Genomic DNA, 57,466 nt, shown 5'->3' with positions numbered 1-57,466 from the left:
GCGATCGCCCGGCTTCAAGCGCCCTGCCACAATCTGATCGCGATAACGTGTGTAGATTTCTTTGTAACCCATCTCATGTCCTACCTGTTTTCACCGATATTGACCCTTTTCCCTCAGACATAGAAGTTTAAGATGCACACATCCACCACGCAACCGCACGCAGGTCGCCATGAAGATTGCACATTACGACAGCCCCGCTCAGTTGGCTCGCTGCTTTGCCTTAATGCAGGAGCTGCGATTTAAGCTGACTGATCAGGCCGCATTCGTTGCTCAAGCACAACGCCAGCAGGCACAGGGGTATCGTTTAGCGGGTATCGAACAGCATGGCAAACCTGTCGCACTGGCGGGTTATCGCCTGCAGGAAAACTTCATTCATGGCCGTTTTTGCTACGTCGACGATCTGGTCACCAGTAGCGCCACGCGCAGCGAAGGCTTTGGTGCCACGCTGCTTAACGCCCTGGCTGAGCTGGCACGTGAACAGGGCTGCGGCCGCATGGTGCTAGACACCGCTATCAGTAACCAGCGGGCACAACATTTTTATCAGCGCGTCGGCTACACCGCGCTGGGACTGCACTTTTATCGCGATCTCGCAGAGGGAGAAAAATCATGAAACTGCTGCACATTCAGGTCAGCCCGGATCTGGCCGGATCGGCCTCACGCATCGCCTCGGCGCGGTTGGTCGAGAAACTGCGCGCGCAGCATGGCGAACTGGAAGAGACCATTGTCGATCTGGCACAGCACCCACTGCCACACCTCGACGCCTTCACCATCGGCGCTTTCTTTACCCGCCCTGAGGAGCGTAACGATGAACAGCGTGCTGCGATTGCCACATCCGAAAAGCTGGTGGACCAGCTGTTTGCCTGCGACACCCTGGTTATCTCATCGCCGATGTGGAACCTCGGCTTGCCGTCAGTGTTAAAAGCCTGGTTCGACCATATCACCCGAGCCGGAAGGACCTTCGCCTTTACCGCAGAAGGCACCAAAGTGGGCCTGGTAAACGGCAAAAAAGTCTACAGCGTAGTCGCCAGCGGCAGCGTGTTTGCCCACGGCCCCTTTGTACAGGATGACCAGTTCACGCCTTACATTCGCGTGGCGCTGGAGTACATCGGCATCACCGATGTGAATTTTATTCGTGTTGATGGCACCCATGATCCCATCAGCCGCGACACCGCCTTACCCCATGCTCTGCAAGCTATTGACCGTCTATTCTGAATGAGGAAAACATCATGACTTCACGTGTTAACCATTTTAAAACTGCGCCAGCGCTGGCCAAATCCATGTCCGATTTCTCCAATACCGTCGCCAATACCGCGCTGGAGAAATCACTGAAACATCTGATCGATATCCGTGCCTCACAGCTGAACCACTGCGCCTTCTGCCTCGATATGCATGTGAAACAGGCGAAAATTGATGGCGAGCGCGAACTGCGTCTGCATCATGTTTCGATCTGGCGTGAGTCTCCGCTATTCAGCGCCCGCGAAAAAGTGGCCTTTGCGCTGACCGAAGCCCTGACCCGCATTGGCGAGCAGGGTGTCGATGAAGCGCTGTACGGTGAGTTGCGTGAGCACTTCTCCGAGGGTGAAATCAGTGAGCTGACTTTCAAGATTGCCGCCATCAACACCTGGAACCGTTTGATGATTTTGTCACAGATGGTGCCCGGCTCTCTGGACAGCGCTTATGGGTTAGATCGTGCTGATTTGCGTTAATTTTTCCCGCCAGTAGCCACTGCTGCTGGCGTTGTCATGTTCATCTGCGCTGCCTGACGCTATAGTGAGATTTTGCACCACACAGGACAGCGCGCATGAAAGGCATCAACATTGCGATTTACTTCGACCCCGACCTGATTCGCATCTGCGTTCACCAGCAGGATGAGAGCTATCTCAGCCAGACGTTCAATTACGACGACAGCGTCATTGAAGAGATATATCAATGGCTGGAGCAGTTCACCCCGAATCGCACTCACATTTGCCTGATTGAGCACGATACTGCCGATATCCTTGCCGACGAACTGGTGGATAACGGTTATCACGTCCATCAGGTCAGCCAACACGACCTCTTAAGTTGGTTCGCCAGCGAGCCACCGACGACGCCCGATGGTTCCCCCGTGCGTGCGCTGCTGCGCTATCTGGAAAACGAAAAGCCCGCTGAATATCAGTCACGCACGCCACAGATTGAAGCACTGATGGATATGCTGGATGAGCTGGACGATTTGGAAGCCGTCGATGAAGTCGAGGATGAAGATAGCTTGCCCGATGACGTTCTGCGTCTGATGAAGCAGAAAAAAATCACTGCCGGTGAAGCGGCACAGCGTTTGCTGCCAGAGGTGAATGAGCGCATTCGCGAGCATCTGATCAGTTACCCAGAACTGATGACGCCAGAGCTGCTGGAGGATTTCTTCCCCGAGCTGCTGGAAGCGATGGAAACGCCGAAACATTGATCATTTGAGGTGCGCATGAATGCGCACCCTACGCATTGTAAGGTCGTCATTTATGGCGACCTTTTCAAACCACATCCTTGGGAAAAAACATGTTTGAACTGTTTAAAGCCATCGGTCTGGGATTGGTGGTGCTGTTGCCACTGGCTAACCCGTTGACCACGGTGGCGCTGTTTCTCGGTCTTGCGGGAGACATGAATTTCCAGGAACGTAATCGCCAGTCTTTGCAGGCGTCAATTTACGTGTTCCTGATCATGATGGTGGCATGGTATGCCGGTAATGCGGTACTGCATACCTTCGGCATCTCGATTCCTGGCCTGCGTATGGCGGGCGGACTTATCGTCGCCTTTATCGGTTTTCGTATGCTGTTCCCTGCCAAACCCGTGGGTCATTCGGTGGAAGCCGAGCATAAGCAGGATGAAATCGACGCCAATATAAAGCGCGAGAGCGTGAATATCGCTTTCGTGCCGCTGGCGATGCCGAGCACGGCGGGTCCTGGCACTATTGCGATGATCATCAGCTCTGCGTCAACGGTGAAATCTGGTGTTGATTTCCCTGACTGGGTGGTGACGGTAGCGCCGGTGCTGACGTTCCTGGCTGTGGCGGTGATTTTGTGGATTTCGCTGCGCAGTTCAGGGGCCATTATGAAGCTGGTCGGTAAAGGCGGAATTGAAGCGATTTCGCGTCTGATGGGCTTCTTGCTGGTGTGTATGGGCGTGCAGTTTGTGATTAACGGCGTATTAGAAGTGGTGCGGAGTTTTCACTAAAACCCAGGGCGCCATCAATGGCGACCCTACATTATACTGCGCGTAACCATATGATTAGCGCATTCACATTGTAGGGTGCGCATTGATGCGCACCTGGTTTTCAATACTTTATTTCAAAGTCTTACGCACGTCGGCAACCTGATCTTTGGTCACCGCTGGTGCATTGTTGCTCCAACCCTGACGGATAAAGGTCGCCAACTGCGCCACTTCATCGTCGGTCAAACGCTGGCCAAAGCCCGGCATCGCCAGTGTTGACGGTGCTTTCTCAGTCGATGGCTGCTGTGCACCCGCAAGGATGGTGTGGATCAACCCGGTTGGATCTTTAGCATTTACAATTGTTGCCTGATCCAGCTCTGGGAAGATACCTGGCGCACCTTTGCCGGTCACGAAGTGACACGCACCGCAGTTATCGATGTACAGACGCTCACCTTCCGACAGATTTTTCGCTGCGGTCAGTTTCGCTTCCGTTGCCTGCTGCTTTTGCACGTTGTACGCCTGCAGCGGCGGGTTGCCGCCAATAAACTTCAGGTAAGCGGCAATCGCTTTCAGATCGGCATCGGTCATGTGTGAGCTGGAGTGCTCAATCACTGACTTCATCTCTCCGCCCACTGCCGCTTTGTCGTTACGGCCGGTTTGCAGGTAATCAACGATCTCCTGCTCGCTCCAGCGCGGCAAACCACGCAATGACGGCACATCCCAGTTATTCAGGCTGCCACCGGCCAGGAACTGATCGTCACCGCTGTCCAGCGCTTTCTCGTTCATGCCCAGACCGCGTGGCGTATGACAGCTGCCGCAGTGGCCAAGACTTTCCACGATGTAAGCACCGCGGTTCACTTCTTCAGACGCGCCGCCAATTGGCTGGAACGGCTTGTCAGAGGTGAACGCCCAGTTCCAGAAGCGCATGCCCCAGCGCTGGCTGAACGGGAAGCTCAGTTTGGTCTCTTCTGGCTGCTCGCTGCTCGGCTTCACGCCTTTCATGAAGTAGACATACAGCGCGTGCATGTCTTCATCACTGATTTTGGCGTAATCCGGATAAGGCATCGCCGGATAGAGGCGTGAACCGTCTGGCAGTACGCCTTTACGCACCGCATCAGAGAACTGCTGCTCGCTGTAGTTGCCGATACCGTGTTCTTTGTCCGGCGTAATGTTGGTGGAGTAGATGGTGCCGAGATTCGACTCAATCGCCAGACCACCGGCATAATCCGCCTTGCCCGCCACGGTATGGCACGCCATACAGTCGCCAAGGCGTGACAGGTATTCGCCCTGCTTGATCAGTGCGGCTTCATCTTCCGCGTGTGCCTGTACCGCAAAGCTTCCCAGCAGCACGGCGTTAGCGATTAACAATGATTTTAATTTCATGTGCTTATGCCTGTACCAGTGGACCGGGGTTTTTCAGATAGTGTTCTTTGATCGCCTGCGCCGCCATCAGGGTAATTGCGCCGATGGTATCGGTCGGGTTCGCCTGGAAGTTTTGCGGGAAGGCGTTACCGCCCGGTACAAACACGTTATGCACATCCCAGCTCTGCAGGTATTTGTTCAGCGCCGAGGTTTTAGGGTTATCGCCCATGACGGCACCGCCCACGTTGTGGGTAGAAACGTATTTGGTCAGGTCAAAGTCTGCGCCCATTGGCAGGAAGCTCATGCTCATGCTGTCGGGGTTGAGCTCTTTGGCGATATCACCGACGATGCCTTTCAGGTGCTGTTGCAGCTTGAGTTCGTTCTCTTTCCAGTTGAACGTCATGCGTAGCAGTGGCTGACCACGATGGTCGGTGTAGTGCGGATCCAGATCCAGATAGATATCACGATACGACTGGCAAGTGGTCGTGATGCTGATCTTCATGGAATGGTTGTACCACTGCTCCAGACCCTCTTTGTAACCCATACCCCAGCTTGGCGTGCCTTTCGGCAATGCAGCCGCCATGGGTGTACCGGTGGCCTGCGAACTGTGGATCTTCGCGCCGCCGAGGAAACCAAGGCCAGGGCCGTCGAAGTTGCCTGGTGAGATGTCGTTGAACATCTGGCCCGTCGCGCCCGCAGTGGCGTAAGAGTTGAAGTTCTTATCTTTGAAGAACAGAGTTGCACCGCCGTTCGACAGGAACGCGTAGTTACGACCTACCACACCCTCTTCGGTGATCGGGTTGTACGGCTTGCCAATGCCAGACAGCAGCATCAGACGCACGTTGTACAGCTGGAAGCTGGAGAGCACCACGATTTTGGCCGGCTGGAACACTTCATTGCCGTCCACATCGAAGTAGAGAACGCCCTTCGCGGTTTTGCCATCATCATGCAGAACCACTTTGTACACTTCAGCGTGCACTTCGTATGAGAAGTTCGGCAGACGCTTCAGCGCATCCATCACCGCAGTTTGTGGTGAGGCTTTCGAGTAGTTCAGGCACGGGTATTTCGAGCAGTAACCGCAGTAGTTACAAGGCGCGATTTGGTTGCCATACGGGTTTTTCCACGCGCGTGAAACGCACGCAGATGGGTTCGGGAACGGATGGTAACCGAGTTTAGTGGCCGCCTCTTTGAACATCACGTTGTTCAGCGTGTCTTCCAGCGCTGGCAGCGGATAGGGTTCAGAGCGTGGGCCTTCAAACGGATCGCCGCCTTCCAGAATCTGACCGCGCAGGTTGCCGGTGTTACCCGACTGGCCGCAGATCAGTTCAAATTTGTAGTAATACGGCTCGATCTCTTCCCAGGTGAACGGGAAGTCCATCACGCGCATATCTTCCTGCAGCACGCCTGGCTTGTAAGCCTGATCGACATAGGTCTTCAGCTTGATGTCGGTCGGGGTTGGACGAATCAGTACTGCCGTCCAGTGCATACCTGCGCCACCCACTCCAGTACCCGGAGCAAATGCGCCCCATTTACGGGTTGGCAGTGCCGTCTGGCTCATGTTGTAACGCACGGTGACCGCCACTTCTTTCGGCGTCGCGAACACTTTGTTACGTACGTTGTAGGCGTATTCATCCGCCGGTTTCGGGTAGGCGAAATCCGGGTAATCACGCTCACCGCCACGCTCTAACGCGCGTACTTCTAATCCTGCTAATGCCAGTTCGATACTCATCAACGAACCGGCCCAGCCGAGGCCGCAAACGACGACGTCGACTTCTTTCTTTGTAATCTGTGCCATGTTAATCCTGTCTCACATACCAAATACGGGGGGAGGCTTACGCGCGCTCACCCAAGAGGCTGACCGGTCCCAGCGGGTACGGCACGTTGTGCTGTTTCACCCATTCGGTGAAGCTGGCACGCGCACCAGGGAAGCCGATAGCAATCCAGGCTTTCATGCCTTTGTTGCCGCCGTACATCGGATCGGCGAGGTAGCCGTGTTTGGTATCTGCAAGCAGTTGGCCAAAGAACTGCGAGGCTTTCAGGTTCGGCTCGCCCAGTGCAGCGAAGTCGATACCGTCGTTTTTGTTGACCTTGGTCAGCACCGCATCTTTCTCTTCCAGCGACAGCTCGTGGAACGCCTTTTGATAGGTGCTCTGTGTCCACTGATTCACCAGTTTAATCCCGGTGTGATACATCTCTTGCGGGGTAAACGGAATTTGATACCCCATGGTGGCGGGCGCATGCACATCAAACGGACCTTGCATGTAAATTTCGCCGCCAAATTCTGGGCTGTGTAATTGCTGATCGATGAAGATCGGCACGTTGGTTTCCAGTGCACCAGGTGCTTTGCCATTACCACCGGCCGGAATCAGACGATCGGTTGCAGCCAGAATGAACTGCCACTCCTCCGCGCTGAAAAAGATCGGTTTATAGTCGGCGAGTTCAGGTGCTGCCATTTCCGCAGCTTGCGCCGCAGTTAATCCCTTAAATACCAGGTCGCTTAATGGCAAAGCCAACAGCGACCCGAGTAAAAACTTACGTCTGGTGGTCGGTTTATTAAGAAGCATGGCGCGACGACTCTCACTTGCTAAGAAAGATAATTATTTTTGTTAATGGCTTTATAAATCGGTAAATAACCTGGCAATCTTAGGGATACAGATATTTCTGAATGTAAAAATTAAATTGAAAATGTGTTTTGATGAGAAACCATCATCATGTTGAATTTAGGTTAAGGACTGGTAAAGGGCTTTCGAGGCGGGAATTTTGCTTTTAACCGTACAAATGCTGTGTTTTTAGCGATTCATGATGGGCAATTGACCAAAACTGATCGCACAAAGAAATAATCGCGCACATCAATCGATAAAAATAAATCATACTTCCATACAAGAGAATTATTCTCATTAATAACATTTTATTTACTTTATTGACCAGTACATGAACGATCTATTTCCTGAAAATGACAGGCGGCGCACAAAATAAGTGAAATAATCGCCAAATGTTATCATTTGTTAATTTCTGGCACAGCTCAGAACAAACCGGCATTTTGCCTGAGCGGCAGCAGCGATAGAGTCGATTAATCTATCACTCAGGAAAATAATAAATGCGTGCATTGATTATGTTGGTCACTTTATGGATCAGCGCGTTTGCGCTGCAGGCTGCCACCCCGAAAGACACACTGGTGGTGGCCGTGCCGTTGGATGGCATCATCAGTTTCGACCCGGCGGAAAGCTTTGAAACCGTCAGCAACAGCGTGCAGCGCAACATCTACCAGACGCTGGTGGAAGCGGACCGCAACACGCCGCAGAAACTGTCTCCGTTGCTGGCAACCTCATGGCAGACCGGCAGCACGCCACACAGTCTGGTGTTTAACCTCAAGCCGGGTGCTCACTTCTCCAGTGGCAATCCTGTGACGCCACAAGATGTGATCTTTTCACTGACGCGCGCTGTGCAGTTGAACAAAGCGCCCTCTTTTATCCTCGCTGAGTTTGGCTGGACCAGCGCGAATATCGCCAGCCAGTTTAAGGTTCTGAATGACCATCAACTGGAGATTCAGTGGCCAGCCGCGATTGGCCAGGATCTGGCACTGCGTCTGCTGACCGCGCCGGTGGCATCGGTAGTCGACAGCAAAACCGTGCAGCAACATGCCGCAAATAACGATCTCGGTAACGGCTGGCTGCACACCAATACCGCAGGCAGTGGCGCATTCACCATCCAGCAATATGTGCCACAGCAGGCGCTGGTGCTGAGCGCCAATAAGCAGGCTAATCCACAGCCGCACCTGAAGCGTATCTTGCTCAAAGGTGTGGCCGATGCCGGTGCGCGTCGTCTGTTGATTCAGCAAGGCGATGTCGATGTGGCTTACCAGTTGGGGCCGGATCAGATTGATGCGCTGAAAAGCGATAAAAACCTGCGCATCGATGCCTTCCCCTCAAGCCTGGTCTATTACCTTGGCTTTAATACGCAGAACAAAGCCCAGCCTGCACTGGGTAATCCGGCCTTGTGGGAAGCGGCGCGCTGGTTGGTAGATTATCAATCCATCTCAAAAGATCTGCTGAAAGGGCAATACCGCATTCATCAGAGCTTCCTGCCGCAGGGCTTCGACGGTGCGCTGGACGATCAGCCCTTCCATTACGATGTCGCAAAAGCCAAAGCGATATTGGCCAAAGGCGGCATTAAACCGGGCAGCAAATTTGCGCTGACGGTGATCAACCAGCCACCTTACATTGATGTGGCGCAGGCGCTGCAGGCCAGTTTCGCCAAGGCGGATGTGCAAATTGAATTGCAGCCGGTGGCGGAATCCGAGCTGTGGAGCAAAATGCGCGGCCGTGATTTCCAGTCGATCTTTATCTACTGGGGCGCGGATTACGTGGACCCTAACACCAATGCCAGCGCCTTCGCCTATAACGTGCCGGGCGGCTCGAAAACCCTGGCGTGGCGTGTAGGTTGGGAGATACCAGAACTGAGCGCGAAGACGCGGGCAGCCGCAGGAGAAAGTGATGCCGCTAAGCGCCGTGCGTTGTATACCGATTTGCAAAAGACGGTTCAGCAGAACTCGCCGTTTGTGGTGCTGCTGCAAGGGGCGCAGCAGGTCGCGGTGCGTAATAACGTGAGCCATGTCCAGCAGGGTATTGGTGTCAGCCTGCTGTATTTTGATGCGGTGCAGAAGCAGTAACGTCAAATCACTCACACTGATGTAGGGCGCGGCCTGCAAGCTGCGCCCTACAAGATACCCTTCGTGGCGCAATAAATTGCGCCGCCACCAGCCTCACTTGCTATTCTTTCAGGCATAACCTGTTGCCTGCGAGTGAAAAAACATGACCACCCCGCTCTTGATTGCTCAAACGCCTGACATCCAGTTATCCCTGCTTTCCAATATGGCCAACCGCCACGGCCTGATCACCGGCGCTACCGGCACCGGGAAAACCGTGACGCTGCAAAAAATCGCCGAATCTTTCTCTAATATTGGCGTACCGGTATTTATGGCCGACGTGAAAGGCGATCTGACGGGCGTAGCAACTGCCGGGGAAGGTTCGGAAAAACTGCTGGCGCGACTGGAGAAGATCGGTGTGACAGACTGGCAAGCGCAGAAAAACCCGGTGATGGTGTGGGATATTTTTGCCGAGAAGGGTCATCCGGTCCGCGCCACCGTTTCCGATCTCGGCCCGCTGCTGTTGGGGCGTTTGCTCAACCTCAATGAGGTGCAATCCGGCGTGCTGCAAATCATCTTCCGCATTGCAGACGACCAGGGCTTATTGCTGCTGGATTTTAAAGATCTGCGCGCCATGACGCAGTACATCGGCGATAACGCCAAATCCTTCCAGACCCAGTACGGCAATATCAACAGCGCCTCGGTAGGCGCCATTCAGCGCGGTCTGCTGGCGCTGGAGCAGCAAGGTGCCGAGCACTTCTTTGGTGAACCGATGCTGGATATCCGTGACTGGATGCGCTGTGACAGCGAGGGCAAAGGGTTTATCAATATCCTGTCCGCAGAGAAGCTCTACCAGATGCCAAAACTCTATGCCACCAGCTTGCTGTGGCTGTTGGCTGAGCTGTACGAGCAACTGCCGGAAGCGGGTGATGTGGATAAGCCAAAAATGGTGTTCTTCTTTGATGAAGCGCACTTGCTGTTTACCGATGCTCCGCCGGTTTTACTGGAAAAAGTCGAACAGGTGATTCGACTAATTCGATCCAAAGGGGTGGGCGTCTATTTTGTGACGCAGAACCCGGCAGATATTCCTGACAACGTGCTTGGTCAGTTGGGTAACCGCGTGCAGCATGCCCTGCGCGCCTTCACGCCGAAAGACCAGAAAGCAGTGAAAAGCGCCGCCGAAACCATGCGCGCCAATCCCGCCTTTGACACGGTCGAGGCGATCCAGGCACTCGGCACCGGCGAAGCGCTGATTTCATTTCTCGATGAAAAAGGCAGCCCGTCAATGGTGCAGCGCGCAATGGTGATCGCGCCGGGCTCACGTATGGGGCCGATCAATCAGGATGAGCGCAACGGCCTGATCAATAACTCTCCGTTGTACGGTAAATACGATACCGAAGTGGATCGCGAATCTGCGTTTGAGATGCTGCAAAAAGGGGTGCAGGCCGCACCACAGCAAGCCAATGCGCCCGAAGCAAAAGGCAATAACGTGGAAGTTGATGATGGCATCCTGGGTGGATTGAAAGACATTCTGTTTGGCACCACCGGACCGCGCGGCGGGAAGCGCGATGGTGTGGTGCAGAGCGTGGCTAAAAGCGCGGCGCGTCAGGTGACCAATCAGATCATTCGTGGGGTATTGGGCAGCTTGATGGGTGGGCGCCGTCGTTAACCTATTGATTTAATGCGCCATCCGTAGCGACACCTCTGTCCGTGGGAATACGTTTGCAGGCCCGCGCGATGAATCGCGCCGCTACGCTTGGGTGCCAGGGGCGTGCCTTGGCGAACAGAACGGAAGTGACCTTAATCTGTGGTCTGCTAAGATCGGTATATGGATAAACATCAACAACTCATACGGAGTAAGCGCTTAGCGCTGTCGTTGCTGCTGATTGCCGCCGCGACTTTTGTGGTCACGCTGTTTCTACCGCCCAATTTTTGGGTGCTGGGGCTAAAGGCGATTGCGGAAGCCTCGATGGTCGGTGCGCTGGCGGACTGGTTTGCGGTGGTGGCGCTGTTTCGTCGCGTGCCGGTGCCATTTATCTCACGCCATACGGCGATTATTCCGCGTAATAAAGATCGTATCGGTGAGAACCTCGGACGCTTCGTGCAAGAGAAATTTCTCGATACCGACTCACTGCTGGCGCTGATTCGTCGCCACGATCCCTCGCAGATGCTGGCGCAATGGCTCAATACCCCCGGCAATGCCGATCGCATTGGCCGTCATCTGTTACAGGTGATGCGCGGTTTCCTCGACCTGACTGATGATGAACGTATTCAACGCTTTATCCGACGTGCGGTGCACCGGGCGCTGGATAAGGTCGATCTCACGCAGTCCAGCGCGCTACTGCTCGACAGCCTGACCAAAAACAATCGTCATCAGGAGCTGTTGGATGCCGCCGTTCAGCAACTGTTACGCCTGCTGCATAAGCCCGGTACGCGAGAGTTTATTGCCACGCAGATTGTGCGCTGGCTCAAGCGCGAGCATCCAATCAAAGCCAAAATGCTGCCAACCGAATGGCTGGGCGAGCACAGTGCGGATTTAGTGGCGAATGCGGTCGATTCGATTCTGGACCAGGTGGCACTCGATCAGGGCCATGAATTGCGGCTCGGTTTTAACCGTGCGGTGCAACGGTTGATTGAGAAGCTAAAAACCGATCCCGAAATGGCGGAGCGTGCCGAGGTGATCAAAAACTGGTTGAAAGAGGATGAGTCACTGAATCGCTACATCGGCGAACTGTGGCAAGACCTGCGCAACTGGCTTAAAACGGATCTCGCCAGCGATGATTCCCGTGTTCAGGAGCGCGTCAGACTGGCGGCGCTGTGGTTCGGTGAAACTCTTGCCGCCGATGAAACGCTACGCACCTCAATGAATCAGCATCTGGAAGACGCCGCACGCAGTGTGGCACCTGAGTTTGCCGAATTCCTGACGCGCCACATAAGCGATACGGTGAAAAGCTGGGATGCCCGAGAGATGTCGCAACAGATCGAGCTGAATATCGGCCGCGATTTGCAGTTTATCCGCATCAATGGGACCCTGGTGGGCGGGACGATTGGCTTGATTTTGTATCTGTTGTCGCAGTTGCCGGTTCTGGTAGAGACAATTCGGCAATAAAAAGGTCGCCATCAGTGGCGACCCTACTTCGGTTTCGTAGGGGCCGCATACATGCGGCCCACTCTTCAATCAACGACGTTTCAGCAGCATATACAAGCTAATCGCAAAGAACGCGGCGCTTGGCAGGATGGCACCCAGAATTGGCGGGATGCCGTAAACCAGGCTGAGTGGGCCGAAGATCTGGTCCAGTACGTAGAACAGGAAGCCAAAGCTAATCCCCGTGACCACACGTACCCCCATCGACACGCTACGCAGCGGACCAAAGATAAACGACAGCGCCATCAGCATCATCACCGCCACGGAAAGTGGCTGGAAGATTTTGCCCCACATATTCAACTGGTAGCGTCCGGAAACCTGGCCGCTCTGCTTGAGATATTTGGTGTAGTTATACAGGCCGCTGATCGACAGGGCATCCGGGTCCAACGCCACCACACCGAGTTTGTCGGGAGTCAGGTTGGTCTTCCACTCTCCGCCCAGACTCTGTGAACCGGTGATTTGCTTAGCATCGCTGAGGTTGGACTCATCCACCTGCGACAGCACCCACAATTTCTTATCCGCATTCCAGGTGGCACTTGCGGCATAACGCACGCTCTGTAAACGACGCTGATCGGTGAAGGTATAAATGCTGACACCATCGATTTCGCTATCGCTTTTAATGCGTTCGATGTAGATGAAGTCATGGCCATCTTTTGCCCACAAGCCACTCTGTGTCGACATCAACGAACCGCCATACAACTGCTGTGCACGGTAGTTACGTGCCATCTGCTCGCCCTGGGGCGCAACAAACTCACCAATGGCCATGGTCAACAGCACCAGTGGGATGGCAGTTTTCATCACGGCCAGCGCCACCTGCAGACGGGTAAAGCCTGAAGCCTGCATGACGACCAGTTCACTGCGCTGCGCCAGCGTCCCTAAACCCAGCAGCGCGCCAAGCAGCGCCGCCATCGGGAAGAAGATTTCGATATCTTTCGGTACGCTGAGCAAGGTGTAATAACCGGCATCCAGTGCGGTATAGGCGCCCTGCCCGGTTTTACGTAGCTGATCGACAAACTTGATGATGCCCGACAGCGACACCAGCATGAACAGCGTCATGATGATGGTATTGAAGATGGTTTTACCGATATAGCGATCAAGGACCTTAAACATCACACCGATCCTCCACGGCTAAAGCGGCCACGAATGCGTCGCATCGGTACCGTATCCCACAGGTTCAAGATCACCGCCAGCGCCAGATAAGCGAAGTTCACCACCCACATCCAGATCGCGGGATCGAACTTGCCTTTCGCCGCGTTGGACCGCAACGAACTCTGCAACAAGAAGAAGATCAGGTACAGCAGCATGGCGGGCAGCATTGACAGCACACGGCCCTGGCGTGGGTTGACCACACTCAGCGGCACCACCATCAGCGCCATCACCAACACGGCAAATACCAGGGTTAAACGCCAGTGAAACTCCGCCTGGAACTGCGGTGTTTTGTTCTTATACAGCGTGCTGATGCTCGCCTGATCGGCGTCGTTTGGATCGAGCGTGGCTTCTTTGTAGCCCACCAGCGCCTGATAATTGGTGAAATCCGTGATACGGAAATCGCGCAACATGGCCGTGCCTTCAAAGCGCGTGCCTTTATCCAGGGTCACCACCTGCGAGCCGTCTTTACGCTGCTCCATATGACCGCTGTCGGCTAGCACCACTGAAGGGCGTGCATTCCCTTTCGGACGCAGTTGCGCCAGGAACACGTTACCAAAATGATTGCCTTTCACGTTTTCCACAAACAGCACGCTATTGCCGTCGCTGGAGGTCTGGAACTGACCCGCCGCAAGCGCCGCCGCACCTGGGTTGGCTTTGGCATTTTGTGTCACTTCGTCCTGATAACGTGATGACCATGGCCCTAACCAAATGACGTTGACTGCCGCTACCGCCGAGGTAAGCAACATCAGAATCATCGCGGCCTTAACCAGCACGCTTTTACCCAGTCCGCAGGCATGCATCACCGTAATTTCACTTTCGGTGTACAGCCGCCCAAGGGTCATTAAAATCGCCAGAAACAAGCTTAGGGGCAGGATAAGTTGTGCCATTTCAGGCACGCCCAGTCCTAACAATGTCAGAACCAGATTTGTTGGGATCTCGCCATCCACCGCAGCACCCAAAATCCTGACTAACTTCTGGCAAAAGAAGATTAGTAGCAGGATGAACAGGATAGCCAGCTGGCTTTTGAGCGTTTCCCGAACCAGATATCTAATGATGATCACGCTTAGTACGCCTGTGATAACTTGTCTTTTTGCAGGAAAATCGCTAGTTTCAACGCTTATCAGCCATTTTTCTTCATCAATGGCCGTCATCGTAGCTAAAATAGTATGACGAACGCGTTAGAGTGGTGAAAAAACAACACATTTCCACCCCTACTCATTATGACCGCCAGCGTTAAATTGTCATGGCGTCGCAACAAAATAATGGGTTACGAACGCGCTACATTCTAACGACAGCTAAGGCCGTTGTCTTTAAGATTCAGGAGAGTGCATGGAGTTCAGTGTAAAAAGCGGTAGCCCGGAAAAACAGCGTAGCGCCTGCATCGTTGTTGGCGTTTTCGAACCGCGCCGTTTATCACCTATTGCCGAGCAGCTGGATAAAATCAGCGACGGCTACATCAGCGCTCTGCTGCGCCGCGGTGAACTGGAAGGCAAGGTTGGCCAGACGCTGTTGCTGCACCATGTGCCGAATATCCTGTCCGAGCGCATCTTACTGATTGGCTGTGGTAAAGAGCGTGAGCTGGATGAACGCCAGTACAAACAGGTGATTCAGAAAACCATCAATACGCTGAACGACACCGGCTCAATGGAAGCCGTATGCTTCCTGACTGAACTGCACGTTAAAGGGCGCAATACCTATTGGAAAGTTCGCCAGGCGGTGGAAACCTCTAAAGAAGCGCTCTACAACTTCGATCAGTTAAAAAGCAATAAGGTCGAGCCACGCCGCCCGCTGCGTAAGCTGGTGTTCAATGTGCCAACGCGCCGTGAACTCACCAGTGGCGAACGTGCTATTCAGCACGGTTTAGCGGTGGCAGCCGGTGTCAGAGCCGCCAAAGATCTTAGCAACATGCCGCCAAATATTTGTAACGCCGCGTATCTGGCGTCGCAGGCGCGTCAGTTGGCCGATGCTTACAGCAAAAATGTCACCACGCGTGTGATCGGCGAACAGCAGATGAAAGAGCTGGGCATGAACGCTTACCTGGCGGTCGGTGCCGGTTCGCACAATGAATCGCTGATGTCAGTGATTGAGTACAAAGGCAGTACCGATCCGGAAGCACGTCCGATTGTGCTGGTCGGTAAAGGCCTGACCTTCGATTCCGGTGGCATCTCGATCAAACCCGCTGACTCGATGGATGAGATGAAGTACGACATGTGCGGTGCGGCCTCAGTGTACGGCGTGATGCGCATGGTGGCGGAACTCAATCTGCCGCTGAACGTGGTCGGCGTACTGGTCGGCTGTGAGAACATGCCGGATGGCCGCTCGATGCGTCCTGGTGATGTGCTGACTACCATGTCCGGTCAGACCGTGGAAGTGCTGAATACCGATGCCGAAGGCCGTCTGGTGCTGTGTGACGCGCTGACCTACGTAGAGCGTTTCGAGCCAGAAGTGGTGATTGATATTGCTACCCTGACCGGTGCCTGCGTGATTGCACTGGGTCACCATGTCAGTGGTTTGATGTCAAACCACAACCCACTGGCCCACGAGCTGATCAGTGCTTCCGAGCAGTCCGGTGACCGTGCGTGGCGTCTGCCAATGGCCGATGAGTATCAGGAACAGCTGGAATCCAATTTTGCCGATATGGCGAACATTGGTGGCCGTCCGGGTGGTGCTATCACTGCCGCCTGTTTCCTGGCACGCTTCGCCCGTAAGTTTAACTGGGCACACCTGGATATCGCAGGCACCGCATGGCGCTCTGGCAAGGCCAAAGGTGCCACTGGTCGCCCGGTTCCTCTGCTGTCGCAGTTCCTGTTGAACCGCGCCGGATTGAACGGCGACGATTAAAGTCTTCTGCGATCATTGAAACGGTGCGCATAAATGCGCACCCTACAGGACTTGTAGGGTCGCCTTTAATGGCGACCTTATTATTGGACGCAGCGGTCTTGCTGAAGCACAATGCCCCACTGTCATCAATGGAAATAACCCCGCCATGAAAAACGCCATTTTCTATGTGATGGAGTCAGAAAGCCCCAGCGACGGCCTCAGCGCCATCGAAGCACTGGTGTGCGATCTGGCAGAAACACGCTGGCGTGACGGCAAGCGCATTCTGATTGCCTGTGAAAACGAAGAGCAGGCCAACCGTCTGGATGAAGCGCTATGGCAGCGCCCCGCCAACGCTTTTGTGCCCCATAACCTGGCCGGTGAAGGCCCGCGTTACGGTGCGCCGGTGGAACTGGCCTGGCCGCAGCGCCGTGGCAGTTCACCGCGCGACCTGTTGATCAGTTTGCTGCCACAGTTCGCAGATTTTGCTACGGGTTTCCATGAAGTGATAGACTTTGTTCCTTACGAAGAATCCTTAAAACAACTGGCGCGCGACCGCTATAAAGCCTATCGCAGCGTTGGTTTCCAATTGAATACGGCGACGCCACCTCCGCCGCAAACGACAGTGTAGAAATGGAAAAGACATATAACCCGCAAGATATCGAGCAGCCGCTCTACGAGCACTGGGAACAGCAGGGCTACTTTAAACCGAATGGCGATACCAGCCAGGAAAGCTTTTGCATCATGATCCCGCCGCCGAACGTCACCGGCAGCTTGCATATGGGTCACGCTTTCCAGCAGACCATCATGGATACCATGATCCGTTACCAGCGTATGCAGGGGAAAAATACCCTGTGGCAGGCAGGTACTGACCATGCCGGTATCGCGACGCAGATGGTTGTTGAACGTAAGATCGCCGCTGAAGAGGGCAAAACCCGCCAGGATTATGGTCGTGACGCCTTCATCGACAAAATCTGGCAGTGGAAAGCGGAATCTGGCGGCACGATTACGCGTCAGATGCGTCGCCTCGGCAACTCCGTGGATTGGGAGCGTGAGCGCTTCACCATGGATGAAGGCCTGTCTAACGCGGTGCGTGAAGTCTTCGTCCGCCTGTATAAAGAGAACCTGATTTACCGTGGCAAGCGCCTGGTGAACTGGGATCCTAAACTGCGCACGGCTATCTCCGATCTGGAAGTGGAAAACCGCGAGAGCAAAGGCTCTATGTGGCATATCCGCTATCCACTGGCTGACGGCGTTAAAACCGCAGAGGGCAAAGATTATCTGGTGGTTGCCACCACCCGTCCGGAAACCCTGTTGGGCGATACCGGCGTAGCGGTAAACCCGGAAGATCCGCGCTACAAAGATCTGATCGGCAAAGAGCTGATCCTGCCGCTGGTGAATCGTCGCATCCCGATCGTCGGCGATGAGCACGCGGACATGGAAAAAGGCACCGGCTGCGTGAAGATCACCCCGGCGCATGACTTTAACGACTATGAAGTCGGTCGTCGTCACAAGCTGCCGATGATTAACATCCTGACCTTTGATGGCGATATCCGTGAACGTGCGGAAGTGTTCGACACCAATGGCGAAGTCAGCGACGAGTGTGCGGATGAGATCCCAGCCCAGTTCCAGAAAATGGAACGTTTCGCGGCGCGTAAAGCCATTGTGGCTGCGGTTGACGAAATCGGCCTGTTGGATGAAATCAAACCTCACGACTTAACCGTTCCTTACGGCGACCGTGGCGGCGTGGTCATCGAGCCAATGCTCACCGACCAGTGGTATGTTCGCACCGCTCCGCTGGCGAAAGTCGCGGTTGAAGCGGTAGAGAATGGTGATATCCAGTTCGTACCAAAACAGTACGAAAACATGTACTTCTCGTGGATGCGTGACATTCAGGATTGGTGCATCTCACGTCAGCTGTGGTGGGGCCACCGTATCCCTGCATGGTACGACAATGACGGTAACGTCTATGTTGGCCGCACGGAGCAAGAAGTGCGTCAGGAAAATAACCTGGCTGACGTGGTCGTTCTGCGTCAGGACGACGACGTGCTGGATACCTGGTTCTCGTCTGGTTTATGGACGTTCTCCACCCTGGGCTGGCCAGAGAATACTGAAGCGCTGCGCACCTTCCACCCAACCAGCGTGCTGGTGAGCGGCTTCGATATTATCTTCTTCTGGATCGCGCGCATGATCATGCTGACCATGCACTTCATCAAAGATGAAAACGGTAAGCCGCAGGTACCGTTCAAAACCGTCTATATGACCGGTTTGATCCGTGATGAAGAAGGCCAGAAGATGTCGAAATCGAAAGGTAACGTCATCGATCCACTGGATATGATCGACGGGATTTCGCTGGAAGATCTGCTGGAAAAACGCACCGGTAACATGATGCAGCCACAGCTGGCTGAGAAGATCCGCAAACGTACCGAGAAGCAGTTCCCGGACGGTATTGTGGCATCCGGTACCGACGCGTTGCGCTTTACCCTGGCTGCGCTGGCCTCAACCGGCCGCGATATTAACTGGGATATGAAGCGTCTCGAAGGCTATCGCAACTTCTGTAACAAGCTGTGGAACGCCAGCCGTTTCGTGCTGATGAATACCGAAGAGCATGATTGCGGCCAAAATGGCGGCGAGCTGAAGCTGTCGCTGGCGGATCGCTGGATTCTGACCGAATTCAACAGCACCGTGAAAGCCTATCGTGAAGCGCTGGATAGCTATCGCTTTGATATCGCTGCCAACATTCTGTATGACTTCACCTGGAACCAGTTCTGTGACTGGTATCTGGAGCTGACCAAGCCAGTGATGGACAACGGTAGCGAAGCGGAACTGCGCGGTACGCGTAATACGCTGGTCACCGTGCTGGAAGCCTTGCTGCGTCTGGCGCATCCGATCATTCCTTACATCACCGAAACCATCTGGCAGCGTGTGAAGGGTCTGAAGAACATCGATCACGATACCATCATGCTGCAGGCCTTCCCGCAGTTTGATGCGGCGAAAGAAGATGCCGAGGCGAAAGCCGATATCGAGTGGATGAAGCAGTCGATTGTCGCGGTGCGTAACATCCGTGCTGAGATGAACATTTCTCCAGGCAAACCGCTGGATGTGCTGCTGCGTGATTGCTCTCCTGCGGCACAGCGTCGCGTGGAAGAGAACCGCAACTTCCTGTCTCGTCTGGCGCGTCTGGCCAGCCTGGAGATTCTGCCTGCGGGTGAGAAAGGGCCACTTTCAGTCACTAAGATTGTAGAAGGCGCTGAGTTGCTGATCCCCATGGCGGATCTGGTGAACAAAGAAGCGGAGCTGGAGCGTCTGGCGAAAGAGCTGACCAAGCTGGATGTCGAGATTGAGAAGATCCAGGTCAAGCTGGCGAACGAAGGCTTTGTTGCTCGTGCACCGGAAGCGGTGGTGGCGAAAGAGCGCGATCGCATCGTTGAGCTGGAGCAATCAAAAGCAAAACTGATTGAACAGCAGGGCGTGATTGCGGCATTGTAAGCACATCAGTCCAATTGCTAAATCATAGCCGGGCACTGCCCGGCTTTTTTACCCCGGAAGAGAATGATGACCACCGCTACGCCACTGAATTTGCAGGTGCGCCCGATTACTGCGGCCGATAACCCTCTCATTGCGCAAGTGATCCGTGATGTGTCAGCCGAATTCGGCCTTACGGCAGATAAAGGCTACACCGTTTCGGATCCCAACCTCGATCGGCTGTTCGAACTCTACAGTGAAGCCAATAGCGCGTACTGGATCGTCGAGCATGACGGGGTGGTGGTTGGCGGCGGCGGTGTGGCACCGCTGGCGTGCAGCGCGCCGGATATCTGCGAATTGCAGAAGATGTACTTCCTGCCGCAGGTGCGCGGTTTAGGTCTGGCGCGTGGGCTCGCGCTGCGTGCCATGGACTATGCGCGTCAACAGGGCTTTCGCCGCTGCTATCTGGAAACCACCGGCAGCCTGACGCGAGCGATTAAGCTCTACGAGTCGCTGGGATTCGAGTTGATTGATAACGCCATGGGCTGCACTGGCCACGGTGACTGCGAAGTACGGATGCTGAAGGTACTGTGATGCAGACATGAGGGCGATTCTCGCCCTCACCCCAACCTTAAAACGCTGGCACACCACTGTGAAAACGCAATTCGCCATCAGGCTCGCTGATCAAACGCGCCTCAGCCTCACCAAAAGTCTGCACGCGTGGGGCAATATCCTTAACAGAGATCTGTTCCGCCAGCTTCAGGTAATCCTGATAGTGGCGTGCTTCAGAACGCAGCAGCGAGATGTAGAATTTCTGCAGCTGATCATCAAGATACGGCGCCAGGCTGGCAAAACGTTCACAGGAACGCGCTTCGATATACGCGCCGCAAATCAACTTATCCACCAGCGCATCGGGTTCATAGGTGCTGATTTCGCGAATCAATCCTTTGGCGTATCGGCTGGCGGTGGTTTTGCGGTATGGCAAACCGCGTGACTGCATAATCTCCCAGACCTGATAAAAATGATGCAGCTCTTCTTTGATCAACAGCACCATCATCTCGACTAAGTCATCCGCCCACGGCAGTTCGTTACGCACAATGATGCTTTTGGTCAGATTCTTATGCGCATTGATAAAGTTGCTGTCCGGCTCATCGCGATAAATGAAATCTTCATAAGGTTTGAGCCACGCCAGAATGGCATCGCCACTCGGCTTATCGGCCACATACTTACGAATAATAAACACCGCAGTTTGTGCCGCCTTAAGCTCACACACCATGTGATCGGTGAGCAGCAGCGTCAGGTTTTCCGGTTTGCGCGCCTCATCAATCCACGCTTGTGGCGTGCGGCAATGCAGAAAATTATGAATGGGTTCTAACAGGGGAGCGTAGTTCATCGGCGTTCTTTATGCTGGCGGGAGAAGTCAATCAGGGCGGCAGCTGCCGCCCATTAAGGCTTAGTGACGCACACCGTCGTCTTCTTCGTCGTCGATGAAATCACCGTCGTCATCTTCATCTTCGGCGTCTGGATCTTCAAAGTAGGTGCCCCAACCGTCGTAATCGACGTTGAATTTACCCGCCAGATTCACCAGCTGCTCAACCTGCGCATCAATCAGTTCGGCTTTCAGCGCCCCTTCGCTCAGGATGTCCACGCACATCACGGTGCCGCCCTCTTCCAACTCCAGCTCTTCCGGTTCGCTGACCTCAAAGCCCAGTTTGAAAGCTTCCACCGCCACTTTTTCCAGTGAGTCGAAGTTGTTGCAGGAGAGGTGATGCTCGATAGTGTAAAGCGCATCCGGATCGCTGCCGTCCTCCAGCAACTCTTCAATGATCAGGCGGGTTTCTTCGCGCTGTTCTTCCAGCAATGCTTCGTATGCCATGGGCGTGTCCTCAAAATGTTCGGCGTGAATGCAATTATTTTCCCACACTGCCTCGCGCGCCACTACACAAAACAGAAAGTTTCTTAACGCCGGGGTTGAAAATGAATATTCATACGGTTAGATTGAATTTTAATTCATTATTGATCCACATCTGGAGCGCTGTATGAGTCAGCTGTATTCGAGACACTTCCTGAGATTGCTGGATTTCACCCCAGCTGAAATCGCCAACCTGCTCAATCTCGCAGGTGAATTAAAACACGCAAAGAAAAATGCCACTGAAACCCAGTACCTGAAAGGCAAGAATATCGCGCTCATCTTCGAAAAAGACTCGACCCGTACACGATGCTCTTTCGAAGTTGCCGCATACGATCAGGGCGCTAACGTGACTTACCTCGGCCCAAGCGGCAGCCAGATTGGCCATAAAGAATCGATGAAAGACACCGCGCGCGTATTGGGCCGTATGTATGACGGTATCCAGTATCGTGGCTTCGGTCAGGAACTGGTCGAAACCCTGGCAGAGTTTGCCGGTGTCCCTGTGTGGAACGGTTTGACCACCGAATTCCACCCTACGCAGTTGCTGGCCGATTTACTCACCATGCAAGAGCACTTACCGGGTAAACCGCTCAGCGAGATGACGCTGGTGTACGTGGGTGACGCGCGCAATAACATGGGCAACAGCATGCTGGAAGCTGCTGCACTGGTTGGGCTGGATCTGCGTCTGGTGGCACCAAAAGGCTGCTGGCCGGAAGAGCAACTGGTGGAACAGTGCCGCGTGGCGGCGCAGCAAACCGGTGGCAAAATCACGCTGACCGAAGACATTGCCGAAGGCGTGCAAGGTGCGGATTTCATCTACACTGATGTTTGGGTGTCGATGGGCGAAGCCAAATCGGTGTGGGAAGAGCGTATTGCGCTGCTGCGCCCGTATCAGGTGAACAGTGCGATGCTGGCGCTTACCGGCAATCCACAGGTGAAATTTCTGCACTGCCTGCCTGCCTTCCATGATGACCAAACCACCTTGGGCCGTCAGATGGCAGAGCAGTATGGCCTGAATGATGGCATGGAAGTGAGCAACGAGGTGTTTGAGTCAACGCACAGTATCGTGTTCGATCAGGCCGAAAACCGCATGCACACCATCAAAGCGGTGATGGTGGCAACGCTGGGTAAGCCGTAAAAGCAAACGTTTACCCCGTGCGCGATTTCTGCTTGATGCAAATCAGTGAATGCGTATAATGCGCCACAATTTGCCGGAGGAAACATGCAACAGCGCAGCGTACAATTTGCCGCTCTACCCCGCCTGACCACAGGCGATGCACCTGTTTCTTTCCGTCATTCATTGATCGTAAAAAAAGCCCCTTAAGCAGGGGCTTTTTTTTGTCCGCAATCCGGCAGCGCAGAGGAGAACGCTATGGCCAACCCGCTATATCGCAAGCACATTATTTCTATTAACGACCTCAATCGCGATGAGCTGGAGCTGGTGTTACACACCGCCGCTCAGTTGAAGGCGCATCCCCAGCCGGAACTGCTGAAGCACAATGTGATTGCCAGCTGTTTCTTTGAAGCCTCCACCCGTACGCGACTCTCATTCGAGACGGCGATGCATCGTTTAGGCGCATCAGTGGTGGGCTTCGCCGATGGCAGCAACACCTCGCTAGGTAAGAAAGGTGAAACCCTGGCAGACACCATTTCCGTGATCAGTACTTATGTGGATGCGATTGTGATGCGTCATCCACAGGAAGGTGCAGCACGACTGGCCACCGAGTTCTCCAGCGGCATCCCGATTCTGAATGCCGGAGACGGCGCGAACCAGCATCCAACACAAACATTGTTGGATCTGTTCACCATCCGCGAAACCCAGAGCCGCCTCGACAATCTGAATGTGGCCATGGTCGGTGACCTGAAATATGGTCGCACCGTGCACTCGCTGACGCAGGCGCTGGCCAAGTTCACTGGCAACCGTTTTTACTTTATCGCTCCCGATGCACTGGCGATGCCGTCTTACATCACTGACATGCTGGATGAACAGAACATTGTGTGGTCGCGCCATGACAGCATTGAAGAAGTGATGCCAGAACTGGATATTCTCTACATGACGCGCGTGCAGAAAGAGCGCCTCGATCCTTCCGAGTACGCCAACGTGAAGGCGCAGTTCATTCTGCGCGCCACGGATTTAGTCGGTGCCCGCGATAACATGAAGGTGCTGCACCCATTGCCACGTATTGATGAGATCACCACTGATGTCGACAGCACGCCGCACGCCTGGTATTTCCAGCAGGCGGGCAACGGCATCTTCGCCCGCCAGGCCTTGTTAGCACTGGTACTTAATAGCGAACTGGCCCTGTAAGGAGAAACCGATGACTCACGATAATAAATTGCAGGTTGAAGCCATCAAACGCGGCACGGTGATTGACCATATTCCCGCGCAGGTCGGTTTTAAATTACTGTCACTGTTCCGTCTGACCGAAACCGATCAACGCATCACCATTGGCCTGAATCTCCCTTCTGGCGAAATGGGCCGCAAGGATCTGATTAAGATCGAGAACACCTTCCTGACCGACGATCAGATCAACCAGCTGGCAGTATACGCACCACTCGCCACGGTGAATCGCATCGACGATTACGAAGTGGTGGCCAAGATCGCCCCTACGCTGCCGGATCGCATTGAGCGCGTGCTCACCTGTCCGAACAGCAACTGCATCAGCCGCAGTGAACCGGTATTCAGCAGTTTTGCGGTGAAGCAGCGTGATGATGATGTGCACCTGAAGTGCAAATACTGCGAGAAAGAGTTCGCGCGCCACGTGGTTCTCGGCCACTGGTAATCACTCGTGTCGCCTCTATACCTAAAATTATTCGAGGTTCAGGAAGGCGGCAAGTGCATGAATCCTCAGGAGATTACTGAAATCGGTGACTGAGGTGAATGCACGTAGCCAACGCACCTGCAACTCGAAGTATGAAGGGTATATAATGGGGCGATCATTTTCGTGATTGGCAGGTGTCAATCGCACACTTTCAAGGAGAAACAATGTCTCGCGAAATCAGCACTGAAAAAGCACCCGCAGCAATTGGCCCTTATGTGCAGGGCGTGGATCTTGGCAGCATGATCATCACTTCAGGCCAAATTCCAGTGGATCCGGCGACCGGGGCCGTGGCGGATGATGTCTCTGCGCAGGCGCGTCAGTCGCTGGAGAATGTGAAGGCGATTGTTGAAGCCGCTGGCCTGAAAGTGGGCGACATTGTCAAAACCACCGTGTTCGTGAAAGACCTGAATGACTTCGCCACCGTAAATGCCACTTATGAAGCCTTTTTCACTGAGCACAACGCCAGCTTCCCAGCGCGTTCATGCGTAGAAGTGGCGCGTCTGCCAAAAGATGTGAAGATTGAAATCGAGGCGATTGCGGTTCGCCGTTGATTTAAAACATCGCGCAATAAACTGCGCCGCTACAACATAAACGTAGCGGCGCGATCGGTTATTTAGACGCTCGCAACAACTTCTCCAGCGGACGAACCAGCGCCAACACCGTCTCATCCTGCACCTGTGCAGCGGCATCCAGTTTGGTATGCATGTCGGCCACTTCACTGGCGCCGTACGCCTGATTGCGCTGCATCGCATTGACCAAATCCAGCCCCATCCGGCTCAGTTGCGCCACTTGCTGTGCCTGCTGCTGCAACGGCTTAAGCTGGTAATTCGCTAAAATCAGCGGCATCACCGCATCGCTGTTGTTTTGCCAACGCTGTAGCTGCTGGCGAATGGCGTTAGCAGCGGCGTGATCCTCTCGGTTGGCAATCAGCGCATCCACCTGTTTATCCAGCAAGCGCACCGGCTCGCTTTCGGCTGGCAGCACATCCGCCAGGCGATTGAGCGGCTCAAAGTAATCATAATGCCCTGCCTGGAACTTCAGATGCTGGCGCGTGTAGTACTGTGCCGGTTCCAGCACTTCCGCCAGCACGCGCAGCGGTGTAATGTCGCTGGTATTCGCCAGACGCATCATCTGCACTTCCGCCTGCTGATGCTGCTGAAGCCCCACCGACACCGTGCCCCAACGATCCACCGCGCTCAGGCGCTGATACATATTGTCGCTGTCCGTGACATCCTTCGCAGACCACAGGCGTTCTGCCACCACAAAGGCGCGCGGCCACAGGCGGGTATCAATCACCCGGCTATTGACGTTTTCCGCCCACAGTGCCGCTTCACCGCCCATCAGGTTATTTTGCATCTGTTCCGGCGAAGGCACGGAAGGTTGAATCCCAGCGGGCACCTGAGCCAGCTTGCTGCCTTCAGCCGGATAACGCACATTGCCCACCAGCATATAGCCAGTTAGTTTGTCCTGTGTCAGCGTGACCATCGGCTGGAAAGGCCCCATCCAGGTATCAACGCTAAACGTTAGCTGAGTGGGCGACAGCCAGCGAATGTCGCTGACCATCCGCCGCGCTTTGCCACTAAAGTCAATAAATCCACGCCAGCCGCTTTTGCCTTCCACCAGGGTGAAGCTGCCTTTTACCGGGCTGCCTTTCAGGCGCGGCATGGTGAACTGCCAGCTCTGCGCCTGCTCATCGGCTTGAATCTGGTCCTGGCCATTGAGGCCCTGCGGCCAAGGTTCGTTGCGATAGTGATAGGCCGCAGTTTGGGGCTGATCAAGATAGAAACCGGTTGAGAGAATGCCGCGGAAATCGTGTTTTGCCGCCTCTCCCAACGCATCTTGCCCCTGCCAGGATTGGATCAAAATACTTTTCGGCAGATCGGGATGATAGACCTCATCCCAACCAATCATCCGGCGTTGGTGGGCTTCGAGGATCTTCTCAACACGCTGATTGAACCATGCCTGCAAGGCGTGCGTGTCTTTCAGGCCGTGGTCGCGCATAAACTGCTGAATCTTCGGTGAGTCGTTCCATTGTGTTGGATCGACTTCATCACCACCGATGTGAACATAAGGATCGGGGAAGATGGCCGTCACCTCCCCCATCAGCGTATCGATAAAGGTAAACACCGCTTCGTTGCTGGGATCGAGTAACGGTTTAAACACCCCCCAACCGCGCTCCATCTGATAAGGACCCGGCGCACTCAGCAGTTCAGGCATCGCCACGGCGATCGCGGAAGCGTGTCCTGGCACGTCAATTTCTGGCACCACACGCACGCCGCGCTGGGTGGCGTAACGCACCACATCGCGCATCTGCTGCTGAGTGTAGAAGAGACCATCGCTGGCCTTCTCCTGTAACTGTGGATAGTGGCTTGAAGCAAAACGCCAGCCTTGGTCATCCGTCAAATGCCAGTGGAATACGTTCATGCGCGCAGCGGCGATACCATCAATCTGTCGCTTGACGGTTTCGATCGGCAGGAAGTGGCGCGCCGAATCGATCAGCACCCCGCGCCACGGGAATCGCGGTTTATCGTCTATGGTGACGTAAGGGATCTGCGTTCCCGTCTCATTATTCTCAATCAACTGCAGCAGCGTTTCCATGCCGCGCATCGCACCAAAGCGCGTGTTGGCTTTCAGCAGTACACCGCTGCTGTTGACCTCCAGATGATAGCTCTCATCGCTGTCAGGCTGCGGCAGCGGGTCAATCGCTTGGGCGATTTGTACCTGAATAGTGGCCGGGTTGCTCGGTGCACTGGCGGGCAGCAGTGGCCAGCCAGTCTGGCGCGAAATTCGCGCGCGCCAGCGGGCTTCCGCGCCCTCCAGATGATCGCCCGAGATATGCAGCGTGAACTGCGGCGTCAGCGTCAGTGCGCCGCCACCCGCGGGCTGGACCACTTTTTGTGGCCAGGGCATTAATGGCAAATCGCTTGCGGGAGCGGCAAAAGCAGAAAAAGAGAGGGAGAGACAACAGGCAAGCAGCGTTCGTTGCAAAGGCATGTGAGGCTTCCTTGTAGATAAATGACGGGCCAAAAAAAAGCAAAGAACTCATTAAACCTGCTTCGCTTCGCAAATCAAGTTTGCATCGGTCGAAGTTTGGGCGGGTTAAAACTTTTGAAGTTTAGTTCGCTTCACCATTGTGCGGCTTTCAATCTTCGTTATGGCTTCTTTGCGGCAGGTCAAAAACGGTGCGATTAATTTCCGTCACAACCCCACATATAGCGATTACACTCCATAAAAATACCCACATATAGTTTTATGGAGAGATGATGGCGACGGTGGTGATTAAGCGTGACGGCTGCAGGGTGCCCTTTGAGGCACAGCGGATTGAGCTGGCCGTGCAGGCCGCAGCCCAGGCAGCGCAAATTGATGATGCGGCCTGGTGCAGTCAGGTGGCGATGCAGGTCAGTCAGCAACTGGCCGATCGCGCGGAGGTGGATATCCGCGATATTCAATGCGCAGTCGAAGAGACGCTAATGGCGGGACGCTGGCCGCAACTGGCGCGTGCCTATATCGAATACCGTCATGACCGTGATCTCGCCCGTGAACAGCGTGGCAAACTGCACCACGCCATTCGTGGTCTGGTGGAGCAGACCAATGCCGCACTGCTGAATGAAAACGCCAACAAAGACAGCAAGGTGATCCCGACTCAACGCGATCTGCTGGCAGGCATCGTCGCCAAACATTATGCCCAACAGCAACTGCTACCGCGTGACGTGGTGCTGGCGCACGAGCGCGGCGAGATCCACTATCACGATCTCGACTACTCGCCGTTTTTCCCGATGTTTAACTGCATGTTGATCGATCTTCAGGGCATGCTGAACAACGGCTTTAAAATGGGCAATGCCGAGATTGAGCCACCAAAATCAATCGCCACCGCCACCGCCGTCACGGCGCAGATCATCGCCCAGGTCGCCAGCCACATCTACGGCGGCACCACCATTAATCGCATCGATGAAGTGTTAGCGCCCTTTGTGAACCTCAGCCTGGAGAAGCACCGCGCCGTGGCACACGCGTGGCAGATCCCCGATGCCGAAGCCTACGCACGGGTGCGCACCGAGAAAGAGTGCTACGACGCCTTCCAGTCGCTGGAGTATGAAGTCAACACGCTGCACACCGCCAACGGACAGACGCCCTTTGTGACCTTCGGATTTGGTCTGGGTACTGACTGGGCCGCTCGGCTGATACAGCAATCGATTCTGCGCAATCGCATTGCCGGCCTCGGCAAAAATCACAAAACAGCAGTGTTCCCCAAACTGGTGTTCGCTATCCGCGAAGGCGTGAATCGCCGCCCTGGTGATTTCAATTACGATATCAAGCAATTAGCGCTGGAATGCGCCAGTAAGCGCATGTATCCCGACATCCTGAACTACGACAAAGTGGTCGAGATTACCGGCTCATTTAAAACACCGATGGGCTGTCGCAGTTTCCTCGGCGTGTATGAAGAGAACGGCGAGCAGATCCATGAAGGCCGCAACAACATTGGCGTGATCAGCCTCAACCTGCCGCGCATCGCGTTAGAAGCCAAAGGTAACGAGGCCCATTTCTGGTTGCTGCTCGACGAGCGGCTGGCGCTGGCCAAGCGCGCATTGATGACGCGCATCGCGCGGCTGGAGAAAACCAAAGCCCGTGTCGCCCCCATTCTCTATATGGAAGGTGCCTGCGGTGTGCGGCTCAATGCCGATGACGAAGTCGGTGAGATTTTCCGTCACGGCCGCGCTTCCATCTCCCTGGGTTATATTGGTCTGCATGAAACGCTCAACGCGTTGAGCGGCAACGAAGTGCATCCCTATGACGCGCCGCATTTGCGTGAAAAGGGCATCGCCATTGTCCAGCACCTGCGCGATGCGGTTGATGCGTGGAAAACCGAGACCGGCTACGGTTTCAGTTTGTACAGCACGCCGAGCGAGAACCTGTGCGATCGTTTCTGTCGTCTTGATGCGGCGGAATTCGGCGTAGTGCCGGGTGTCACCGATAAAGGGTATTACACCAACAGCTTCCATCTCGACGTCGAGAAGAAAGTGAACCCCTACGACAAGATCGACTTTGAGGCGCCCTATCCCGCTCTCGCCAATGGCGGCTTCATCTGCTACGGCGAATACCCCAATATTCAGCACAACCTCAAGGCGCTGGAGGACGTGTGGGATTACAGCTATCACCGCGTGCCCTATTACGGCACTAACACGCCGATTGATGAGTGTTACGAATGCGGTTTCAGCGGCGAGTTCAGCTGCACCAGCAAAGGCTTTACCTGTCCGTGTTGTGGCAACCACGATCCGGCACGCGTCTCCGTTACGCGCCGCGTCTGCGGCTATCTTGGCAGCCCAGATGCGCGCCCCTTCAACGCCGGTAAACAGGAAGAGGTGCAGCGCCGCGTTAAACATCTGGAAAGCGGACAATTAGGATGATGCATATCCATCGCTATTACGCTGTCGATATCGTTAACGGGCCGGGCACGCGCTGCACGCTGTTTGTTGCCGGCTGCGAGCATCAGTGCCGTGGCTGCTACAACCAGAGCACCTGGCGGCTCGATTCTGGTGTGCCATTTACGCTGGAGATGGAAGAGCAGCTAATTGCCGACCTCAAGGACACGCGAATTCCACGCCAGGGATTGTCGTTAAGCGGCGGCGATCCGCTGCATCCGCACAATGTGCCGCACATCCGTCGGCTGGTAAAACGGGTGCGCCGCGAATGTCCGGACAAAGATATCTGGCTGTGGACCGGCTATAAAATGGCGGAACTCAGTGAGGCGCAGCGCGAGGTGGTCGCTGAAATTGACGTGTTGATCGACGGGCGTTTTATTGAAGCGGAGAGCGATGCGCGGCTGCTGTGGCGCGGCAGCCGCAATCAAAAGATCTGGTATCTACGCCAGCCACAAGGCGAGCAGACCGACGATGAACCCGCTGAACGCCACGCCCAGCAGCGCGATCCACAAGGCGCGCGCCGGGAAGGCACGATGCAGCATCAGTAGCGACGGCACACTCACGGCGGGCAAGGTCATTAACAGCGTCAGAGCCGGTGCGATACCCATACCCGCCAGCATCATGGTTTGCACAATCGGGATCTCTGCCGCCGTGGGGATGACAAATAAACAGCCCGCTATCGCCATCAACATCACCCAAAACAGCGTATTTCCCACCGCGCCATCCGCATGTGGGAACAGCCAGACGCGCGCCGCGCCCAGCAGCAGCACGGCGATGATATACAGCGGGATGGTGTTCCAGAACAATCGCCACATCACCCCCAGCCAGCGCGAGATAAACGGTGATTCATCACGGGTCACCAACACCTTTGGCGCAGCGATGGTCTGTTCTGGAACGCTACGCTGCACCAGTGACGCAATGCCCAGCACCATTGCCAACCCCGCCACCAGCCGAATCGCGGCAAAGTGCCAGCCCAGCACAAATCCCATAAAAATCAGCGTGGCAGGATTAAGCAGCGGATTGGCAAGCCAGAACGCCATCGCCGCCCCGCTTGACACCTGAGACTGACGCAACCCTGCCGCGACCGGTGCCGCACAGCAGGTACACATCATCCCCGGTAAACCGAAACCCGTGCCAATCAACGTCGAACCAAAACGTGACTGGCCCATCAGGCGCAACAGCCAATGGCGCGGAATGAGCACCTGCACCAGCGAACCGAGGATCACGCCGAGCACCGCCGCTTTCCATACTGCGAGAAAATAGACCATGGCGTAATCCAGCGCCGCACGCCACGGCGAATCGGCGGCATTGGCCAGAATAGATTTTCCGATTGAGTGGGTCTCGGCGGCGGTAAAGGCTTTGCCGTAATAGGGCTGCCATTTGACATACCACAGGCCAATCACCACCACCGCGAGAAACAGCAGCGGTTTCCACCATGCGAATCGTATCGCTGGCGCTGAGGGTGCAAGTTGGGTCATAACCGATCTCGTATTCAACTGAATAACGGAAGCCGCACGATGATGTGCGGCGGATAAACCACAGTGTTATTCAGGTTATCGAAATCTGCCACGCGTAACTGACGTAAATTTGATCCGCCGCGGAAATTAGCGCGGATTTGCCTCGCTGCGCTGCCAGACAATTTTTTTACCGAAGCCCAGCGCGTTGTCGGTCATCTTGACTTCATCCAGCATGATTTCCCACAGCGGCGCTGAGACTTTACGCGCGATGGGAAAACGCTTCTGATAAGCATGGCGCGCCTGCGCTTCGTTTTCCTCACTCAACGGCTGAATGCGACCACGATACTGCACGCCTTTGATCAACAAGACGGTTTTCGGCTGACCGTTAACCGTGCCCGCGACCTGGGGATTGGCCAGCATCAGCGCGCCATGCCGCGTGTCCGGTTCGGTCATCAACCAGAAGGCCATGCGCGTTGCGTCGAATACGTAAAAGCAGTTGGCGCACCACAAATCGTCTCCGCTAGTGGCGCACAACGACAGGGCATGCTGTTTTTTTAAATAACGAATCAGGTGGGAATGGTCAGACAAAATACAACTCCATGCGGCGCATAGCGATGCTGGGATAAGCGCGCTACACTGCCTGCCAGCAATTAATCAGGATAGTGAAATGCAACAGAGCTGGCAGCTCTATATGCTGCAAACCGCCGCCGGGATGCTTTATACAGGCATCACAACCGATGTTGATCGCCGTCTGCAACAACACCAGTCAGGACGCGGTGCGCGCTCACTGCGCGGCAAAGGGCCGCTGACGCTGGTGTTTCACTGTGCCGCCGGGGATCGCTCCGCCGCCTCCCGCCTGGAATATCAGGTGAAGCAGTTGAGCCGCACGCAAAAGCTGCTGCTGGTGGCGCAGCAGCCTGCCTGCCTGAACGCGTGGTTCAATCGAACCGATTAAAAGGCTCGGAGAATGCGATCAGCCCTTCAGCGCCCACGAATGCGTCATCCGCGAGTTTATACACCTGAAACGCTGCTTCGCTGCCTAACCAACGACAATGCAAACCGTGTCTCGCTGCCGGTTCGAAGCCCAGCGGGTTGTAAAATTCTGGATCGCCCAGAACCACCACCGCGCTGTAGCTGAATTCATTAAGCGAATCCAATCCTTCATATACCAACTTTTTGGCAATGCCCTGTTTACGCACCGATTCATCCACCGCGAGCGGTGCTAATGCCACCCAGTTGCGATCTTCACCCTGAAGCGTGACCGGGCTGAAGGCCGCGTAGCCCAGCACCTGCCCCTCATCATCCGTGGCCACCACACCGAGCGTGAGTAAACCGTCTTCACGTAACTGTTGCACCAGTTCCGCTTCGGCTGCGGTAGCAAAACTGCGCTTTAACAGATTGTCGATGCCCGCCGCATCCACACCAATTTCAGTACGAATCAACATGAGATCCCCGCGCGCGCCTCAGCGGCCTTCGCGTCCTGTTTCATTCCTGCCTCAACGAAGGCAGCCAGCTGCTGTAACCCGGTGCGCAAAGGCGTGGGCATGGCATCCAGTTCAATAGCATCCATTAGATTCTTCACCTCCAGCCCCAGCTCCGTGTCGCCTTCAATCACCAAACGGCGTTGAAAAAACAACATATCAGGGTCTGCTTTGCGTGCTGCTACCAGCAACAGATCGTTGGCCTCGCCACGAAACCAGACATCAGCCTCGGCGTCGCGCGAAACGGTCAGGCGGCCATCTTGCAAGGTGGTGATCCAGCGCAGATTGACATCCGCAATCTCGATCCCCAGAAAGCGCCCTTCCAGAAAGTCTAACTCACCTTCAGACAAAGCATGACGAAATTGCCAGTTTAAGAGTTGTTGCAAAACCACTTTTTTTACAGGGAATGGCGTAAATGAAACAGGTAAGGCAAGGAATTCTGGGCCTTTTTCGACAATCAGGCCGCGTAAGCGCGTGAGCATAATCAACAATCCCTTCAGAAAATTTTACCTATATTGCCACATCCCTGCCGCTGCGACTCCACTGAGATCAAGGAAATAGCTGAACAACTGGTTAAATAATCTTCACTCCGCCTCATCAATACGGCTTTCACTGCCTTAAATCAACATTCCTGTTCGGTACCTTCTCTAGACTTTACCGCTTCTGAATTCGGGGAGGAAAACGTATGGAACTGCTGTGTCCAGCGGGGAATTTGCCTGCGCTGAAATCGGCGGTGGAGCATGGTGCCGATGCGGTGTATGTCGGCCTCAAAGATGATACCAATGCCCGCCACTTTGCTGGCCTCAATTTTACCGACAAGAAACTGGCCGAAGCCGCGCGCTTTCTGCATCAGAATCGCCGCAAACTGCATGTGGCCATCAACACTTTTGCGCATCCAGACGGCATCAATCGCTGGCAGACCGCCATTGATGTCGCGGCGCAAAACGGTGCCGATGCCTTGATCCTCGCCGATATCGCCACGCTGGAATATGCCGCGCAGCGTTATCCGCAGGTTGAGCGCCATCTCTCTGTACAAGCCTCAGCGACAAATTTGCAGGCCATCCACTTTTATCATCGCCACTTCGATCTGAGCCGTGTGGTGCTACCGCGCGTACTGTCGATGCATCAGGTGAGACAGCTGGCGCGCGAGACGCCGGTGCCGCTGGAGGTCTTTGCCTTCGGCAGCCTGTGCATCATGGCTGAAGGCCGCTGCTATCTCTCTTCGTGGCTGACGGGTGAATCCCCCAACAGCGCGGGGGCCTGCTCGCCCGCCAAATTTGTGCGCTGGCAGCAAACGCCGCAGGGAATGGAATCACGCCTCAATGAGGTACTGATCGACCGTTACGGCGCCGATGAGAGCGCCGGTTATCCCACGCTGTGCAAAGGCCGTTATGAAGTGGATAACCAGCGCTACCACGTGCTTGAAGAGCCCACCAGCCTGAATACGCTGTCGCTGCTGCCTGAACTGCTGCGCGCCAATATCGCCTCGGTGAAAATTGAGGGGCGCCAACGCAGCCCCGCCTATGTGGCGCAGGTCGCCAAAGTGTGGCGCCAGGCGATTGATCGCTGCAAGGCCTCGCCCGAGCAGTTTGCTGTGCAAGAGCCGTGGATGCGCGCACTGGGTGAGCTTTCTGAGGGTAGCCAGACCACGCTGGGTGCTTATCACCGCGACTGGCAGTAAGGAGAACCGATGAAATACGCAATCGGGCCGGTGCTGTGGTACTGGCCAACCGAATCACTGGACGCTTTTTATCAGAAAGCCGCAGAGAGCAGCGCCGAGATTATCTATCTCGGTGAAGCGGTATGCAGCAAACGCCGCGCCACCTCGTTTAACCAGTGGATGGAGATGGGCCGCACGCTGGCTCAGCATGGCAAACAAGTGGTGCTTAGCACGCTGGCGCTGCTGCAGTCGCCCTCTGAAGTGAAAGAGCTAAGACGCTATGTCGAAAATGGCGAGTTTTTGCTGGAGGCGAACGACATCGGCACGGTGAACATGGCGGCGGAACGTCAGCTGCCGTTTGTTGCCGGGCCCACACTTAACGTCTACAACGCACAAACGCTGCAGCTGTTACTCAAAGAGGGAATGACGCGTTGGTGTATGCCGGTAGAGATGTCACGCGACTGGCTGATTCAGCTGCTACAGCAGTGTGACGCCGCCGGCGTGCGCGATAAATTCGAAGTAGAAGTACTCGGCTACGGTCATCTGCCTTTGGCACTCTCGGCTCGCTGCTTCACTGCGCGTTCGGAAAACCGATCCAAAGATGATTGCCAGACGTGCTGCATCAACTATCCCACCGGACGTCGCGTGCTGTCGCAAGAGGGCCAGCAAGTGTTTGTGCTGAATGGGATTCAGACCATGAGCGGCTACTGCTATAACCTGGGTAATGACCTTGCCGGCATGCATAACTGGATCGACATTGTGCGCTTGTCCCCACAGGATGAAACTACGCTGGCTGAGATTGATCGCTTCCGCGCTAACGAAGCGGGAGAAGCGCCGCTGATGATGGCGCGCGGCAGTGACAGCAATGGTTACTGGCGTCGTTTAGCCGGTATGGCGCTGGAGGGTGGCCGATAAAGGCACGTTCCGGCTATATTCCTGCTGTTATTAGCAGTTTTAATATGGGTAATGATGCGTAATACTGACTGGCGCAGGTTTATCAACACCTGCGCCATCATAAGCTGGAGTGCCCATGTCTGAGAAAAAAACTGTTCGCCTGTCCGTACTGGATCTGGCACCGATTCCACAAGGTTCTGCCGCGCGAGAAGCCTTCCACAATTCACTGGCGCTGGCGCGTCAATCTGAAGCGTTAGGTTTCCACCGTTACTGGCTCGCTGAGCACCACAACATGACCGGTATCGCCAGTGCGGCGACCTCCGTGTTGATTGGCTATCTGGCCGCCAATACGGAAACCTTGCGTTTAGGCTCTGGCGGCATCATGTTGCCCAACCATGCACCGCTGGTGATCGCCGAACAGTTTGGTACGCTGGAATCGCTGTATCCTGGCCGTATCGATTTGGGACTGGGCCGTGCGCCGGGTTCTGACCAGCGCACCATGCTGGCGTTGCGCCGTCATCTCTCCAGTGCTCAGGCGGATAGCTTCCCAGAAGACGTGGCGGAACTGATTCGCTGGTTTGACGCCGAAGAGGGTGAACATCCGCCAGTGCAGCCGGTACCCGGTTTGGGTCTGAAAATTCCAGTGTGGCTGCTGGGCTCCAGTCTCTACAGCGCACAGTTGGCCGCGCAGCTGGGCTTGCCGTTTGCCTTCGCCTCCCACTTTGCACCTGACCTGTTGTTCCAGGCGCTGCATCTCTATCGCGAGAAATTTAAACCTTCTGCGCGTCTGGCAAAACCTTACGCCATGGTGTGCGTCAATGTAGTGGCAGCCGATAGCGAACGCGATGCGCGCTTCCTGTTCACTTCCATGCAGCAGCAGTTCATCAACCTGCGTCGTGGCAAACCGGGTCCGCTGCCTGCGCCGGTTGAGAATATGGATAACCTGTGGTCACCGTCCGAACAATATGGTGTACAGCAGGCGCTGAGCATGTCGATCGTCGGTGACAGTGACAAAGTACGCCAGGGGCTGGCCGCGTTAATACGTGAAACCCAGGCGGATGAAATCATGGTTAACGGACAGATTTTCGATCCGCAAGCACGTCTGCGCTCCTTTGCTTTGGCGATGGCAGCGGCGCGCTCGCTGTAATGGTTACTGCGGTGGGTTCAACCCTTCTGGCCCCACCGCCACCGTACGAATATCCCGCGCGGGTGATTGCCCGTAAAATCGACTGTACTCACGGCTGAACTGTGACGCACTCTGGTACCCCACGCGATATCCCGCCGTACCCGCATCTAACTTCTCAATCAGCATCAAACGCCGCGCTTCGTTGAGGCGTAATTGCTTCTGGTATTGCATCGGCGTCATCGCCGTCACCGCTTTAAAGTGATGATGCAGCGATGAAATGCTCATGCCGACGCTGCTCGCCAATTGGTCCATTTTTAACGGCTGATGAAAGTGTTCACGCAACCAGCGTGCCGCGCGCGCCACTTTGTTGCCCGGACGTTCGGTTAACGCCATGTTGAGAATGCGTGGCCCTTCTGGCCCCGTCAGCAAGCGATAGAAAATCTCCTGCTCAATCAAGGGGGCCAGCGCGGGAATGTCTTGCGGCTGATCCAATAACTCGACCAGGCGAATCACCGCATCCACCAACGGTGGAGCGACTTTGTGGACGGTGATGCCGCGCTCATTCAGCCTTGCCGCCTCCACCTGCTGTAGCGGAAAGTGTTCGAGGTAACGCATCAAGCGGGTTTCGTTGATGGTGATGCCGACGCCGAGATTAGGCTTCTCTGGCGTGGCCAACACCACGCAGGATTGCACCGGCATATCCAGCGTCACCAGCAGCAAGTCACCCGCGCCGTAATGCATCACGTCATCGCCCATTCGCAGGGCTTTTTGCCCCTGCGCCACCAGAGCGAAACTGGCCCAGGTGGCCACATGAGCCAGACTGGTCGGCTTGGAGCTTCGTCCAAAGGAAAGAAAATCAATTGCGCTGAAGTGGCGGCCATCTTCCGGGGTGTGGCGGGCAATCATCGCCACCAGTTGCTGCCACTGTTCCTGATGAATCATGCGTTATGCGCTCCGCGATGAGAAATCACTGTAGGGTTATTCTCGCTTGTCGTCGATGCGCCGCCTAGTCTAAAACCCTCACATTTGCAGGATCGTGCAAAAACCTTGCAGGATTGCGCTACCGCCTGATTGTATGGACAGCGCATGCTTACCCTTCCCCGAATTCTCAGGTGGAGAGACCCAATGAAAGCACTTGAAGGCAAAATTGCGCTGGTGACGGGCGCGTCGAAAGGCATTGGCGCCGCCATTGCTATGACTTTCGCGGCGGCCGGCGCCCGGGTAGTGGTGAATTATCGCCAGGACGAAGTGGGTGCGGCTGACGTGGTCACCGACATCTGTGCACTGGGCAGTGACGCCATCGCCGTACAGGCTGATATCTCCCGCGAGGCCGATGTGCAGCGTTTATTCGCGCGCAGCATCGAGCAGTTTGGCGCACCGGATATCGTGGTCAATAACGCCGGTATTTTTCATCACGGTGACTTTACCGAACTCAGCATCAGCGAGATGCAGCAACAACTCAATGTGAATGTGCTGGGCACACTGCTGGTCAGTCAACAAGCCGCCAGGCACTTCCCCGCGCGTGGCGGCACCATCATCAACCTCAGTGCGTTGAACAGCCAGCGCAGTTCCCCGGGTTCGGTATTGTGGGCCGCCACCAAAGGTGCCATTGATACCTTAACGCAGGGGCTGGCGCGCGAACTGGGACCGCGTAATATCCGCGTTAACGCGTTGGCGCCGGGTATTATTTTGACGGAAGGGTTGCTGGCGGCGAAGAAGATGAATCCAGACGTCAAAGCCAAGCTGATCGCGGCCACACCCTTAGGACGATTTGGTCTGCCGGAAGATGTTGCTCAGGTGGCGCTGTTTTTGGCCTCTGAAGAGTCAGCTTATGTGAGTGGTGAGCGAGTGCTGATTGCTGGCGGTGTGTAAAATTTAGTTTACGCAATAAAAAAGGGACGCCGAAGCGTCCCTTTTATTTTTAAGCGATTAACGCTTATGCGTCACGACGACGTGGTGCAGCAGCGCCGTCTTCACGACGTGGAGCACGACCGCCATCACGGCTGAAACGTCCGCCTTCACGACCACCTTCACGGCGCTCAGAGAAGCGACGCGGTGCGCCTTCACCACGAGGTGCGCCATTGCCACGACGCTCGCCATCACGGCCAGCAGGACGACGATCGCTACGCTCATGTACTGGCGCATCACCCATCAGCTGCATATTCATCGGCTTGTTCAGAATACGCGTGCGAGTGAAGTGCTGCAGAACTTCGCCCGGCATGCCTTTCGGCAGTTCGATAGTTGAGTGAGTACCAAACAGCTTGATGTTACCGATGTAACGGCTGCTGATGTCGCCTTCGTTAGCAATCGCACCAACAATGTGACGAACTTCAACACCATCATCACGACCCACTTCAATGCGGTACAGCTGCATTTCGCCAACGTCACGACGTTCGCGACGTGGAGCGCCATCACGGTCACCACGGCTTTCGCGTGGACCACGAGAGTCACGTGAATCACGACGGTCATCACGATCGCGGAATTCACGACGTGGTGGACGCGGTGCTTCTGGTGGCAGAATCAGTGGACGTTCGCCCTGTGCCATTTTCAGCAGTGCTGCGGCCAGTGTTTCGATATCCAGATCTTCGCCCGGCTGCATTTTGCTCAGCAGTGCGCGGTACATGTCCAGATCGCTGCTTTCCAGCTGTTGCTGTACTTTTGCGGCGAACTTAGCCAGACGACGCTCACCCAGCAGTTCTGCGTTTGGCAGCTCAACTTCTGGAATGGTCAGCTTCATGGTGCGCTCGATGTTACGCAGCAGACGACGCTCGCGGTTCTCAACGAACAGCAGTGCGCGACCCGCACGGCCAGCACGGCCGGTACGACCGATACGGTGAACGTAAGACTCTGCGTCCATCGGGATGTCGTAGTTAACCACCAGGCTGATACGCTCAACGTCCAGACCACGAGCTGCAACATCGGTGGCGATCAGGATGTCGAGACGACCATCTTTCAAACGCTCCAGCGTCTGCTCACGCAGTGCCTGATTCATGTCACCGTTCAGCGCGGCGCTGTTATAACCACTGCGCTCCAGCGCTTCGGCCACTTCCAGCGTAGCGTTTTTGGTACGCACGAAGATGATAGCCGCATCGAAATCTTCCGCTTCCAGGAAACGCACCAGCGCGTCAGTTTTACGGCCGTAGGCGGTCCAGTAAGACTGAGAGATATCAGGACGCGTAGTCATGCTTGACTGGATACGCACTTCCTGTGGATCTTTCATGAAGCGCTTAGTAATACGACGAATCGCTTCTGGCATGGTAGCGGAGAACAGCGCAGTCTGATGACCGTCTGGAATCTGCGCCATGATGGTTTCAACGTCTTCGATGAAGCCCATACGCAGCATTTCATCCGCTTCGTCCAGCACCAGGCCACGCAGGTTAGACAGGTCTAAGGTGCCACGTTTCAGGTGATCCAGCAGACGGCCAGGCGTACCCACAACAACCTGTGGACCCTGACGCAGTGCACGCAACTGCACGTCATAACGTTGGCCGCCGTACAGGGCCACGACGTTAACGCCACGCATGTGTTTAGAGAATTCGGTCATGGCTTCAGCAACCTGAACAGCCAATTCGCGAGTTGGAGCCAGCACCAAAATTTGCGGTGCTTTAACAGATGGATCAATGTTGTTCAGCAGCGGCAGGGAGAATGCCGCCGTTTTACCACTACCGGTCTGCGCCATACCCAGCACATCACGGCCCGCCAGCAGGTGAGGAATACACTCAGCCTGGATTGGGGATGGCTTAACGTAGCCCATGCCGTTCAGTGATTCGAGGATGTCAGCGTTCAGGCCAAGGTCAGAAAAAGTGGTTTGAATATCAGTCATGTAGTACACGTGCCTCTTAGATTGCGGCGGCCAGTCTACATAACTCGTCGTGAAAATTTTCAGTCATTTTCATCAAAAAGTGTGAACCGGCTCAAATTAGAAGTTTTGACGAACAGAAAAGCCCTCACCTTGAAGATGATGACTTTACAAGAATTCAGGCAAAAAAAGTTCGTCAGCTATTGCTGGTCAGATTCTGATAAATCGTCTTGTGTCTGGCCGAGTTGCGCCAGTTCCAACAATGCGTATCGGTGCTCAACAAAGTTGTTAACGTTGTTAGCCACCGCCAGTTTGAACAACGCTTTCGCGTCGTCCTTCTCCCCCAGACTTAGGTAGTACTTACCTAAATAGAAGTTGGTTTCACTGAGATGTTCAGCGAGCGAGGTGTTATCCGTTGCGTCCGCCTTGAGACGTTCCATCAGCGTTTTTTCACTGATGTCACCAAGGTAGAACTCGACAATATTCCATCCCCATTGGTCCCGGACCGCTTTGTCGTGGCGCTGTTGTAGCGCGACTTTTGCCTTGTCTGCATCCATATCGCTTTCAACGAGATAGAGCCAAAGGCTGCGGAAAGGATCGTTAGGATCGTCTTGATAAAACGCCAGCAGATCATCTTGCGCTAACTTGTATCGACCGCCGTAATAGAGGGCGATACCACGGTTTAAATGCGCATAGTTGTAAGTTGGATCAAGCTCAAGTACAGAATCAAACGCTTCATAGGCAGCATCAAAATTGCCTGCCTGCGTTAGATATATACCAAGGTAGTTAAACACCTCGGGCATATCTGGTCTTATAGACAGCGCTTGCGAAAAATCGTTCCGCGCTAATGCCCTCAGACCCAAACTATCATACAACACTCCGCGCTCATATAATAGCTGTGCGCGTTCATCATCGGTGAGGGCACGACTGGCAAGAATTTGTTCCATGCGCGCCAGGATCACCTCTTGCTGCAGTGTGGGCTGCAAAGGTACTGCCAGAACTTCGTTCTTACGCCAATTGGAGTTGCTGCATCCTGCCAGCGTGATAGCTGTCGCAACAAAACACCAGCGCAAAAAAGGCTTCATTTCCCACTCCCGAATACAAACATTGGGATAACCATCCTGTCATCCGCCTGCTGTGCACAAGGATTCCCGCCCTCGCGATGATCCAAACACCTCTCCCCGCAATGCAGGGAGAGGCCAATCAGTAAACGCTTACTCGGCGTCAGGTGCATCAGTCGCGGCAGTGGTTTCTTCCGCTGGTTTCTGCTCTGTCGCTTCTTTGATGCTCAGGCGTACGCGTCCCTGACGGTCCACTTCCATCACTTTCACTGGAACTTCCTGACCCATCTGCAGGTAATCGGTCACTTTCTCAACGCGCTTATCAGCGATCTGAGAAATATGTACCAGACCTTCTTTACCGCCGCCGATGGCCACGAAGGCACCGAAATCAACGATACGCGTCACTTTACCTTCGTAGATACGGCCGACTTCGATTTCAGCGGTAATCTGCTCGATACGACGAATCGCTTCTTTCGCTTTGTTGCCGTCGGTTGCAGCGATCTTCACGGTGCCATCATCTTCGATTTCGATGGTGGTGCCGGTTTCTTCGGTCAGAGCACGGATAACAGAACCGCCTTTACCGATGACATCTTTGATCTTGTCTGCGCTGATCTTGATGGTGTAAATGCGGGGCGCGAACTCAGAGATTTCCTGACGCGGCGTGCTGATAGCCTGTTCCATCACGCTCAGAATGTGCAGACGCGCGCCCTTAGCCTGATTCAGCGCCACCTGCATGATTTCGCGGGTGATACCTTCAATTTTGATATCCATCTGCAGTGCAGTGATACCGTCGCGGCTACCCGCAACTTTGAAGTCCATATCGCCAAGGTGATCTTCGTCACCCAGGATATCGGACAGAACCACGAAGTTTTCGTCTTCTTTAACCAGACCCATCGCGATACCGGCTACGGCCGCTTTGATTGGTACACCTGCATCCATCAGCGCCAGAGAAGCACCGCACACAGACGCCATTGAAGAAGAACCGTTGGATTCGGTGATTTCAGACACTACGCGAACGGTGTATGGGAACTCTTCCTGCTTAGGCATCACTGCCAGCACACCGCGCTTAGCCAAACGACCGTGACCGATTTCACGACGCTTAGGTGAGCCAACCATACCGGTTTCGCCCACGGAGTACGGAGGGAAGTTATAGTGGAACAGGAAGCTGTCAGTGCGCTCGCCCATCAGCTCGTCCAGGCTCTGTGCATCACGCGCGGTACCCAGGGTAGCGGTAACCAGCGCCTGCGTTTCACCACGAGTGAACAGCGAAGAACCGTGAGTACGTGGCAGTACGCCAGTACGCACGTCCAGACCACGGATCATGTCTTTTTCACGACCATCGATACGCGGCTCACCACGGATGATGCGGCTACGCACAACACTTTTCTCAAGGTCATGAACGATGTCAGCGATTTCAGCCGCATCCAGCGACTCATCTTCCGCTTTTAATGCAGCGATGGTGGCATCTTTAACCACACCAACCTGAGTGTAACGCTCTTGTTTATCAGTGATGCGGTAAGCATCGCTGATACCGGTTTCAGCTAATGCCGCAACACGTGCAATCAACGCATCGTTGGCTGGCTCTGGCTGCCAGTCCCAACGCGGTTTGCCTGCTTCAGCAACCAGTGCGTTAATGTTTTCGATAACAACCTGCTGCTGATCGTGGCCAAACACCACTGCGCCCAGCATCTGATCTTCAGTCAGAATTTCAGCTTCAGATTCAACCATCAGAACCGCGTTCTGCGTACCTGCAACCACCAGGTCCAGACGAGAGGTTTTGATCTCATCAGCGGTTGGGTTCAGAACGTACTGGTCATTGATATAACCAACACGTGCAGCACCGATAGGGCCGTTGAATGGCAGGCCTGACAATGCCAGTGCAGCAGAGGCACCAATCATCGCAACGATATCTGGGTTGACCTGAGGGTTAACGGAAACAACGGTAGCGATAACCTGCACTTCGTTGATGAAACCTTCCGGGAACAGAGGACGAACTGGACGGTCAATCAGACGGGAGATCAGAGTTTCGCCTTCGCTTGGACGGCCTTCACGACGGAAGAAGCTACCCGGGATACGACCAGCAGCGTAAGTACGCTCCTGATAGTTAACCGTCAGCGGGAAGAAATCCTGACCTGGTTTGGTTTTTTTCTGGCCAACAACGGTAACGAATACCGCAGTGTCGTCCATGCTCGCCATTACTGCTGCAGTGGCCTGGCGCGCCATCATGCCGGTTTCCAGCGTGACGGTATGCTGACCATATTGGAATTTGCGTACGATCGGGTTCAGCAAAATTTAAGTCCTTAAATTCGAGGGGCAAGCCCATTTTGGCTCGCCGGGATTTACCGATCTTTAGTTGCATCCTCGCGACTAATGACAATCTTCAACCGCTCTGGCGGTAAAGCCTCTCATTAGCCGCGCGAAACGCTGCAAGCAAAGATCACTCTCAGCAACAATACATGAGTTTGGTACGGATTGCTGCGGATTGCTCGAAAAAAGGGGCCATAAAGGCCCCCTTTTCGCGAAACTCGCACAAATCTGATCGTCAGATGCGGTTTTCTGCATACTGCATGCACTACATCGTTGATCAGATTCTTCAGACTTAGCGACGCAGACCCAGGGTTTCGATCAGGCTGGTGTAGCGAGCAACGTCTTTACGCTTCAGGTAGTCCAGCAGCTTACGACGCTGAGATACCATGCGCAGCAGACCGCGACGGCTGTGGTGGTCTTTCTTGTGCTCAGAGAAGTGACCCTGCAGGTGGTTAATCTGAGCAGTCAGCAGAGCAACCTGAACTTCAGTTGAACCGCTGTCGTTAGCACCACGACCGAATTTAGCAACGATCTCTGCTTTAGCTTCTACGCTTAGAGACATAATAAACTCCAGATAAAAAAATGAATGTATGGGTGCCGATCTCTAATTCAGCAGCCCGCTTTAAAAGCCGCGCTATTCTACTCTTCGCCCGATAGCAACGCAAATGCGTCGTAAAGGCTAAAGCCTGTGTTTCAATTAGGCGGGAAACTCAACCACCAGACGACGCGGTGCGACACGCCCATCATCCGCGATTTCAGCCATACCAATGAATTTGTGACCATCACCTTCCGTGACACGCACCAAACCCTGTTCAGGCGCATTCGCCACCTGGACCGGCATACCTTGTTTGAAAAAGGCAGCCACAGAAGGGAGCAAATTCACGATGGGAAACTCTTCTGCCGGGCTGTCCATCGGTAACAGCAAGGCGTCCAGAGAGGTGTAATCCGGCGTTTCAGTGGCATTAACTGCAGCGGCCATCTCTTGCAGCTGTTCCAGCGTGATCATTCTTTCAATCGGATATCGTGCCACCTGCAAACGGCGCAGCATAATCACATGCGCACCGCAGCCGAGCTTTTCACCCAAATCATCGATGATGGTGCGGATGTAAGTGCCTTTGGAGACATGAATCTCCAGCTCCAGTTCATCGCCTTCCCAGCGAATAAACTGCAGTTCGAATACACGGATGGGGCGTGCTTCACGCGGAACAGTAATGCCTTCGCGCGCATACTCGTACAGCTTACGACCCTGATACTTGAGTGCGGAGAACATGGTCGGCACCTGCATGGTGTCACCACGAAAGCTCTCCAGCGCATCGTCCAACATCGCCTGGTTAAAGGTCACCGGGCGTGTTTCGACGATATTACCATCGGCATCTGAGGTATCCGTGCGCTCACCCAATCGTGCAATCACACGATACCGTTTATCCGAATCGAGCAGAAACTGCGAGAACTTGGTCGCTTCACCGAGACAAACTGGCAACATGCCGGTTGCCAGGGGATCCAGCGCGCCGGTGTGGCCCGCTCGATTAGCATTAAACAGGCGCTTCACTTTCTGCAGAACATCATTAGAGGATGCACCCTGATGCTTATCCAGCAAAAACACACCGTGGACGTCGCGACCGCGACGACGAGGACGACTCATCAGTCCTCCTTGTCATCTTCCGCCGGGCTTTCACCACGACGCTCAACATCACTCTTGATAACGTTGCTGACGAGGTTAGACATGCGCATACCTTCAATCAGTGAGTTGTCATAGAAGAAGGTTAACTCCGGCACGATACGCAGACGCATCGCTTTACCTACCAGAATACGGATATAACCTGAGGCTTCTTTCAGCGCTTTCAGGCCATTTTTTACCGCATCTTCGTCCTGATCATTCAGGAAGGTTACGAACACTTTGGCGTAAGCCAGATCGCGTGACACTTCCACGCCAGAGACGGTCACCATCATGCCAAGACGCGGATCTTTGATTTCGCGCTGCAGGATGATAGCGATTTCTTTTTGCAGTTCCTGAGATACGCGCTGTGGGCGGCCAAATTCTTTTGCCATTTTTCTTTCTCCCAAATAATTCGGGAGGCCAGAGGCCTCCCAAATTGCAACACATCAGATAATAATCAATCGATGGTGCGTTTAATTTCAATCACTTCAAAGACTTCGATCATATCGCCAACACGAACGTCGTTGTAGTTCTTCACGCCGATACCACACTCCATGCCATTACGCACTTCGTTGACATCGTCTTTAAAGCGACGCAGAGATTCCAGCTCGCCTTCGTAAATCACCACGTTGTCGCGCAGAACGCGAATCGGGTTGTGACGTTTGATGTTGCCTTCGGTGACCATACAGCCTGCGATAGCGCCGAACTTCGGTGACTTGAACACGTCGCGTACTGCAGCCAGACCGATAATCTGCTGTTTGAACTCTGGCGCCAACATACCGCTCATTGCCGCTTTAACTTCGTCGATCAGATTATAGATGACGGAGTAGTAACGCAGGTCAACGTTTTCAGCATCAATCACGCGGCGAGCAGAAGCATCAGCACGCACGTTGAAGCCGAGGATGATCGCGTTGGATGCTGCAGCCAGGGTTGCGTCAGTTTCGGTGATACCACCCACGCCTGAACCGATGATGCGTACTTTCACTTCGTCGGTAGAGAGTTTCAGCAGAGAGTCGGAGATCGCTTCCACAGAACCCTGTACGTCGGATTTCAGTACGATGTTCAGCTCGGACACTTCGCCTTCGGTCATGTTGGCGAACATGTTCTCCAACTTCGACTTCTGCTGACGCGCCAGCTTCACTTCGCGGAACTTGCCCTGACGATACAGTGCAACTTCACGTGCTTTCTTCTCATCACGAACCACAGTCGCTTCATCACCTGCTGCTGGCACACCAGACAGACCAAGGATTTCCACTGGAATCGATGGGCCCGCTTCCAGTACTTCGCGACCCAGTTCGTCACGCATCGCACGGACACGGCCGTATTCGAAGCCACAGAGTACGATATCGCCTTTGTTCAGCGTACCTTCACGCACCAGTACGGTAGCAACCGGACCACGACCTTTGTCGAGGAACGATTCGATAACCACACCGCTCGCCATACCTGCACGAATCGCCGTCAGCTCCAGGACTTCAGCCTGCAGCAGAATCGCATTCAGCAGGTCATCAATACCGGTACCGGCTTTCGCAGAGACGTTAACGAACATGTTTTCGCCGCCCCACTCTTCCGGAATGATGCCGTACTGAGTCAGTTCGTTTTTAACGCGATCGGGATCGGCTTCTGGCTTATCGATTTTGTTCACAGCAACCACAACCGGCACCTGCGCCGCTTTTGCGTGCTGGATAGCTTCGATGGTCTGTGGCATCACGCCGTCATCCGCGGCAACAACCAGGATAACGATATCCGTCGCCTGAGCACCACGAGCACGCATAGCGGTAAACGCGGCGTGACCTGGGGTATCCAGGAAGGTGATCATACCGTTGTCAGTTTCAACGTGGTATGCACCGATATGCTGAGTAATACCGCCAGCCTCGCCAGAGGCGACTTTGGTTGAACGGATATAGTCGAGCAGTGACGTTTTACCGTGGTCAACGTGACCCATGATGGTCACGACTGGCGCGCGGCTCTCTTGCGCGGCATCGGTATCACGATCGTCCATTACCGCTTCTTCCAGCTCATTCTCACGGCGCAGGATCACTTTGTGACCCATTTCTTCCGCGACCATCTGAGCCGTTTCCTGGTCGATGACCTGGTTGATGGTCGCCATGGCGCCCATCTTCATCATCGCTTTAACCACCAGAGAGCCTTTGATTGCCATTTTATTGGCCAGCTCAGCAACGGAGATAGTTTCACCGATGATGACATCGCGGTTCACTGCCTGTGCTGGCTTGTTAAAGCCCTGCTGCAGTGAGCTTGGTTTACGGTGCTTGCCACCTTTACCGCCACGTACCTGAGCACGTGCTTCTTCGCGGTCGGTTTTCGCTTCAGAATGTTTGTTGCCTTTCTTCACCGGGCGAGCCGCTTTAGCGGTACGCGTGCGCGCACGGCCAGCTTCAACTTGACGATCGTTCTCGTCTTCAGCCTGACGGGCATGGGTCGAGGTAGTGACGTGATAATCACCTTTATCCTCTTCTTCAGGTTTTTCCCATTCCGCTGCTTTTTCTTCAGCCAGGCGTTTAGCTTCTTCTGCCACGCGACGGGCATCTTGTTCTAGCTTACGACGCGCTTCTTCTTCTGATTTACGTTTCAGTTCAGCCGCTTCGGCTTCACGACGGGCTTTATCAGATTGCGCAGCCTTGGTTACTTCGTCGGTAGGTTGATTAGTCACTTTCTCATTTTCCGCTGCTTCACGCTTAGCCTTGTCAGCGGCTTCGCGCTTGGCTTTATCTTCGGCTTCACGTTGCGCTTTTTGTTCAGCTTCGCGACGGGCTTGTTCTTCCGCCTCGCGACGCGCCTGCTCTTCCGCTTCACGCTGCGCCTCGGCTTCAGCTTCTGCCTGAGCTTGCTCAGACTCTGCATCACCTTTCACGTATGTGCGCTTTTTGCGGACTTCGATTTGCACCGACTTACTTTTACCCCCGGTGACGGGAATATTCAAGGTGCTGCGCGTTTTGCGCTGCAAAGTCAGTTTACTTGAACCGGTCTGACCGTGCTCACGATTCAAATGGGACAGTAAGGTTTCTTTCTCTTGCTGGGATACCGCATCGTTTTCAGACTTGCGGATCCCTGCATCAGCAAATTGCTGTACCAGGCGATCGACCGGAGTCTGAATTTCGGCGGCCAGCGATTTTACGGTTACATCTGTCATGCTGTTCCTTCCTGTTATTACGCGTCATCGCCGAACCAGCAGATATTACGTGCAGCCATGATCAGCGCACCGGCCTTCTCATCATCCAGCCCTTCAATATCTGTCAGATCGTCAACACCTTGCTCAGCGAGATCTTCCAGCGTGCAAACGCCGATAGACGCCAGGCGATACGCCAGCGCACGATCTAAGCCCTCAAGATTCAGAAGATCCTCAGCGGGCTCCTGATTACCAAGGCTCTCTTCTTTCGCTAATGCCAGGGTGGTTAACGCATTTTTTGCTCGTTCACGCAGGGCTTCAATGGTCTCTTCGTCGAGGCCGTCGATTTCCAGCAGCTCGTTGATTGGCACATAAGCCAATTCTTCCAGCGAAGAGAAGCCCTCTTCCACCAGAACGGTGGCGAACTCTTCGTCGATGTCGAGATGTTTGGTGAACATATCGATCGCTGCGTGGGCTTCAGCCTGATGCTTAGCCTGCAGATCATCGACGGTCATCACGTTCAGTTCCCAGCCACTCAGTTGGGAAGCCAGACGCACGTTTTGGCCGTTACGGCCGATCGCTTGAGCCAGATTGCCGGCTTCAACAGCGATATCCATGGTGTGATTGTCTTCATCCACCACGATTGACGCCACATCGGCTGGTGCCATGGCGTTAATGACGAATTGCGCGGGGTTATCGTCCCACAGCACAATATCGATACGCTCGCCACCCAGTTCGCTTGAAACAGCCTGTACACGCGCACCGCGCATACCGACACAAGCACCCACGGGATCGATACGTTTATCGTTGGTCTTCACGGCAATTTTTGCACGTGAGCCCGGATCGCGTGCTGCCGCTTTGATCTCGATAACTTCTTCGCCGATTTCTGGTACTTCAATGCGGAACAGCTCGATCAGCATTTCCGGCTTAGAACGGGTCACAAACAGCTGCGCGCCACGTGCTTCTGGACGCACGGCATACAGCACACCGCGAATACGGTCGCCTGGGCGGAAGTTTTCGCGTGGCAGCATGTCTTCACGACCAATCACAGCTTCAGCATTGCTGCCGAGGTCCAGTGAAATGCTATCGCGGTTCACTTTTTTCACCACGCCGGTGATGATCTCACCTTCGTGCTGACGGAACTGATCAACCACCATCGCGCGCTCAGCTTCGCGCACTTTCTGCACGATAACCTGCTTCGCGGTTTGCGTGGTGATACGGTCGAAGGTCACAGATTCGATCTGATCTTCAACGTATTCGCCCAGATTGAACGCTTCATCTTCGAAGCGAGCGGCATCCAGCGTAATCTCACGGGTCGGCTGAGTGACTTCTTCAACAATCTGCCAGCGACGGAAAGTATCGAAATCGCCGCTGCGGCGGTCGATGCTGACGCGCACTTCGATCTCTTGCTCATACTTCTTTTTGGTCGCAGTGGCCAAAGCGCTCTCCAGCGCTTCGAAGATTTTCTCACGCGGCAGGGCTTTTTCGTTAGAAACGGCTTCTACTACAGCTAAGATCTCTTTGTTCATCCTGGTTAGCCTCAATCCGGACTTTTAAAAGTGGGGGACCAGGTTCGCTTTCTGAATGTTGCTCAGCGCGAACACTTCATCGTTACCCTCAACGGTCACCGTGATCATCTCGCCTTCAACAGACTTGATGATGCCCTGCCATTTACGGCGGTTCTGTACGGCCATACGCAGTACCACGCTCACTTCATCACCGACGAAACGAGTATAGTGTTCAGCAGTGAAAAGAGGACGCTCGAGACCTGGCGAGGAAACTTCAAGGTTGTAAGCGACAGTAATCGGATCTTCCACGTCCATTACCGCGCTGACCTGGTGGCTAACATCGGCACAATCATCAACATTGATACCGTCTTCACTATCAATATAGATGCGCAAAGTCGATGTGCGACCGCGAACGAATTCGATACCGACCAATTCGTAGCCAAGCGCTTCTACTGGAGCGGTGATCAAATCAGTCAATTTTTGCTCTAATGTGGACAAGCCCACCCCCAAGACATAAAAAAAGGGCCTATAGCCCAGTGTTGCGATTCCTGATAACAAAAAACCCCGAATATTCGGGGCTTTTTGTGACTGGACCCTGTACGCCGCATGGCGGCTTCGGCACACAATCCAAAAGAATTTTTTTCAAAAACTCACTGAGGATGCGTCCGTCGATGCATACAGTATATTTGAAAAAGAACTCTAAGGGAAAGTGGTTGCGGGGGCCGGATTTGAACCGACGACCTTCGGGTTATGAGCCCGACGAGCTACCAGGCTGCTCCACCCCGCGTCCGAAAACGTGGCGAATATTACGCCGATCTTGCGAAAAAAGCAAGTTTTACTGAGATTTGGTACCGAGGACGGGACTTGAACCCGTAAGCCCTTTCGAGCACTACCACCTCAAGGTAGCGTGTCTACCAATTTCACCACCTCGGTACTGCACTGACTGCGACGTTGTATTGCCGCTTTAAGCGTTGACGATGTTACTGTGGGATGTCATTGCCCGGCGTGGCCGGTTTAGCTGGCTGAGTCTGTTGTTGAGACTGAGCCGGCGCAGTGAGGTTTTCCCACTCGCTCCCTTTAGAAGACTTGTTGGTGTTCAGATTGCCCAGAACCAGACTGATAATGAAGAACAGGGTCGCCAGCACAGCGGTCATACGAGTCATAAAGTTACCAGACCCGGTTGAACCGAACAGTGTACCAGAGGCGCCTGCACCGAATGAGGCTCCCATATCAGCGCCTTTGCCTTGCTGCAGCATGATCAGACCCACGAGGCCAATCGCTACAATAAGGAAAACAACTAACAGAGCTTCGTACATAATCAACCTGATTCCTTGCGCGTTATCTGCACAGTTAAAGCTTCACCAATATTGACGGGGAGTATCGTCATCACCCATCAGAAGCGGGTGTGAATACTAACCAATGGTGCATACCTCTGCAAGTGCAATTTACACGAACTTTATTGATTGCGGAAAAAAGCGCCATCGTGGTGATTTTACAGGCGGAATGGTCGCAGCCTCTCCGCCTGGCGTGGCGTTATACGGCTTTCACCGCATCGGCAATTTTGTGCGCGAGTTCAGTCACCAGCTTCTCGTCTTCACCTTCCACCATCACGCGAATCAGTGGCTCAGTGCCCGATTTACGCAGCAGCACGCGCCCTCTTCCCGCCAGCGTCTTTTCTACTTCCGCTGTCACGGCTTTCACGCTGTCACTCTCCAGAGGATCATGGCTGCCAGTGAAACGCACATTGACCAGCACCTGAGGCAACATTTTCATCCCACTGCACAGATCGTGCAAACTCATGTGATTGCGTACAATCGCAGTGAGTACTTGCAAACTTGCCACGATCCCATCGCCAGTGCTGATTTTGTCGAGCAAAATCACATGCCCGGAGTTTTCAGCGCCCATGCGCCAGCCCTTCTCCTGCATTTTCTCCAGCACGTAGCGGTCACCGACTTTGGCACGGGTAAAGGGAATACCTAACTGCTTCAACGCCAGTTCCAGACCCATGTTGCTCATCAACGTGCCCACTACACCGCCGCGCAGCTGACCCTGACGCAGTGCCTCGCGTGCAATGATGTAGAGGATCTGGTCGCCATCGACCTTCTCACCCAAATGGTCAACCATCATGATACGGTCACCATCACCGTCATAGGCCAGACCGAGATCGGCCTTCTCATCCAGCACACGCTGTTGCAGCATACGCAGATCGGTGGCACCGCACTCTTTGTTAATGTTCATGCCATCAGGCTGCACGCCGATGGCAATCACTTTGGCACCCAGTTCACGCAACACGTTTGGTGCGATGTGGTAAGTCGCCCCATTGGCGCAGTCCACCACAATCTTCAAACTGTTGAGGCTCAGCTCACTGGGGAAAGTGCCTTTGCAGAACTCAATGTAGCGACCAGCAGCATCGACAATGCGGCTCGCACGACCCAGTTCGGCTGATTCCACGCAGGTCAGTGGCTTCTCAAGTTCCAGCTCAATGGCTTCTTCGACTTCATCCGGCAGTTTGGTGCCTTCAGCAGAGAAGAATTTAATGCCGTTGTCATCGAACGGGTTATGCGATGCCGAAATCACAATGCCGGCCTCAGCACGGAAAGTTCGCGTCAGATAAGCAATGGCGGGGGTTGGCATTGGGCCGGTAAAGGCCGCAGACAGGCCTGCCGCGGCAAGTCCCGCTTCCAACGCGGACTCCAGCATATAACCGGAAATACGCGTGTCTTTACCTATCAATACTTTCTTAGAGCCAGAACGTGCCAGCACTTTACCGGCCGCGAAGCCCAGCTTCAGTACAAAGTCAGGTGTAATAGGCGCTTCGCCTACTTTGCCACGGATACCATCTGTACCGAAATATTTACGATTACTCATGCCTTTATCCTTTTGCTCTCCGTGTCGCTTCGACGACGCGCATCGCCTCGACAGTCTCTTTCACATCATGAACGCGAATAATTTGTGCCCCCTGCATCGCAGCAATCACCGCACAGCTCAGGCTACCGGTCAGGCGCTGCGCCGGACCGACATTTAACAACTGGCCAATCATCGACTTACGCGACATCCCCACCAACAGCGGCAAACCAAAGTGGTGGAAATGGCTAAGTTCGGCCAGCAGTTGATAATTGTGGTTGAGATTCTTACCGAAACCGAAGCCAGGGTCGAGTAGCAGATTTTCTTTTTTAATGCCTGCGGCCTCACAGCGCGCAATCTGCTCAGTGAAGTAAGCGTCCACTTCACTCACGATATCGTTATATTCCGGTGCCTGCTGCATAGTCCGCGGCTCACCCTGCATGTGCATCAGGCACACCGGCAGCCCGGTCTCTGCCGCAGCAGCCAATGCACCCGGCTCAGAGAGTGAACGAATGTCATTAATGATGTGAGCACCCACTCGCGCAGATTCACGGATAACTTCTGGTTTAGAGGTATCAACCGAGATCCAGACCTCGAAGCGCTGGGCAATGGCCTCCACTACCGGAATCACACGTGCCAGTTCTTCCTCAACACTCACCTCATCCGCACCTGGTCGCGTTGATTCGCCGCCCACATCGATAATGGTGGCACCGGCATTCACCATTTCATTGGTATGCGTCAGCGCGTCCACCAGCGTGTTATGCGTTCCACCATCAGAAAAAGAGTCCGGCGTGACATTCAAAATACCCATCACATGGGGAAACGACAGATCGAGATGGGAATCACGGGCGTACAACTTCATGGCGGAAATCTCCTTGGGAATCACTAAATGTAAAAAACCCCGGACCGGCCGGGGTTTTTGCTGAGGTTAAACGCCTCTTATTTGTCGAGCTGCTCTGACATGGTATTGCCTGGATTCGGCGTACGCGGTTCATCAACCGGACGTGGCGCCTTTGGCGTACCATTGTTGTCTGAAGAGCTGCTGCTGCCGGAGTCATCCCAACCCGCAGGTGGACGAACTTCACGGCGCGCCATCAGGTCATCGATCTGCGGTGCGTCAATGGTTTCATACTTCATCAGCGCATCTTTCATCGCATGAAGGATATCCATATTCTCACCCAACAGAACGCGAGCACGCTGGTAGTTGCTGTCGATCAGGTGTTTAACTTCCTGGTCGATGATACGCGCTGTTTCATCAGACATGTGTTTAGCCTTCGCCACTGAACGGCCCAGGAACACTTCGCCTTCTTCTTCAGCGTACAGCAACGGACCCAATTTCTCGTTGAAGCCCCACTGCGTGACCATGTTGCGTGCCAGGTTGGTCGCCACTTTGATGTCGTTAGACGCACCGGTAGAGACGTGCTCTGCACCATAGATGATCTCTTCAGCAAGACGACCACCGTACAGCGTAGAGATCTGGCTTTCCAGTTTCTGACGGCTGGCGCTGATTGCGTCACCTTCAGGCAGGAAGAAGGTCACACCCAAAGCACGGCCGCGAGGAATAATGGTCACTTTGTGCACCGGATCGTGTTCCGGTACCAGACGACCAATGATCGCATGGCCAGCTTCATGGTAAGCGGTTGATTCTTTTTGCGCTTCCGTCATCACCATGGAGCGACGTTCCGCACCCATCATGATTTTGTCTTTCGCTTTTTCAAACTCAACCATCGAGACCACACGCTTGTTGCCACGTGCAGCAAACAGCGCTGCTTCGTTGACGAGGTTAGCGAGGTCAGCACCCGAGAAGCCCGGCGTACCACGTGCGATGATGGCTGCATCAATATCGGTTGCCAGTGGCACACGACGCATATGCACTTTCAAAATCTGTTCACGACCGCGAACGTCTGGCAGACCGACTACAACCTGACGGTCAAAACGACCTGGACGCAGCAGCGCAGGGTCAAGTACGTCTGGACGGTTAGTTGCCGCGATCACGATGATGCCTTCATTACCTTCGAAGCCATCCATTTCGACCAGCATTTGGTTCAGTGTCTGCTCACGTTCATCGTGACCACCGCCCAAACCGGCACCACGCTGACGGCCTACCGCATCGATTTCATCGATGAAGATAATACACGGCGCCGCTTTCTTCGCTTGTTCGAACATGTCACGCACACGAGATGCACCGACACCGACAAACATTTCGACGAAGTCAGAACCAGAAATGGTAAAGAAAGGTACTTTCGCTTCGCCAGCGATCGCTTTCGCCAGCAACGTTTTACCAGTACCCGGTGGGCCCACCATCAAGACGCCTTTCGGAATCTTACCACCCAGTTTCTGGAAGCGGCTTGGCTCACGCAGATATTCAACCAGCTCACCGACTTCTTCTTTCGCTTCATCACAACCTGCGACATCAGCAAAAGTGGTCTTGATCTGGTCTTCGGTCAGCATGCGGGCTTTACTCTTGCCAAAGGACATCGCGCCTTTGCCACCGCCGCCCTGCATCTGCCGCATAAAGAAGATCCAAACACCAATCAACAGCAGCATTGGGAACCAGGAGATGAAGATGGAAGCCAGCAGGCTTGGCTCTTCTGGTGGTTCGCCAATCACTTTGACGTTTTTGGTCAAGAGGTTATCAAGCAACTTAGGATCGTTGACAGGAATGTAAGTCGTATATTTATTACTGTCTTTTTTGACAACGTTAATCTCACGCCCGTTAATACGTGCCTCGCGGACCTGATCCTGGTTCACTTCCGACAGGAAGGTTGAATAATCAACCCTACGGCCATTCGACTCGCTGGGCCCAAAGCTCTGGAAGACAGACATCAGCACGACCGCGATGACTAACCAGAGAATCAGGTTTTTCGCCATGTCACTCAAGGGATTAACCTCATATTACAACGGTGTTAACAGACAGCGTAGGGTACTATATATCCTTCAGACCTGGAATCGCGGCGCTGATGATTTTACTGCTTTCCACTGAAACTCAGAATTACACATCAGAGTAAACGCAGTTCGCCTTGCTTTGATTCCAGCACCGAGGGCTATAGTTTGCGCCCTGTCGCCACAATATACACTTCACGTGAACGTAAACGAGAAGCGTCTGGCTTACGAATTTTCACTTTCGTAAATAGGGAGCGAATTTCCCGCAGGTATTCCTCGAAGCCATCTCCCTGAAACACTTTCACTACAAAACTGCCGCCAGGTGCCAGGATATCTCGACACATTTCCAGCGCCAACTCTACCAAATACATTGATCGTGGAATATCAACCGCAGGTGTACCGCTCATGTTCGGTGCCATGTCAGACATGACAACTTGCACCTTTTGGTCACCGACACGTTCCAGCAAAGCGTTTAACACCGCTTCTTCACGAAAATCACCCTGCAAAAAATCGACACCGACGATAGGGTCCATCGGCAGCAAATCGCAGGCAATGATACGACCATTCGATCCAATCTGTTGTACCGCATATTGCGACCAACCGCCGGGTGCAGCACCTAGATCTACCACTGTCATGCCGGGTTTGAAAAGCTTGTCACCCTGCTGAATTTCATCAAGTTTAAACCAGGCGCGCGAACGCAACCCCTTTTTCTGTGCCTGCAGCACATATTTATCGCTAAAGTGTTCCTGTAGCCAGCGACTGGAACTGGCCGAACGCTTTTTACCCGTCATAATTTTTCCAGTTAAATCTTCATCGTAGCGATAAATCAGTCCGCAATGGGTTGCGTTGATTTGGCGATATACACGAGATGGCGGTAGAATGAACCGTTTTCAATCCCTGAGTAAGTAAAAAATACGATGAATCTGAGTACCAAACAAAAACAGCACCTGAAAGGCCTGGCCCATCCCCTTAAGCCCGTTGTCATGCTGGGCGGTAATGGCCTGACCGAAGGCGTGCTCGCCGAAATCGAACTGGCGCTCGAGCATCACGAATTGATCAAGGTAAAAATTGCCTCGGAAGATCGTGAGACCAAGCAGCTGATCGTTGACGCAATCGTACGTGAAACTAAAGCGTGTAACGTACAGGTCATCGGCAATACGCTGGTGCTGTATCGCCCTGCAAAAGAGCGCAAAATTACTCTGCCACGTTAATGAAGCCGTAAGGCTGCCATAACGGGCAGAGAAAGTGCCATGCTCCTGCATGGGATAAAAGGCCGCGATGCGGCCTTTTTCCTTTCTTTACAATATGCGGCTACACATTTCAAAGCGTAGCAATATCTTAAAGGTATTCCACCTTTAAGACTTCATATTCCACATCGCCACCCGGTGTCTTCACGATCGCGACGTCATCCGCTTCTTTTCCCACCAAACCCCGCGCCATTGGCGAGTTCACTGAGATGAGATTCTGCTTAAAGTCAGCCTCGTCATCACCCACGATGCGGTAGGTAAATTCTTCGTCGGTATCGACATTCAACACCGTGACCGTCGCACCGAAAATCACACGGCCGGTTTTTGGCATGGCAGTCACATCAATGACCTGTGCATTAGAGAGTTTGGCTTCAATCTCCTGAATGCGCCCTTCACAAAAGCCCTGCTCTTCGCGTGCTGCGTGGTATTCGGCATTCTCTTTCAAATCGCCGTGCTCACGGGCTTCGGCGATGGAGGCGATAATGCGCGGACGCTTAACGGACTTCAGTT

General features: G+C 54.3%; 54 protein-coding genes and 2 tRNA genes (2 of these 56 running past the window's edge). 24 read left to right on the top strand and 32 right to left on the bottom strand.

Annotated elements, in window-relative coordinates; all coding sequences use genetic code 11:
* On the bottom strand, positions 1-72 hold the 5' end (the start) of the coding sequence (pdxR, locus tag ACPUC8_RS09730) for a MocR-like pyridoxine biosynthesis transcription factor PdxR (protein ID WP_494926100.1). Its footprint begins 1,305 nt before the window's first position; 72 of the gene's 1,377 nt are visible here — the first part of the coding sequence; it begins with the start codon at positions 70-72; the stop codon falls past the left edge of the window.
* 97 nt (positions 73-169) lie between these two features.
* Here pdxR and ACPUC8_RS09725 point away from each other — a divergent pair, with 97 nt between their 5' ends.
* The 5 genes from ACPUC8_RS09725 to ACPUC8_RS09705 all read left to right on the top strand — a co-directional run bounded on the left by ACPUC8_RS09725 (position 170) and on the right by ACPUC8_RS09705 (position 3,201).
* A complete protein-coding gene (locus ACPUC8_RS09725) occupies positions 170-610 on the top strand; it encodes a GNAT family N-acetyltransferase (protein ID WP_058971006.1) in 441 nt (146 codons plus the stop codon).
* Positions 607-1,212 (top strand): FMN-dependent NADH-azoreductase, encoded by a 606-nt coding sequence (locus tag ACPUC8_RS09720; protein WP_039327639.1) that lies wholly within the window; start codon positions 607-609, stop codon positions 1,210-1,212. The genes ACPUC8_RS09725 and ACPUC8_RS09720 overlap by 4 nt, the downstream gene beginning before the upstream one ends.
* Before the next feature lie 14 nt (positions 1,213-1,226).
* Positions 1,227-1,706 carry a carboxymuconolactone decarboxylase family protein gene (locus ACPUC8_RS09715; protein WP_039327637.1) on the top strand — a complete coding sequence of 160 codons (480 nt, stop codon included), beginning with the start codon at positions 1,227-1,229 and terminating at the stop codon, positions 1,704-1,706.
* 95 nt (positions 1,707-1,801) lie between these two features.
* Entirely contained in the window at positions 1,802-2,437 is a 636-nt protein-coding gene (locus ACPUC8_RS09710; RefSeq protein WP_039327635.1) for a hypothetical protein, read from the top strand.
* 89 nt (positions 2,438-2,526) lie between these two features.
* Entirely contained in the window at positions 2,527-3,201 is a 675-nt protein-coding gene (locus tag ACPUC8_RS09705; RefSeq protein WP_039327634.1) for a MarC family NAAT transporter, read from the top strand.
* Between the two features lie 108 nt (positions 3,202-3,309).
* Here ACPUC8_RS09705 and ACPUC8_RS09700 read toward each other — a convergent pair whose 3' ends face one another.
* The 3 genes from ACPUC8_RS09700 to ACPUC8_RS09690 are packed head-to-tail and all read right to left on the bottom strand — an operon-like array spanning position 3,310 to position 7,103.
* Positions 3,310-4,560: a c-type cytochrome gene (locus ACPUC8_RS09700; protein ID WP_039327632.1), complete on the bottom strand. Its 1,251-nt coding sequence runs from the start codon at positions 4,558-4,560 to the stop codon at positions 3,310-3,312.
* Between the two features lie 4 nt (positions 4,561-4,564).
* Positions 4,565-6,334 carry a GMC family oxidoreductase gene (locus ACPUC8_RS09695; RefSeq protein WP_039327630.1) on the bottom strand — a complete coding sequence of 590 codons (1,770 nt, stop codon included), beginning with the start codon at positions 6,332-6,334 and terminating at the stop codon, positions 4,565-4,567.
* A gap of 37 nt (positions 6,335-6,371) precedes the next feature.
* A complete protein-coding gene (locus ACPUC8_RS09690) occupies positions 6,372-7,103 on the bottom strand; it encodes a gluconate 2-dehydrogenase subunit 3 family protein (protein ID WP_039327627.1) in 732 nt (243 codons plus the stop codon).
* A 533-nt stretch (positions 7,104-7,636) separates the two neighbouring features.
* Between ACPUC8_RS09690 and ACPUC8_RS09685 the strand changes: the two genes are divergently transcribed.
* The 3 genes from ACPUC8_RS09685 to ACPUC8_RS09675 all read left to right on the top strand — a co-directional run bounded on the left by ACPUC8_RS09685 (position 7,637) and on the right by ACPUC8_RS09675 (position 12,293).
* A complete protein-coding gene (locus ACPUC8_RS09685; RefSeq protein ID WP_494926099.1) occupies positions 7,637-9,208 on the top strand; it encodes an ABC transporter substrate-binding protein in 1,572 nt (523 codons plus the stop codon).
* Between the two features lie 142 nt (positions 9,209-9,350).
* Positions 9,351-10,853, top strand: a complete 1,503-nt coding sequence (locus ACPUC8_RS09680) for a helicase HerA-like C-terminal domain-containing protein (protein WP_039327623.1) — start codon at positions 9,351-9,353, stop codon at positions 10,851-10,853.
* 159 nt (positions 10,854-11,012) lie between these two features.
* Positions 11,013-12,293, top strand: a complete 1,281-nt coding sequence (locus tag ACPUC8_RS09675; RefSeq protein ID WP_039327622.1) for a DUF445 domain-containing protein — start codon at positions 11,013-11,015, stop codon at positions 12,291-12,293.
* A gap of 69 nt (positions 12,294-12,362) precedes the next feature.
* Here ACPUC8_RS09675 and lptG read toward each other — a convergent pair whose 3' ends face one another.
* Together lptG and lptF are read right to left on the bottom strand one after the other, a co-directional pair.
* Positions 12,363-13,439: an LPS export ABC transporter permease LptG gene (gene lptG, locus ACPUC8_RS09670; protein ID WP_039327620.1), complete on the bottom strand. Its 1,077-nt coding sequence runs from the start codon at positions 13,437-13,439 to the stop codon at positions 12,363-12,365.
* Positions 13,439-14,539, bottom strand: coding sequence for an LPS export ABC transporter permease LptF (gene lptF, locus ACPUC8_RS09665; protein ID WP_039327618.1), 1,101 nt, complete (start codon positions 14,537-14,539; stop codon positions 13,439-13,441). Before lptF ends, lptG begins: the two co-directional genes overlap by 1 nt.
* 268 nt (positions 14,540-14,807) lie before the next feature.
* Between lptF and pepA the strand changes: the two genes are divergently transcribed.
* The 4 genes from pepA (at position 14,808) to ACPUC8_RS09645 (ending at position 20,354) form a co-directional block, all read left to right on the top strand.
* The gene (gene pepA / locus ACPUC8_RS09660; RefSeq protein ID WP_039327616.1) at positions 14,808-16,319 is read left to right on the top strand and encodes a leucyl aminopeptidase; all 1,512 of its coding nucleotides are present in this window, start codon (positions 14,808-14,810) and stop codon (positions 16,317-16,319) included.
* A gap of 145 nt (positions 16,320-16,464) precedes the next feature.
* Entirely contained in the window at positions 16,465-16,926 is a 462-nt protein-coding gene (locus ACPUC8_RS09655) for a DNA polymerase III subunit chi (RefSeq protein ID WP_039327614.1), read from the top strand.
* Positions 16,927-16,928: 2 nt separating this feature from the next.
* A complete protein-coding gene (locus ACPUC8_RS09650; protein ID WP_039327613.1) occupies positions 16,929-19,784 on the top strand; it encodes a valine--tRNA ligase in 2,856 nt (951 codons plus the stop codon).
* Between the two features lie 63 nt (positions 19,785-19,847).
* Positions 19,848-20,354: a GNAT family N-acetyltransferase gene (locus ACPUC8_RS09645; RefSeq protein ID WP_418903610.1), complete on the top strand. Its 507-nt coding sequence runs from the start codon at positions 19,848-19,850 to the stop codon at positions 20,352-20,354.
* 37 nt (positions 20,355-20,391) lie between these two features.
* Here the strand turns inward: ACPUC8_RS09645 and miaE are convergent, their stop codons facing one another.
* Together miaE and rraB are read right to left on the bottom strand one after the other, a co-directional pair.
* The gene (gene miaE, locus ACPUC8_RS09640) at positions 20,392-21,153 is read right to left on the bottom strand and encodes a tRNA isopentenyl-2-thiomethyl-A-37 hydroxylase MiaE (protein WP_039327609.1); all 762 of its coding nucleotides are present in this window, start codon (positions 21,151-21,153) and stop codon (positions 20,392-20,394) included.
* A gap of 60 nt (positions 21,154-21,213) precedes the next feature.
* The gene (gene rraB / locus ACPUC8_RS09635) at positions 21,214-21,636 is read right to left on the bottom strand and encodes a ribonuclease E inhibitor RraB (protein ID WP_039327607.1); all 423 of its coding nucleotides are present in this window, start codon (positions 21,634-21,636) and stop codon (positions 21,214-21,216) included.
* A 163-nt stretch (positions 21,637-21,799) separates the two neighbouring features.
* Between rraB and argF the strand changes: the two genes are divergently transcribed.
* The 4 genes from argF (at position 21,800) to ridA (ending at position 25,042) form a co-directional block, all read left to right on the top strand.
* Positions 21,800-22,807, top strand: a complete 1,008-nt coding sequence (gene argF, locus ACPUC8_RS09630) for an ornithine carbamoyltransferase (RefSeq protein ID WP_039327605.1) — start codon at positions 21,800-21,802, stop codon at positions 22,805-22,807.
* Positions 22,808-23,041: 234 nt separating this feature from the next.
* On the top strand, positions 23,042-23,977 hold the full coding sequence (pyrB, locus tag ACPUC8_RS09625) for an aspartate carbamoyltransferase (RefSeq protein WP_039327603.1): 936 nt from the start codon (positions 23,042-23,044) through the stop codon (positions 23,975-23,977).
* Positions 23,978-23,987: 10 nt separating this feature from the next.
* Positions 23,988-24,452: an aspartate carbamoyltransferase regulatory subunit gene (gene pyrI / locus ACPUC8_RS09620; protein WP_039327601.1), complete on the top strand. Its 465-nt coding sequence runs from the start codon at positions 23,988-23,990 to the stop codon at positions 24,450-24,452.
* A gap of 203 nt (positions 24,453-24,655) precedes the next feature.
* On the top strand, positions 24,656-25,042 hold the full coding sequence (gene ridA / locus ACPUC8_RS09615; RefSeq protein ID WP_034826478.1) for a 2-iminobutanoate/2-iminopropanoate deaminase: 387 nt from the start codon (positions 24,656-24,658) through the stop codon (positions 25,040-25,042).
* A 58-nt stretch (positions 25,043-25,100) separates the two neighbouring features.
* Here the strand turns inward: ridA and ACPUC8_RS09610 are convergent, their stop codons facing one another.
* Positions 25,101-27,485, bottom strand: a complete 2,385-nt coding sequence (locus ACPUC8_RS09610) for a beta-N-acetylhexosaminidase (protein ID WP_494926098.1) — start codon at positions 27,483-27,485, stop codon at positions 25,101-25,103.
* A gap of 269 nt (positions 27,486-27,754) precedes the next feature.
* Between ACPUC8_RS09610 and nrdD the strand changes: the two genes are divergently transcribed.
* Positions 27,755-29,893: an anaerobic ribonucleoside-triphosphate reductase gene (nrdD, locus tag ACPUC8_RS09605; protein ID WP_039327596.1), complete on the top strand. Its 2,139-nt coding sequence runs from the start codon at positions 27,755-27,757 to the stop codon at positions 29,891-29,893.
* Positions 29,890-30,456: an anaerobic ribonucleoside-triphosphate reductase-activating protein gene (gene nrdG, locus ACPUC8_RS09600; protein ID WP_494926097.1), complete on the top strand. Its 567-nt coding sequence runs from the start codon at positions 29,890-29,892 to the stop codon at positions 30,454-30,456. Before nrdD ends, nrdG begins: the two co-directional genes overlap by 4 nt.
* Here nrdG and ACPUC8_RS09595 read toward each other — a convergent pair.
* Together ACPUC8_RS09595 and ACPUC8_RS09590 are read right to left on the bottom strand one after the other, a co-directional pair.
* Positions 30,349-31,386, bottom strand: a complete 1,038-nt coding sequence (locus tag ACPUC8_RS09595; protein WP_494926096.1) for a permease — start codon at positions 31,384-31,386, stop codon at positions 30,349-30,351. The genes nrdG and ACPUC8_RS09595 overlap by 108 nt on opposite strands.
* A 126-nt stretch (positions 31,387-31,512) precedes the next feature.
* On the bottom strand, positions 31,513-31,953 hold the full coding sequence (locus tag ACPUC8_RS09590) for a YhbP family protein (RefSeq protein WP_494926095.1): 441 nt from the start codon (positions 31,951-31,953) through the stop codon (positions 31,513-31,515).
* 79 nt (positions 31,954-32,032) lie between these two features.
* Here ACPUC8_RS09590 and ACPUC8_RS09585 point away from each other — a divergent pair, with 79 nt between their 5' ends.
* Entirely contained in the window at positions 32,033-32,320 is a 288-nt protein-coding gene (locus ACPUC8_RS09585) for a GIY-YIG nuclease family protein (RefSeq protein WP_058972689.1), read from the top strand.
* Here ACPUC8_RS09585 and ACPUC8_RS09580 read toward each other — a convergent pair.
* Complete coding sequence (locus tag ACPUC8_RS09580) at positions 32,304-32,810, bottom strand: GNAT family N-acetyltransferase (RefSeq protein ID WP_039327586.1); 507 nt, start codon at positions 32,808-32,810, stop codon at positions 32,304-32,306. The genes ACPUC8_RS09585 and ACPUC8_RS09580 overlap by 17 nt on opposite strands.
* Entirely contained in the window at positions 32,804-33,328 is a 525-nt protein-coding gene (ubiT, locus tag ACPUC8_RS09575) for a ubiquinone anaerobic biosynthesis accessory factor UbiT (RefSeq protein ID WP_058972691.1), read from the bottom strand. Before ubiT ends, ACPUC8_RS09580 begins: the two co-directional genes overlap by 7 nt.
* A gap of 203 nt (positions 33,329-33,531) precedes the next feature.
* Between ubiT and ubiU the strand changes: the two genes are divergently transcribed.
* The 3 genes from ubiU (at position 33,532) to ACPUC8_RS09560 (ending at position 36,547) form a co-directional block, all read left to right on the top strand.
* Positions 33,532-34,527, top strand: coding sequence for a ubiquinone anaerobic biosynthesis protein UbiU (gene ubiU / locus ACPUC8_RS09570; RefSeq protein WP_494926094.1), 996 nt, complete (start codon positions 33,532-33,534; stop codon positions 34,525-34,527).
* A 9-nt stretch (positions 34,528-34,536) separates the two neighbouring features.
* Positions 34,537-35,421 (top strand): U32 family peptidase, encoded by an 885-nt coding sequence (locus ACPUC8_RS09565; RefSeq protein WP_058972693.1) that lies wholly within the window; start codon positions 34,537-34,539, stop codon positions 35,419-35,421.
* Between the two features lie 115 nt (positions 35,422-35,536).
* Positions 35,537-36,547, top strand: a complete 1,011-nt coding sequence (locus ACPUC8_RS09560) for a luciferase-like monooxygenase (RefSeq protein WP_039327579.1) — start codon at positions 35,537-35,539, stop codon at positions 36,545-36,547.
* A gap of 3 nt (positions 36,548-36,550) precedes the next feature.
* Here ACPUC8_RS09560 and ACPUC8_RS09555 read toward each other — a convergent pair whose 3' ends face one another.
* A complete protein-coding gene (locus ACPUC8_RS09555; RefSeq protein WP_039327577.1) occupies positions 36,551-37,468 on the bottom strand; it encodes an AraC family transcriptional regulator in 918 nt (305 codons plus the stop codon).
* Positions 37,469-37,651: 183 nt separating this feature from the next.
* Between ACPUC8_RS09555 and ACPUC8_RS09550 the strand changes: the two genes are divergently transcribed.
* The gene (locus ACPUC8_RS09550) at positions 37,652-38,398 is read left to right on the top strand and encodes an SDR family NAD(P)-dependent oxidoreductase (RefSeq protein WP_039327575.1); all 747 of its coding nucleotides are present in this window, start codon (positions 37,652-37,654) and stop codon (positions 38,396-38,398) included.
* Positions 38,399-38,462: 64 nt separating this feature from the next.
* Here ACPUC8_RS09550 and ACPUC8_RS09545 read toward each other — a convergent pair whose 3' ends face one another.
* From ACPUC8_RS09545 to rlmE, 17 genes are all read right to left on the bottom strand, one after another.
* Positions 38,463-40,349 carry a DEAD/DEAH family ATP-dependent RNA helicase gene (locus tag ACPUC8_RS09545; protein WP_039327573.1) on the bottom strand — a complete coding sequence of 629 codons (1,887 nt, stop codon included), beginning with the start codon at positions 40,347-40,349 and terminating at the stop codon, positions 38,463-38,465.
* A 16-nt stretch (positions 40,350-40,365) separates the two neighbouring features.
* A complete protein-coding gene (gene yrbN / locus ACPUC8_RS09540; RefSeq protein ID WP_100229640.1) occupies positions 40,366-40,422 on the bottom strand; it encodes a protein YrbN in 57 nt (18 codons plus the stop codon).
* 103 nt (positions 40,423-40,525) lie between these two features.
* On the bottom strand, positions 40,526-41,410 hold the full coding sequence (nlpI, locus tag ACPUC8_RS09535; protein ID WP_039327571.1) for a lipoprotein NlpI: 885 nt from the start codon (positions 41,408-41,410) through the stop codon (positions 40,526-40,528).
* Positions 41,411-41,539: 129 nt separating this feature from the next.
* Complete coding sequence (pnp, locus tag ACPUC8_RS09530) at positions 41,540-43,675, bottom strand: polyribonucleotide nucleotidyltransferase (RefSeq protein ID WP_039327569.1); 2,136 nt, start codon at positions 43,673-43,675, stop codon at positions 41,540-41,542.
* Between the two features lie 310 nt (positions 43,676-43,985).
* Positions 43,986-44,255 (bottom strand): 30S ribosomal protein S15, encoded by a 270-nt coding sequence (gene rpsO, locus ACPUC8_RS09525; protein WP_034826514.1) that lies wholly within the window; start codon positions 44,253-44,255, stop codon positions 43,986-43,988.
* Between the two features lie 135 nt (positions 44,256-44,390).
* Positions 44,391-45,335 carry a tRNA pseudouridine(55) synthase TruB gene (gene truB, locus ACPUC8_RS09520; RefSeq protein ID WP_039327567.1) on the bottom strand — a complete coding sequence of 315 codons (945 nt, stop codon included), beginning with the start codon at positions 45,333-45,335 and terminating at the stop codon, positions 44,391-44,393.
* Positions 45,335-45,742 carry a 30S ribosome-binding factor RbfA gene (gene rbfA, locus ACPUC8_RS09515; RefSeq protein ID WP_034826517.1) on the bottom strand — a complete coding sequence of 136 codons (408 nt, stop codon included), beginning with the start codon at positions 45,740-45,742 and terminating at the stop codon, positions 45,335-45,337. Before rbfA ends, truB begins: the two co-directional genes overlap by 1 nt.
* 65 nt (positions 45,743-45,807) lie before the next feature.
* On the bottom strand, positions 45,808-48,498 hold the full coding sequence (infB, locus tag ACPUC8_RS09510) for a translation initiation factor IF-2 (RefSeq protein WP_039327565.1): 2,691 nt from the start codon (positions 48,496-48,498) through the stop codon (positions 45,808-45,810).
* Positions 48,499-48,515: 17 nt separating this feature from the next.
* A complete protein-coding gene (gene nusA / locus ACPUC8_RS09505; protein WP_039327563.1) occupies positions 48,516-50,003 on the bottom strand; it encodes a transcription termination factor NusA in 1,488 nt (495 codons plus the stop codon).
* A gap of 24 nt (positions 50,004-50,027) precedes the next feature.
* Positions 50,028-50,480, bottom strand: coding sequence for a ribosome maturation factor RimP (gene rimP / locus ACPUC8_RS09500; RefSeq protein WP_039327562.1), 453 nt, complete (start codon positions 50,478-50,480; stop codon positions 50,028-50,030).
* Positions 50,481-50,692: 212 nt separating this feature from the next.
* Positions 50,693-50,769, bottom strand: a tRNA-Met gene (locus ACPUC8_RS09495).
* Between the two features lie 59 nt (positions 50,770-50,828).
* Positions 50,829-50,915: transfer RNA gene (locus tag ACPUC8_RS09490), tRNA-Leu, on the bottom strand.
* 47 nt (positions 50,916-50,962) lie between these two features.
* Complete coding sequence (secG, locus tag ACPUC8_RS09485) at positions 50,963-51,298, bottom strand: preprotein translocase subunit SecG (RefSeq protein ID WP_039327559.1); 336 nt, start codon at positions 51,296-51,298, stop codon at positions 50,963-50,965.
* A gap of 217 nt (positions 51,299-51,515) precedes the next feature.
* Positions 51,516-52,850, bottom strand: a complete 1,335-nt coding sequence (gene glmM, locus ACPUC8_RS09480) for a phosphoglucosamine mutase (protein WP_039327558.1) — start codon at positions 52,848-52,850, stop codon at positions 51,516-51,518.
* A gap of 4 nt (positions 52,851-52,854) precedes the next feature.
* A complete protein-coding gene (gene folP / locus ACPUC8_RS09475) occupies positions 52,855-53,688 on the bottom strand; it encodes a dihydropteroate synthase (protein ID WP_494926093.1) in 834 nt (277 codons plus the stop codon).
* 77 nt (positions 53,689-53,765) lie between these two features.
* Positions 53,766-55,697: an ATP-dependent zinc metalloprotease FtsH gene (gene ftsH, locus ACPUC8_RS09470; RefSeq protein ID WP_034826538.1), complete on the bottom strand. Its 1,932-nt coding sequence runs from the start codon at positions 55,695-55,697 to the stop codon at positions 53,766-53,768.
* 173 nt (positions 55,698-55,870) lie between these two features.
* Positions 55,871-56,500 (bottom strand): 23S rRNA (uridine(2552)-2'-O)-methyltransferase RlmE, encoded by a 630-nt coding sequence (gene rlmE / locus ACPUC8_RS09465; protein WP_034826540.1) that lies wholly within the window; start codon positions 56,498-56,500, stop codon positions 55,871-55,873.
* Positions 56,501-56,626: 126 nt separating this feature from the next.
* Here rlmE and yhbY point away from each other — a divergent pair, with 126 nt between their 5' ends.
* Complete coding sequence (gene yhbY, locus ACPUC8_RS09460) at positions 56,627-56,920, top strand: ribosome assembly RNA-binding protein YhbY (protein ID WP_034826542.1); 294 nt, start codon at positions 56,627-56,629, stop codon at positions 56,918-56,920.
* 127 nt (positions 56,921-57,047) lie between these two features.
* Here the strand turns inward: yhbY and greA are convergent, their stop codons facing one another.
* Positions 57,048-57,466, bottom strand: the 3' portion of a protein-coding gene (gene greA, locus ACPUC8_RS09455; protein ID WP_039327550.1) for a transcription elongation factor GreA. 58 nt of this gene lie beyond the right edge of the window; 419 of the gene's 477 nt are visible here — the last part of the coding sequence; the start codon falls outside the window, past its right edge; its stop codon occupies positions 57,048-57,050.

It is taken from the genome of Pantoea sp. CFCC18177 (assembly GCF_059412425.1).
Note: the sequence above shows the minus strand (reverse complement) of the source record. Positions and strands in the feature narration are given on the sequence as shown.

Excerpts from the sequence above, each read along its gene's own strand:
- rraB (WP_039327607.1), bottom strand. The coding sequence starts at position 21,636 with ATGGCATACGAAGCATTGCTGGAAGAACAGCGCGAAGAAACCCGCCTG.
- pepA (WP_039327616.1), top strand. The coding sequence starts at position 14,808 with ATGGAGTTCAGTGTAAAAAGCGGTAGCCCGGAAAAACAGCGTAGCGCC.
- rlmE (WP_034826540.1), bottom strand. The coding sequence starts at position 56,500 with ATGACGGGTAAAAAGCGTTCGGCCAGTTCCAGTCGCTGGCTACAGGAA.
- argF (WP_039327605.1), top strand. The coding sequence starts at position 21,800 with ATGAGTCAGCTGTATTCGAGACACTTCCTGAGATTGCTGGATTTCACC.
- ridA (WP_034826478.1), top strand. The coding sequence starts at position 24,656 with ATGTCTCGCGAAATCAGCACTGAAAAAGCACCCGCAGCAATTGGCCCT.
- rpsO (WP_034826514.1), bottom strand. The coding sequence starts at position 44,255 with ATGTCTCTAAGCGTAGAAGCTAAAGCAGAGATCGTTGCTAAATTCGGT.
- rbfA (WP_034826517.1), bottom strand. The coding sequence starts at position 45,742 with ATGGCAAAAGAATTTGGCCGCCCACAGCGCGTATCTCAGGAACTGCAA.
- ACPUC8_RS09690 (WP_039327627.1), bottom strand. The coding sequence starts at position 7,103 with ATGCTTCTTAATAAACCGACCACCAGACGTAAGTTTTTACTCGGGTCG.
- ACPUC8_RS09580 (WP_039327586.1), bottom strand. The coding sequence starts at position 32,810 with ATGTTGATTCGTACTGAAATTGGTGTGGATGCGGCGGGCATCGACAAT.
- ACPUC8_RS09700 (WP_039327632.1), bottom strand. The coding sequence starts at position 4,560 with ATGAAATTAAAATCATTGTTAATCGCTAACGCCGTGCTGCTGGGAAGC.
- ACPUC8_RS09675 (WP_039327622.1), top strand. The coding sequence starts at position 11,013 with ATGGATAAACATCAACAACTCATACGGAGTAAGCGCTTAGCGCTGTCG.
- infB (WP_039327565.1), bottom strand. The coding sequence starts at position 48,498 with ATGACAGATGTAACCGTAAAATCGCTGGCCGCCGAAATTCAGACTCCG.
- truB (WP_039327567.1), bottom strand. The coding sequence starts at position 45,335 with ATGAGTCGTCCTCGTCGTCGCGGTCGCGACGTCCACGGTGTGTTTTTG.
- pyrB (WP_039327603.1), top strand. The coding sequence starts at position 23,042 with ATGGCCAACCCGCTATATCGCAAGCACATTATTTCTATTAACGACCTC.
- ACPUC8_RS09680 (WP_039327623.1), top strand. The coding sequence starts at position 9,351 with ATGACCACCCCGCTCTTGATTGCTCAAACGCCTGACATCCAGTTATCC.
- glmM (WP_039327558.1), bottom strand. The coding sequence starts at position 52,850 with ATGAGTAATCGTAAATATTTCGGTACAGATGGTATCCGTGGCAAAGTA.
- ACPUC8_RS09705 (WP_039327634.1), top strand. The coding sequence starts at position 2,527 with ATGTTTGAACTGTTTAAAGCCATCGGTCTGGGATTGGTGGTGCTGTTG.
- ACPUC8_RS09710 (WP_039327635.1), top strand. The coding sequence starts at position 1,802 with ATGAAAGGCATCAACATTGCGATTTACTTCGACCCCGACCTGATTCGC.
- secG (WP_039327559.1), bottom strand. The coding sequence starts at position 51,298 with ATGTACGAAGCTCTGTTAGTTGTTTTCCTTATTGTAGCGATTGGCCTC.
- ACPUC8_RS09715 (WP_039327637.1), top strand. The coding sequence starts at position 1,227 with ATGACTTCACGTGTTAACCATTTTAAAACTGCGCCAGCGCTGGCCAAA.
- ubiU (WP_494926094.1), top strand. The coding sequence starts at position 33,532 with ATGGAACTGCTGTGTCCAGCGGGGAATTTGCCTGCGCTGAAATCGGCG.
- miaE (WP_039327609.1), bottom strand. The coding sequence starts at position 21,153 with ATGAACTACGCTCCCCTGTTAGAACCCATTCATAATTTTCTGCATTGC.
- ACPUC8_RS09655 (WP_039327614.1), top strand. The coding sequence starts at position 16,465 with ATGAAAAACGCCATTTTCTATGTGATGGAGTCAGAAAGCCCCAGCGAC.
- nlpI (WP_039327571.1), bottom strand. The coding sequence starts at position 41,410 with ATGAAGCCTTTTTTGCGCTGGTGTTTTGTTGCGACAGCTATCACGCTG.
- nrdG (WP_494926097.1), top strand. The coding sequence starts at position 29,890 with ATGATGCATATCCATCGCTATTACGCTGTCGATATCGTTAACGGGCCG.
- ACPUC8_RS09725 (WP_058971006.1), top strand. The coding sequence starts at position 170 with ATGAAGATTGCACATTACGACAGCCCCGCTCAGTTGGCTCGCTGCTTT.
- pyrI (WP_039327601.1), top strand. The coding sequence starts at position 23,988 with ATGACTCACGATAATAAATTGCAGGTTGAAGCCATCAAACGCGGCACG.
- folP (WP_494926093.1), bottom strand. The coding sequence starts at position 53,688 with ATGAAGTTGTACGCCCGTGATTCCCATCTCGATCTGTCGTTTCCCCAT.
- ACPUC8_RS09645 (WP_418903610.1), top strand. The coding sequence starts at position 19,848 with ATGATGACCACCGCTACGCCACTGAATTTGCAGGTGCGCCCGATTACT.
- ACPUC8_RS09560 (WP_039327579.1), top strand. The coding sequence starts at position 35,537 with ATGTCTGAGAAAAAAACTGTTCGCCTGTCCGTACTGGATCTGGCACCG.
- ACPUC8_RS09610 (WP_494926098.1), bottom strand. The coding sequence starts at position 27,485 with ATGCCTTTGCAACGAACGCTGCTTGCCTGTTGTCTCTCCCTCTCTTTT.
- ACPUC8_RS09555 (WP_039327577.1), bottom strand. The coding sequence starts at position 37,468 with ATGATTCATCAGGAACAGTGGCAGCAACTGGTGGCGATGATTGCCCGC.
- ACPUC8_RS09720 (WP_039327639.1), top strand. The coding sequence starts at position 607 with ATGAAACTGCTGCACATTCAGGTCAGCCCGGATCTGGCCGGATCGGCC.
- ACPUC8_RS09695 (WP_039327630.1), bottom strand. The coding sequence starts at position 6,334 with ATGGCACAGATTACAAAGAAAGAAGTCGACGTCGTCGTTTGCGGCCTC.
- ACPUC8_RS09595 (WP_494926096.1), bottom strand. The coding sequence starts at position 31,386 with ATGACCCAACTTGCACCCTCAGCGCCAGCGATACGATTCGCATGGTGG.
- ACPUC8_RS09650 (WP_039327613.1), top strand. The coding sequence starts at position 16,929 with ATGGAAAAGACATATAACCCGCAAGATATCGAGCAGCCGCTCTACGAG.
- ftsH (WP_034826538.1), bottom strand. The coding sequence starts at position 55,697 with ATGGCGAAAAACCTGATTCTCTGGTTAGTCATCGCGGTCGTGCTGATG.
- ACPUC8_RS09565 (WP_058972693.1), top strand. The coding sequence starts at position 34,537 with ATGAAATACGCAATCGGGCCGGTGCTGTGGTACTGGCCAACCGAATCA.
- nrdD (WP_039327596.1), top strand. The coding sequence starts at position 27,755 with ATGGCGACGGTGGTGATTAAGCGTGACGGCTGCAGGGTGCCCTTTGAG.
- ACPUC8_RS09545 (WP_039327573.1), bottom strand. The coding sequence starts at position 40,349 with ATGACTGATATTCAAACCACTTTTTCTGACCTTGGCCTGAACGCTGAC.
- ubiT (WP_058972691.1), bottom strand. The coding sequence starts at position 33,328 with ATGCTCACGCGCTTACGCGGCCTGATTGTCGAAAAAGGCCCAGAATTC.
- yhbY (WP_034826542.1), top strand. The coding sequence starts at position 56,627 with ATGAATCTGAGTACCAAACAAAAACAGCACCTGAAAGGCCTGGCCCAT.
- ACPUC8_RS09550 (WP_039327575.1), top strand. The coding sequence starts at position 37,652 with ATGAAAGCACTTGAAGGCAAAATTGCGCTGGTGACGGGCGCGTCGAAA.
- ACPUC8_RS09685 (WP_494926099.1), top strand. The coding sequence starts at position 7,637 with ATGCGTGCATTGATTATGTTGGTCACTTTATGGATCAGCGCGTTTGCG.
- ACPUC8_RS09585 (WP_058972689.1), top strand. The coding sequence starts at position 32,033 with ATGCAACAGAGCTGGCAGCTCTATATGCTGCAAACCGCCGCCGGGATG.
- lptG (WP_039327620.1), bottom strand. The coding sequence starts at position 13,439 with ATGTTTAAGGTCCTTGATCGCTATATCGGTAAAACCATCTTCAATACC.
- nusA (WP_039327563.1), bottom strand. The coding sequence starts at position 50,003 with ATGAACAAAGAGATCTTAGCTGTAGTAGAAGCCGTTTCTAACGAAAAA.